Source organism: Aminobacter sp. 01T433 (genome assembly GCF_056398585.1).
This window is the reverse complement of sequence record NZ_JBFTPR010000006.1, coordinates 228586-286256: the sequence shown is the minus strand read 5'-3', so window position 1 is coordinate 286256 and position 57671 is coordinate 228586. Positions and strand designations below refer to the sequence as shown.

The following is a 57671-nucleotide window of genomic DNA, read 5'->3' as shown; positions in this document are numbered from 1 at the left end:
TCGATGGGCTACACGATACTTATTGCTGGCACCGAGGCGCTCAGTCCCGATCGGACATGCGAGTTCGAGGGTACGAATTGGAACTGCGGCGAGCGGGCCATGCTTGCCTTTAGATACTGGTTGCGCGGTCGAGCGCCTTCGTGCCAGGTGTTTCCGCCGGCAGAAAGGCAAGCCGTGGCTGCCGCCTGCAGACTCGGCAAGCAGGATGTTGGCGCGTGGCTGGTCTCAAACGGCTGGGCGTACGCCAAATCGGGCGGTGGCTATGAAAAGGCCGAGGAGGTCGCGCGGAAGGCCAAAATGGGTGTGTTCGGTCCCCCGGGCTGAGAAGGCAAACCGCGGCGCGCCAAGGCTTTGGGATCGTGAAATTCGGAAAAGTCCTCGAATTTCTGCGGTATTCGTCAAACTGTTCGCATTCGCACAAGGAATGTTTCATTCTCCACGGGTAGATCGGTTCGACATGAGAGCGGAGGGATCTGGCGTGGACAATTTGGGTACAGGAAATGCAGGGCGTAGCTGGGCACCAGTCGCCCGCTACGCGCTTTTGGGTGCGACCGCTTGCGTTGCGGTCGCTGCAGGAGCTGCGGCTATCCTGTTTCATGGCCAGGCAGACGGCATCTTCTGGCGCGCCGTGATCGGCGCCGGGGTTGTTGCTGGCGTGGTCGCCGCTCCGCTGCTTGCCATTGTCGCCAATGAACGGCGCAAATTCGGCGCCCTGAAATCCGAAGTCAGCAGGCTGTCTTCGGTCGATGCGCTGACCTCGGTGCTCAATGGGGGTGTTTTCGCGAGCCTGATCGATGCATTTCGCAGCGGTTCGGCTGGATCGGGACGCCGGCAGGGTGCGCTGCTGGTTGTCGATGTCGATGATTTCAAAGCGATCAATGCCAGGTTCGGCCATGCCTGGGGTGATGAGGTGCTGAAGATCGTCGCCGGCGCCATCAAGTCTTCCGTACGTACCGGCGATCTCGTTGGCCGCATCGGTGGCGAGGAGTTCGGTGTGTTCCTGCCTGGCGCCACAAAGGAAAATGCCGAGCGTGTCGCCGAACGCATCCGCGGCTCGATCTCCGACACCATCCTTGAACCGGGCGGACGCAATTGCCCGCTGACGGTCAGCGTCGGGGCTGTCTTGTTTGAAGATCAGCTCGAATTCGACGAGATGTTCCGCAAAGCCGACGGTCGCCTCTCCGAGGCCAAGGCACGCGGTCGCAATCGCGTAGAGTTCGCCGAATTTTCCAGCAATGACGAAAGGGCCGGGCTCAACGCCTGAGTCCGCCTTGAAGCAGCCTTGAGATATTTGAGCCGCGCAGCATTGCTGCGCGGCTTTGTTTTTTCTTTCTGAAGAGACAGGCCACGCGGGCCTTGTTCGAAACACCAGCTGGCGTGCCCGCTAACTGCATGGGCACTGTCACGAAACCATCATCCAGCTGTCATCGCGCTGAAATCTCGTTGCCCCAAACGGAACCCGCAATTCCGTTCAGGCAAAGAGGTTTTCCATGTCACGCAAGCTCCTGCTTTTGACGACCGCGCTCGCTGCGTCAGCGGCCTTCCCCGCTCATGCCGGCCAGGCGTTCAACCGTATCGCCACTTTTCCCGTCGCCACCAACTTGCCGGCTGATGTCGACGCAGCGACCCCGACCTCGTCGGAAATCATTGCGGCAACCGAAGACGGCATGACGCTGGTCTATTCCGACAGCCCGCTGGGTGCGGTCGGCTTCATCGACATCACCGATCCGAAGGCGCCGAAGGCCGCAGGCATCGTCAAGATCGACGGCGAGCCGACCTCGGTGATCGTTGCCGGCAACAAGGCGCTGGCCGGTGTCAACACCTCCAAGAACAAGCAGGAGCCTTCGGGCAACCTCACGATCATCGACCTCGCTTCCAAGGCGATCGAGGCGTCATGCGATCTCGGCGGCCAGCCTGACTCGGTGGCGCTCAGCAAGGACGGAAAATTCCTCGCCGTGGCCATCGAAAACGAGCGCGACGAAGAACTGAATGACGGTGCCCTGCCGCAGTTGCCAGCTGGCAACCTCAAGATCGTCGCCCTCAAGGATGGCGCGCCCGACTGCGCTTCGATCAAGACCGTCGACCTGACCGGCATCGCCACTGTCGCGCCGGAAGATCCCGAGCCGGAATTCGTCGCCTTCAACGACAAGGGCGAGATCGCCGTCACGCTTCAGGAAAACAACCACATCGCCATTGTCGATGCAGCGACCGCCAAGATCGTTGCGCATTTTCCGGCAGGCGAAGTGACGCTCGAAAACGTCGATACCAAGAAGGACGGCGCGCTCAATTTCACCGGCACGGTCGAAAACGCCCCACGCGAGCCCGACGCCGTGAAGTGGCTCGACAATGACCGCCTCGTCGTTGCCAATGAGGGCGACTACAAGGGCGGCGCGCGCGGCTTCACCATCTTCTCCAAGGCTGGCGATGTGCTTTATGAATCCGGCCCGTCCTTCGAATATCAGGCGGCTTCTGCCGGCCACTATCCCGACGCCCGCAACAAGAAGGGCATCGAGCCAGAAGGTCTCGAATTCGCGACGTTCGGCGACCAGAAGCTGATCTTCGTTGCCGCCGAGCGCGCCTCGCTGATCGGCGTCTATAAGGATACCGGTGCCGCGCCCGAATTCCTCCAGCTGCTGCCCTCAGGCATCGGCCCGGAAGGCCTAGTTGCCATCCCGCAGCGCAACCTGCTGGTCACCGCCAACGAGACCGACCTTGTCGAAGACGGCCTCGCGCGTTCGCATGTCATGGTCTACGAACTCGGCGAAGGTGAAGCCGCCTACCCGCAGATCACTTCGAGTTTCAAGGATGACGGCACCCCGCTTGGCTGGGGCGCGCTTTCGGGTCTCGCGGCCGATCCCAAGCAAGCCGGCAAGCTTTATGCCGTGTCGGACTCGGTTTATCGCTCGGCCCCGGCTATCTTCACCATCGATACGTCAAAGACCCCTGCCCTGATCACCGAAAAGACAATCGTCACGCGTGACGGTCAGCCTGCCCAAAAGCTCGATCTCGAAGGCATCGTTGGTGACGGCAAGGGCGGTTTCTGGCTCGCGTCGGAAGGCCGTTCCGATAAGCTCGTTCCGCACGCCATCTACAACGTCAACGCCAAGGGTGAAATCAAGGAAGAGATCGCATTCCCGGCCGAGCTTCTGGCGCACGAGACCCGTTTCGGTCTCGAAGGCATCACCACGCTTGGCGAAGGCGATGATCTTACGCTGGTCATGGCGATCCAGCGCGAATGGGCCGACGATCCCAAGGGCCAGGTCAAGCTCTTGGCCTACAAGCCCAAGGACAAGGAGTGGTCGGCGGTGCGCTACCCGCTCGACGCTGCCGAAAAAGGCTGGGTCGGCCTGTCGGAGATATCAGCCCATGACGGCAAGCTGTTCGTCATCGAGCGCGACAATCTGATCGCCCAGGAAGCCAAAAACAAGCGCATCTATGCGGTTGCGCTCGACGGCTTTAAGCCGGCCAAGCTCGGCGGCGAGCTGCCGCTGGTGGAAAAGGCGCTGGTGCGCGACCTGCTGCCCGACCTCAAGGCGGCGACCAACGGCTATGTCGTCGACAAGGTCGAGGGCTTCGCCATCGACGCATCGGGCGAGGCCTTTGTCGTCACCGACAATGACGGTGTCGACGGTTCTTCCGGCGAGACGCTGTTCCTGCGCCTCGGCAACATTGCAGCCATCAACTGAGCCCGCGCTAAACTGAACAAACCAGAGCCGCGGCGGTAACGCCGCGGCTCTTGCATTTGGAAGGCCGGCTGTCAGCCTGCCAGCGGTGTCCGATAGAGCTTGCCGAGGCCTTCGATCGGCTTGTCGTAGCCGCCGAGGCGCAGCATGTGCCAAGCCATGGCATGGTTGCTCGAGGTCACCGGCTTGCCGAGCTTGGCCTCGACCCGTTCGGCGATGCGTGCGACGCGCAAGCTGGTGCAGGAGACGAACACCGCTTCGCATTCGTCCGACGAACCGACGTCGAGGATTGCCTTTTCGATCGCTTCGGTGGTGATGCGGGCGACGAGATTGTCGTCCGGCTCGTTGAACGAGCCCATGACCGGGATTTCAAGCCCACGCGTCATGAAGGCTTCACGCAGCGAATGGTTGATGGTGGCGATATAGGGCGTGAGCAGCGCGATCTTCCTGGCGCCCATTGCCTTGAAGGCGGCGAGTGCGGCAGTCACCGGGTCGGTTACCTTCACCTCGGGCATGACTTCCAGGACGCGCTTGGCGACCTGGGCCTCGCCGATCACCAGCGCGCCTGAGGTGCAGCCAAAACCGATCACGTCGAAACGCACGTCGGGCAAAAGGCGGACAGTGCCGGGAATGTCGGCTTCCATCTTGCGCAGATTGTCTGGCGTGATCTCGACGGGCGAGTGCAGCCGCGCTTCGTAGAGTGCTACGCCTTCCGGCAAGGCGAAGCGGAACTCGTCCTCGATGGTCTGGTCGGTGCGCAACACCAGAAGTCCGAGATTGGCCGTCTGGCCGATGCCGTTGTCGGTGTCGAACGGGATGTTTTCGATGTTCGAAACGAGACCGGCCTGGCCGGCCGGCTGTGCAGCCATGGTCATGATTTGCCCTTCTATGTCTGGGGAGATGCTGCGTCAGCTGACTGCCGCGAGCCGGGGATGAGGCTCGACGGCCGGGGGCTCGCCGCCGAGGTAGAGATGGCGCATCGCCGGATCGGCCAAAAGGTCTGCTGCCCTGCCCTCGATCGCCACCTTGCCGAGCGACAACACATAGGCGCGGTCGGCAACGCTGAGCGCTTCGAAGGCGTTTTGCTCGACCATGACGATGCACATGCCGGTGCGGTCGCGGATTTCGGCGATCGCGGTAAATACGTCGTGCATCATCAAGGGCGACAGGCCCGCCGAAGGCTCGTCGAGCAGCAGCACCTTGGGGTTGGAGATCAGGGCACGGGCCAGCGACAGGATCTGGCGCTCGCCGCCTGACAGAGCCGAGGCCTTGCGCTCCTGCTTGGAAGCCAGAGAAGGATATTGCGCCATCAGCTCTGCATAACGCTCGTTGCGTTCGGCCACTGGCAGATGTCGGGCACCAAGCAGGATGTTGTCGGCAACGCTCAGGGTCGAAAAGACATTGTCGGTCTGCGGCACGAAGCCCATGCGGTGGTGCTTGACCTTGTCGTGCACGGCAACCGCGCTGACATCACGGCCCTCCATCTCGACAGCGCCGCCGCGCGGCCTGACGAAGCCGGCGATGCACTTCAGCAGCGTGGACTTGCCGCAGCCATTGGGGCCGAGGATGGTGACGATCTCGCCGCCGGAAGCCGTAAGGTCGATGCCCTGCAGGATATCAGGGCCGTCGCCATAGCCGGCGCGCACTTTGTTGACGCGGATCATGCCGACACCTTCTGCTTGGCGACCGACTTGCCGAGATAGGCCTCGACGACGCGTTCGTTTTCGGTGAGCGCGCGCGGGGCGCAATCGGCGATGATTTCGCCACGGTCGAGCACGATGCAGCGGCTGCATAGTTCGCGGATGAAATGCATGTCGTGTTCGACCACCAGCATGGCGACGCCGCGCTTGTTGAACGCCTTGAGCAGCTCGACCATGCGGCTGCGCAGCTGCGGATGAACGCCCGCCGTTGGCTCGTCGAGGCAGAGCAGTTTCGGCCTGGTGCGCAAGGCGACCGCGATGGAGAGCAGTTTCTTCTGGCCGCCCGACAGCGAACTTGCCGGCTGGTGAGCGACAGGCGCGAGGGCGAACTGTTCGATCAGCTCCTCGGCCTCGGCGTCGTCGCTGCCCTTGCCGGTGAAGGCGTCGAGCAGCCCTGCCCCGTCGCGTGATCCGGCGCGCAGCACTTCGCGCACGGTCATGCGGTGTGGCATCGACGGCAACTGGAAGGTGCGGACCAGGCCTTGTCGGGCGATCTTGTAGGAAGGCATGCCGGCAACAGATCTGCCAAGGAAAAGGATATCGCCGGCATCGGGGCGCGAAAAGCCCGAGACGATGTTGAGTAGGGTCGATTTGCCCGAGCCGTTCGGCCCGAGCAGGCCGACGATCTCGTCGGCGCCGATGCGAAAACGCACGTCGCTCAGCACCTTGTGGGCGCCGAAGGCCTTTGCGACGCGCTCGGCGGTCAGGACAGCCTCAGCCATTTTGCTTGCCTCCGATACATTCGGGGATCAGGCCCTGCGTGCGCCACATCAGGAAGGCGAGCAGGCCGCCGCCGACGAGCGTCAAGCGCATGGCCGCGACATATTCCGACGGCAGGCCTAGCGCATCCTTCACGAAGGGCACGAAGGCGAACAGGAACTGCATCAGGATGGCGCCGACGATGGCGCCGAGATGGTTGCCCGAGCCGCCGATGATGACCATCGCCCAGATCAGGAAGGTCTCGGAGCTGACCAGTTGGTCGGGACCAACGAAGGTGATGTAGTGGGCGAAGACGAAGCCCGAGGCGGCGGCCAGGACGGCAGCGACCATCAGTGTTTGCGTCTTTAGCGCTGCCAGATCATAGCCGAGCGAGGCGGCAAGCTGCGGCTCTTCGCGCATAAGCTTGAGCGCCAGCCCGTAGCGGCTTGTGGTCAGGCGCTGGCACAGCCACCAGGCGGCGAGCAGCAGGAGAATGCACAGGCCAAGCGTCATCAGCGGACCCAAGGGACGCGGCATGTCGCCGAACAAAAGCGGGATGCCGCCGACGCCTTGCGCGCCGCCGGTCAGCCAGGCCTCGTTGTTGGCAAGGATGCGCAGCACTTCGGCGACCGCAAGTGTGGCGATGCCCCAATAGTCGGCGCCGAGATTGCGGCCTAGACGGGCGAAGGCAGCGGCGACAATCACGGCGAAGACGATGCCGAGCGCGATGCCGGCGACCGGGCCGAGCTGGTGCGAGAAGGCGATGGCCGCACCGTATGTGCCGCAGCCAAACAGGATCACCTGGCCGAAATTGACCAACCCGGCAAAGCCGACCTGCAGATTAAGGCTGAGCGACAACAGCCCGTAGAGGCAGGCCATGATCGCGACATGGATGAGGAACTCAAACACGCTTCACCTCCGAGACGAACAGGCCGTAGGGCTTGATCAGAAGCACGACGACAAGCAGCAGGAAGGACGCGGCGGTGGCATATGCGGCGGGAATGAACAGCACGGATTCGCCGAACAACGGTCCGAAATTGACATTGGTGACCATGGTTTCGGCAGCGGCGATGACGACGGCGCCGACGGCAGCACCAAGCGCGTTGCCGAGCCCGCCGAGGATTGCGGCAGCAAACACCGGCAGCAGCATATCGAGGCCGAGTTGGGCGCTCATCTCACCCTTGACCGACAGACCGATACCGCCGAGTGCCGCCATGACGCCCGACAGGAAGACGACGGTGTTGGTGACCTTGCGTGTGTCGATGCCGGTGGCGCTGGCGAGCACCGAATTGGTGGCAGTGGCGCGCATACAGCGGCCGAGGTCGGTGCGGAAGAGGATGAGCGCGAAGACTATGATGGCGAGCGCGCTGATGCCCACCGACATCAGCTGATGCTCGGTCAGCCGCGCGCCCAAGAAACGCAGCGGCGGGTTGATCTCCAGCTCGAAGCGCTTGGGCCTGGGGCCAGCAGTGACCAGGAAGATCGCCGAAAACACCATGGACAGCGCCAGCGAGCCGATCATGGCGATGGCCGAGCCGGCGCGCAACAGGCGCTCGAAAACAACGACGTTGAGCACGACCGCGATGATGCCGACCAGCGCACAGGCGGCGATGGCCGCAACCACCAACGGCAGGCCAGCCATCTGCAGGCCAAGCGCCAAAAGCGCACCTGTCGTCGCATATTGCACAAGCGCTACATTGGGAAAGCGGATCAGCGAATAGACGCTGCTCAACCCGATGGCGATCAGCGCCAGGTCGACCGCGCGGATCAGGACGTCGACGACAAACTGGACCATGCTCTTTTCTCGTAAGGTGACTTCGTCACACAGCGGCTGCGCTGGTGCGGAAAGGCAGGCCGGACGCCAGTTCCGGCCTGCCGAGAGGACAAGGGTCGGGACCCTAGCGTTGCTGGACGCCGTCCTCGATCTTCAGCTTGAGATAGGGCTGCTTGGAACGCTGGCGATCGGCATCGAAGGTGATGTCGCCGGTGGCGCCCTTGTAGCCGTTGCCGATTTCCTTCAGCGCGGCACTGATCGCCTTGGGCTCGGCCGAGCCGGCCTTTTCGATCGCGGCAGCGGCCATCATGACGGCGTCGTAGCCATAGCCGTTGAAGCTGGTCTTGAAGGGCTCGTTGTACTTGGCCTTGTAGGCGGTTTCATAAGCCGCGCCATCGGGGCCGATGTAGTTGAGGTCGAGACCATACTGGCCCTGGACGAATTTCGGGTCGGCGTCGGAGGTGCACATCGACAGGTATATGGCATACCAGGGCGTCGAGTTGATGCCGAGTTCGAAGGACTCGCGGTTGATGGTCGCGGCTTCCTTGCCATAGGCCGAGTAGACATAGACGTCGGGCTCGCTGCGCTCCATCTGCTGCAGCTCGCGGCGATAGGTGGTCTGGCCCTCAGTGTACATCACTGTGGTGACGACTTCGCCGCCAAGTGCCGCAAATGCCTTCTGGAACTGCTCGGCGACGCCCTGGCCATAGGCGTTGTTCGGCACGATCACAGCCGCCTTCTTCCACTTGTTGTCGACCACGTCCTGGGCTGCGAAGCCCGAGGACACGTTGTCGAGGCCGATCAGCGAGAACGAGCCGTCGCCGAGGCCGCGTATCTTGCCGCTGGACGACCCGATGTTGAGATGCACGCGTCCTTCCTGGACCAGATACTGGCCGACCGGGATGGTGATGCCCGAGGAGTATTCGCCGATCACTACCGGCACGTTGTCGACGGTGACGAGTTTCTTGGCAGCATCGAGCGCGGATGGCGCGCGGCCACCGGAATCCTCGATGATGACGCGCAGCTTCTTGCCGCCGAGCACGCCGCCATTCTCATTGATCTTGTCGACGGCAAGCTCGATGCCGCGGCGCTGGTCGTCGCCGAGCGTCGCGCTCGCGCCGGACAGCGGCACCACGGCGCCAAGAACGACTTCCTGGGCCAATGCAGGCAGGCTGCTCAGCGCAAGACAAGCAGCAGCCAGTAGGGCTTTGTGCATTTTCATCTCCATTTGTTTCGTTGTCGGCCGGGCCGCTACGTGGCGCCCGGTCCCCTCTTTGATGAAGATATGTAGACACAGAATTTTTCAGAAGTGAATACACATAATGATGCACTTGTCGTTTTATCTGCGCGGCGGCTGAAAAGCCCAGTTTTGCAGGCTTCCTGAGGGGTTTTTGTGCTGCAGTGCACAAGCCGACGAAGCGTTTTGGCAGCACTTTTTCGGGTGCGTGAAGCGTCGCCTGGAAGCACAATGATTGGCCCGATCTGACGAGGTGGGGCCGACTGATACTATTCGGCGGCAATCGCTAACGGGCGCTGCTCAAGTGCCTGTTCAAGCGATGTCCACTTGAGGCGCGCAAGCTTCAGGTTGCGCTCCTTGACGGGGCCGTAGCCACGGATTTCTTCCGGCACTTCGGCAATGGCGACTGCGGTTGCCAGCCTGTCCGGCGTCAGGCTGGCGAGCAGAAGCTCGATGCGAGCGCGGTACTCCGCGATCAGCGCGCGCTCGGTGCGGCGTTCAGCACTGTAGCCGAACGGGTCGAGTGCTGTGCCGCGCAGGCGCCTGAACTTTGCCAGCACCCCGAAGGCGCCCAGCATCCACGGGCCAAATGTCATCTTGGCCGGTTCGCCGGTGTTGGGATCCTTCTTGGCCAAAAGCGGTGGCGACAGGTGGAAGGTCAACTTGCCCTTGCCGTCGAAGGTCTCGGCCAGCTGCTTGCGGAAGGTGCCGTCGGAATAAAGCCGCGCCACCTCATACTCGTCCTTGTAGGCCATCAGCTTGAACAGATAGCGGGCGACGGCATCGGAGAGCTTTCCTTCGGCACCCATCACCGTCTTCTCGCGGGAACGCACCTTGTCGACGAAGGCGCGGTATTCGCCGGCGTAAGCGGCGTTTTGGTAGGCGGTGAGGAATGCCACGCGCCGGGTCACAGCCTCGTCGAGCGACTGCGATGCAACGCGATGGCCAATCGGCGAGTTGACTTGCGTCCTGGGCAGAAAGGCATCGACGGCCGCACGGTCCGCTGCCGCAAGGCGGCCGAGACGGAAGGCCGTGCGGTTCATCTCGACCGCCGCACCATTGAGCTCAAGCGCCTTGTCAATACTTGCTGCAGCCAGCGGGATCAGTCCGCGCTGCCAGGCATAACCGACCATGAACAGGTTGGTGCCGATGGAGTCGCCGAGCAATTGCGTGGCGATCTGGGTGGCGGCGATCGTCTCGACCTGGTCCGCACCGGCGATATCCTTGACGACGCCCGCCAATCCAAGTCCCTGGATGCGGAAATTGGGGTCGCGGATGAAGGCGCCGGTGATGGTCTCCTCCGAGTTCAGCACGACGCGCGTCTTGCCATTGGCGATGGCACTGAGCGCTTCCTTGCCGGCAGCAACCACAAGGTCGCAGCCGAGCACGACATCGGCTGAGCGCGATGAAATGCGCACCGCATGCAGATCGTTTGGCGTCGGTGCAAAGCGCAGATGCGTCGTCACCGGGCCGCCCTTTTGCGCCATGCCGGCCATGTCGAGCGTCGAGCAGCCCTTGCCTTCGAGATGAGCCGCCATGGCGAGGATGGCGCCGATGGTGATGACGCCGGTGCCACCGACGCCAGTGACCAGCACGTTCCAGGGTGTGGTGAGTTCAAACGGTGCAGGCTCGGCGATCGGCCGCGCGGCAATCGCCTTGGGGTCGATGTTTTTTGGCCGGCGCGGCTTCACGCCCTCGACGGTGACGAAGGAAGGGCAAAAGCCCTTCACGCAGGAGAAGTCCTCGTTGCAGGACGACTGGTCGATGCGGCGCTTGCGCCCGAACTCGGTGTCGACCGGCGTCACCGACAGGCAGTTCGACTTCTTCGAGCAGTCGCCGCAGCCTTCGCAGACCAGCTCGTTGATGATGACGCGACGTTCGACCCTGGGCTTTGGGTCGCGCTTGCGGCGGCGGCGCTTTTCGGCAGCGCAGGTCTGGTCGTAGACGATGCCCGATACGCCTTCGATCTCGCGCAGTTCACGCTGCACGGCGTCGAGTTCGTCGCGGTGGTGGATCGAAACATTGGCCGCGAACGGCTCCTGGCCGTGGTATTTCTTGATGTCGTCTGAGACGACGGCGATGCGCTCGACGCCTTCCGAACGAAGCTGATGGGTGATGCGCTGCGGGTTGAGTGTGCCGTCATGGCGCTGGCCGCCGGTCATCGCCGTCGCGTCGTTGAACAGGATCTTGTAGGTGATGTTGACCTTGGCTGCGACCGCTGCCCGGATGGCGAGCAGGCCCGAATGGAAATAGGTGCCATCGCCTAGGTTCTGGAAGATGTGGCGTGTCGGCACGAACGGCGCTTGGCCGATCCAGTTGGCCCCCTCCCCGCCCATATGGGTATAGGTCGCGGTGTTGCGGTCCATCGCCTGCGACATCCAGTGGCAGCCGATGCCGGCCAGCGCGCGGCTGCCTTCGGGCACACGCGTCGAGGTGTTGTGAGGACAGCCCGAGCAGAAATAGGGCGTGCGCTGGACAGGCGCGAGGCTCGCGAGCTTGGCGCCGTCGATATCGGACAGCTTGCCGATGCGCTCAATAAGATCCTTGTCTTCGATGAAGGGCAGGATGCGTGCAGCGATTGCGCGGGCGATCTGGATTGCGGTGAGGTCGTCATGCGCCGGCAAGACGATGCGGTTTTCGCCGTCGCGCTTGCCAAAGATGCGCGGCCGCCGCTCGGCTGGCATGTTGTAGAGGATGTCCTTGACCTGGCCCTCGATCAACGGGCGCTTTTCCTCAACGATCAAAAGCTCTTCCAGCCCTGATGCAAAAGCAGCGATGCCCTCGGGCTCCAGCGGCCAGACCATGCCGACCTTGTAGACCGACAGGCCAAGCTCGATGGCGCGCTTTTCGGAGATGCCGAGCTCGTCGAGCGCTTGGCGCACGTCGAGATAAGACTTGCCTGTCGTGACAATGCCAAGCCTGCGGCGTGGACCGCCCAGTGCGACGCGGTCGAAGCGGTTGGCGCGCGCGAAGGCAAGGGCTGCCGGCAGCTTGAGATTATGCAGGCGCCGTTCCTGCTCCTGCGGGCTATCTGGCCAGCGAATGCCGAGCCCACCGGCCGGAATCTCGAAATCGCCAGGTGTGTTGAAAGCGATGCGGTCGCTGGCAACGACGATCGAGGCGGAGGAATCGACGGTCTCGGCGATCAGCTTGAGCGCTGTCCAGCAGCCGGAATAGCGTGACAGCGCCCAGCCATAGAGGCCGAAGTCTAAGATCTCCTGTACCCCTGCCGGATTGAGCACCGGGATCATCGCGTCCATCAGCGCATATTCGCTCTGGTGCGAGGTGGTCGAGGATTTGCAGGTGTGGTCGTCGCCAGCGAGCAGCAGGACGCCGCCAAAAGGGGCCGAACCGGCGAGATTGCCATGGCGGAAGGCATCGCCCGAGCGGTCGACGCCGGGGCCCTTGCCGTACCACATCGAAAAGACGCCCTGCTTGTTGGCCTTTTCCATCAGATTGATCTGCTGGGTGCCAAGGATGGCGGTCGCGGCGATGTCCTCGTTGAGCCCTGTCTGGAAACGGATCTCATTGGCTTCGGCAAACTTGCGTGCCTGACCGAATGCCTGGTCGATGCCTCCGAGCGGCGAGCCGCGATAGCCGGTGACGAAGCCAGCCGTGTCGAGACCGGCGGCACGGTCAATCCGGCGCTGCACCATCGGCAGGCGCACCAGCGCCTGGGTGCCGGTCACGAAAATGCGCCCGTCGTCCAGCAGATACTTGTCGTCGAGCGAAACTGCCGGATTGGCCATCTGGATCTCCTGGACCCCGCCCGGGCACGGCCAGAACGGAACTGACATGCGAGAGCAAGTTTGCTCTCTTGTCTATCCATTACTGTATACACATTGGCCCGTCAATCTACGTCGAGCAGGCAAACCGCAAAGCGACGGCAAGCTTTTGATGCATGCGAGCCTACGAAAAGGGCCCGGCATATGCCGGGCCCTTTTCCGTTTTTCCAGTAGTTGACGCTACCGCTCACAGCACGTGAGACAAAAACTCACGTGTGCGCGGCGATTGCGGGTTGGCGATCATTTCCCTGGGTTCGCCGCGCTCTTCGACGACGCCGCGATCCATGAAGATCAGCTGGTCGCCGACTTCGCGGGCAAAGCCGATCTCGTGCGTGACGACGACCATCGTCATGCCGCTTTCGGCCAGATCGCGCATGACCACCAGCACTTCGCCGACGAGTTCGGGATCGAGTGCCGAGGTCGGTTCGTCGAACAACAGCACTTTCGGGTTCATCGCCAGCGCGCGGGCGATCGCCACGCGCTGCTGTTGTCCGCCGGAGAGCTGGCGGGGATAGGCGTCGGCCTTGGCCGAAAGCCCAACACGTTCGAGCAGTGCGTGGGCCTTGTCCTTGGCTTCGGCCTTGGACAGGCCCTTCACCATGATCGGCGCCTCGATCAGGTTTTCGAGCGCCGTCATGTGCGAGAACAGGTTGAACGACTGGAACACCATGCCGATGTCGGCGCGGCGCTGGCACAGGAGCTTGTTGTTGACCTCGTAGAGCTTGCCGTGGCGCAAATCGTAGCCGACGAATTCGCCGTCGACCAGAAGCACGCCGCCGCTGACCTCTTCGAGATGGTTGATGCAGCGCAGGAAGGTGCTCTTGCCTGAGCCCGACGGGCCGATCACGCAGGCGACCGAGCCGGTTGGAACGTTGAGGTCGATGCCTTTCAGCACTTCGACAGCGCCGAAGGATTTGCGCACGCCGCGCGCGAACACCATGGAGTTTTCGGGAACGCCGAAGCGGGCCTGGTTTTCTGCTTTCGATGTCATGCTGGCTGTGCCACCCGTCCGAACCTGAAGGCGCGTTTCAGCATGCCACCCATCGACACGCCCTGCTGCTGGTCGCTCTTGCCGTAATATTGCTCGATATAGTGCTGGCCGATCGACAGGATGGTGACGACGAAGAGGTACCAGAACGCAACCACGATCAGCAGCGGAATGGTCTCGAAGGTCCGAGCATAGATGCTCTGCGCGGCATAGAGCAGGTCGTTGACGGCGATGATGGTCACCAGCGACGTGGTTTTCAAAAGATTGATCGTTTCGTTGCCGGTTGGCGGCACGATGAAACGCATCGCCTGCGGCAGCGTGATGCGGCGCAGGATCAGGCGGTGGTTCATGCCGAGGCTGCCGGCGGCTTCGGTCTGGCCTGATGCCACCGAGTTGATGCCGGCGCGCACGATCTCAGCCATGTAGCCGGCTTCATGCAGCGAAAGAGCAATGACGGCCGCGACGAAGGGCGTCATGACGTCGTTGGTCTTGACCGAAAACAGCGTGCCGACAAACGGCAGCGTCAGCGAAAACTCGCGCACGATCAGCGACAGGTTGAACCAGAAGATCAGCTGGATCAGTGCGGGTGCGCCACGGAAGAACCAGATATAGGCGCTGGCAAAGGCGTTGAGGATGCGGCTCGGCGACAGCCGCATGATGGCGACGATGGTGCCGATGATGACGGCGAGCACCATGATGGTGACCGTTAAAAGCAGCGTCTGGCCGAGACCGCGCATGATCGAGGGATGAAACAGATATTTGCCGACGGTTGGCCAGTCGAAGGCCGGGTTGGTGGCGAGCGCCTTCAGCACCAGGCCCAGGATGACCAGCGTGACAGCCGTGCCGACCCACAGGCCATAATGGCGAAGCGGAACGACGACCAGTGCCTCCGGTGGCGGTGTTTGCGTTTCGGCCCGGTTCATTCAGCCGCCCTCTTGAAAAAAGTTGGGTGGCCGGCGAGAGGCGCAAGGCCCCTCGCCGGCCAGATCAATTATTTGCGGATCTTGTCGGCCGCATCGACGACGTAGGCTTCTTCGATCATCGCACTCGTCATGCCATACTTGGCCATGATCGTCTTGTAGGTGCCGTTCCTGATCATCTCGTTGAGCGCGGCACTCAGCATTTCGGCCGTTTCCTTGTCGCCCTTGGGGATGGCGATGCCAAGCGGTGCGACGTCATAGAGGCCGGGAACGACGACCAGCTGGCCCTTGCTCGTGACTTCGAAATAGCCCGAGGCGGTGGCGTCGTCGAGGCGCGCGTCGAGACGGTCGGAAAGCACGGCCTGGATGATGTCCTTGCCCTCAGGGAAAATGCTCTTGACGAGTTCCGGCTTGCCCTTGGCCTTGCATTCCTCGTTCAGGCGGTCGGCGATGAAGTCCGAGACCGCGCCGCCAATGACACCGACGCGCTTGCCGCAGAGATTGTTCTCGCCCTGGAACGACGGTGCCTTGTCGGGCGTGGTCGAAGCAACGATGCCCGACTTGATGAACATGACAAAGTCGACCTGTTTCAAACGGTCGTCGGTCGCAGCGAATGTTTCCCAGGCGACCTTGAAGCGGCCTGCTGCCAGACCAGGCACCATCGAAGGAAAGGGAATGCGGGTGACCTCAAGCTCGGCGCCGAGCAGCTTGGCCGCTTCCTGGGCGAGCTCGATGTTGATCCCGACCTGCTTGCCGTCTTCGGCAATGAACTCGAACGGCGCGTATTCGAGCGTATTGGCCATGATCAGCTTGCCGGTCTCCTTGACCTCCGGTGACTTCGGCAGTTCGGCGGCAGTGAGCGTGCCGGCGCCAGCGATCAGGGCCGTGACGGCGATTGCGGCAAATTTTGCGCCGCGCAGAAGCGAAAGATGATGCACTTTAACCCTCCTCATTATGCTGGGACGACCGGTGGCTGCTGCCCCTGGCTTCTTCCTCGTGGCGACCTGTTCCCCTCGAACGGCGCGGAGCGCTCTTCTTGTTTGGCGGGCGTCACGTCAGAACCAATTCTGATATTGAAATGTATTTTTACGGCCGATGAATTGTCAAGCGAGCGCCCCTGCCCGAACAGATAAATCGCGCCGAACATGGCAGTTTTCAGCATGCAGCGGCCATGGCGCAACCATTTTAGAAGCGCAACGATCTGAGCCCGACCGTTCGATCGATGATCAGGATCGCGGCGAAGGTCATGAAGATGCTGAGCGAGGCAATTGCGGCTGCCGTCGGATCGAAATTGAAGCGCAGATAATCGAACAGTTCCAGCGGCAGCGTGTTCTTGCCGATCGACTTGAGCAGCAGCGAGATGTTGAAGATGTCGAAGGAGATGACGAAGGCAAACAGGCAGCCGGTGATGATGCCCGGCTTGATCGCCGGCAGCGTCACACGGCGAAACGTCATCCAGCCGCCGGCACCCAGGCTGCGCGCTGCTTCTTCCTGCGAGCGGTCGAAATTGAACAGCGCTGAAGAAACATTGAGGAAGACATAAGGGAAGGTGACGACGATATGGCCGATCTGGATGCCGATGGAATACTCGGTGCCGACCCGGATTTCGTAGAAATAAAACAGCAGCGCAATCGCGGTCAGGATCTCCGGCACCAGCAGCGGCGCGGTCATGATCAGGCGGATATAGTCGCGTGCGACGGTTGCATGGCGTGCGACGTAGATCGCAGCCAGTGTGCCGATCACGCCGTTGACGATTGTCGACACCGCAGCGATCTGGATCGAATAGAGCGTGGCCTCGAGGAAACGCTTGTTTGAAAACAGCGCCTCGAACCAGCGCAGCGAAAAGCCCTCGAGCGGAAAAGCCAGGAACTCGCCCGAATTGAACGACAGCAAGACCACCAGCACGATCGGGAACATCAAGAAGATGTAGATCGCCGCGACAAGGGTCGTGAACAGCCGGTCCCAGATCGTCTTTTCGACGCCGCTCGATACGCGTGTCATGGCAGCCTCCGCATCGCGCGCGCCGTAAGCCTGAGATAGAGCCCGACGAAGAGGACCGCCACCGCCGCCATGATGATGGCGAGTGCGGCACCTGCCGGCCAGCGGAAATTGTCGACGAGATATTGCACCACCAGCACCGACATGGTGCGCCCGCCAGTGCCGCCGAGCATGGCGGGCGTGACATAGGCGCTGATCGAAAGCACAAACACCAAAATGGTGCCGGCCTGGATGCCGGGCATGCTGAGCGGCAAGGTGACTTTCAAGAAGGTGCGCATGCGCGAGGCGCCAAGCGAGCGCGACGCCATGGCGAGATCAGGGCTTATCGCCTGCAGATTGCCGAGCAGTGGCAGGATGATAAAGGGCAAGAACACATGCGTCAGCGCGATCGTCACGCCGAGTGAATTGTTCATCAGCTGGAGCGGGAAGCTGATCAGGCCGACGGCCTTGAGCGCCTGGTTGGCGACGCCGTTGTTGGACAGGATGATCATCCAGGCAAAGGTGCGCACCACCAGCCCGACAAGCAGCGGCGACAGCACGAAGATGTAGAGCAGGCTCGTCCAGCGCGAGCGCGACATAGCGAGGTGATAGGCGACGGGGTAGCCGAGAAGCAGCGATAGCACGGTGACGGTTGCGCCGATCAGCAAGGTGCGGCCGAGAATGCCCCAGATGTAGAAGTCGCCAAGTGCTGTCGTGTAGTGCGCCAGCGTGAAGCCTTCGCCATAGACGGCGCGGGTCGAAGCCTCGCGCAGGCTCATGGTGATGATGGTCAGGTATGGCAGGGCAAAAAAGCCGATCAGCAGCACAAGTGCCGGCACGATCATCCAGGTAGCGCTGCCGCGACTGCCGCGGCTTTCAAGGCGCGGCGCTGCTTCGACCACACTCATGACGCCAAAAGCCATGTGTCGCGCGGGGCAAAGCCCAAGGCGACCTGTTCGCCGACTTCGAGTGGATTGCGGCCATTGACGTCGACGATGACGCGGTCGCCGCTGGCGAGTTTGACGGCGAGCTGGTTGGCGCTGCCCTGGTAGACCGAGTTGACCACAGCGCCGGCAAGCACGTTTTCGTCCTTGCCCGCCTCCCCTGCCCCTTGCTTGCGGGTACGAATGTTCTCCGGCCGGATCATGACCTGTACGGAAGCTCCCTTGGCGAGGCCCGCCGGGCCGGTCGCGCCGATGCTGCCGCTGGCGGTCTCGACCTTGTAGCTGTCGCCGCCCAATGCTTCGGCGACCTTGCCGCCGATCGTGTTGGAGCGGCCGATGAAGCCGGCTACCGATTGCGAGGCCGGGCGTTCATAGATTTCGCGCGGCGAGCCGAATTGCGAGATCGTGCCAGCGTTCATCACCACGATCTTGTCCGACATGACCATCGCCTCGGCCTGGTCGTGGGTGACATAGATGCTGGTGATGCCGACGCGCTGCTGCAGGTCGCGGATGAAGAAGCGCATCTCGTCGCGCAAGGTGGCGTCGAGATTGGCAAGCGGCTCGTCGAGCAGGAGCACGGACGGCTCGATGACCAGCGCACGCGCCAGCGCCACGCGCTGTTGCTGGCCGCCGGAGAGCTCGCGCGGATAGCGCTTGTCGTAGCCTTCAAGGCGCACCATGGCCAGCACGTCGGCTATGCGGCGCTGCCGATCAGGCACCGAGACCTTGCGCACTTCGAGGCCAAAACTCAGGTTTTCAGCCACCGTCATATGCGGAAACAGCGCGTAGGACTGGAACACCATGCCGATGTCGCGCTGCTCGGGCAAAGCGTGTGTGACGTCGCGCTCGCCAAACAGGATGCGCCCGCTATCGGGCCGCTCGAAGCCGGCGATGCAGCGCAAGGTCGTTGTCTTGCCGCAGCCGCTTGGCCCCAAAAGTGAGACGAACTCGCCCTGGCCGATCGGGATCGAAATGTCCTTAAGGATGTGCAGATTGCCATACCGCTTGTTGATACGGTCGATGGTGAGTGCGGTCATCCGTTGTCCTCGCGCATTTTCCCTGCCGGGAGGCGGGGGCGCCTCCTGGTCACGCGTTTGCGGGCTGGTTGCTAAGGCCGGTGGCCTCAGGCCATTTCCCGGTTCCAGCGGTCGGCGATTTCGGCCGCCTTGTCGACGTAGCTGTCCCAGTCGTAGCTCTTGATCTCAGCCATGCGCGGCCCGACGATCGGCGTGCGCGCCGACATTGCCGCATCGGCGACGGATGAGCTGTTGCTGGGCGAGGTGTAGAAGGCCTTGGCCATGTCCTGCTGCACCTTGGCGTCGAGGATGTAGTTCAAATAGGCGTGCGCGGCATCCTTTTCGGCGCCGGTGCCAACCAGGTTGAACGACTGCTCGAAAGCGAGCACGCCTTCCTTGGGTGCTATGATCGCAACCGGTGCGCCCTTGTCCTGCAGCGTCATGATCTCGGTCCAGTCGACCGGAGCGATGATCGCATCGCCGCGGATCAGTGCTGTTGCCACCTCACCGCTCCACGATGCCTGCGTGAAGGGCAGCAACTCCTTGATCTTGGCAAAAGCGGTATCGAAATCGTCTGGACCGCTGCCGAACAGCTCGGCGACAAGGCGCAGGAACAGAACCGCGCCGGTGTTGCCGATCTGGTAGAGACCGGTCTTGCCCTTGAATTCCGGGTTCTCCCACAGATCGTGCCAGGACGTGGGCGCGGTCTTCACCAGGTCGGTGCGGTAGGCGAGGCCGATCGGCGAAACGATGGCTCGGATGCCCTTGGCGTCCTTGTTGATGAACTGCGGGAAGGTCTCTTGGGCGTTGGGCACCTTGGCGAGGTCGAAGGGCTCGAAGAAGCCTTCCGCGCGCAGCACGGCGGCAATGTTCTCGTTGCCCATGAAGATGCTGTAGGGCGAACGATCGCCGCCGGCGCGGATCTTGGCGACAAAGTCCTTGCCAAGCCCGACGTCGAGCTGCGGCTGGATGCCGGTGGCAGTGGTAAGGCCCGGCAGGAGGTTCTCTTCCCAGAACTTCGCCCACAGCCCGCCATAGGTCGGGACGACCAGCGACGATTGCGCCGATGCAAGTCGTGGCAGGGTCATTGAGGCAAAGATAGCCGTCGTACCGACGGCGAATGCACGCCTAGTCAGCTTCATCGGAAATTATCTCCCATGTTCCCACTGAAGTTCTTATTGTGGCTTGCGTCGCGGGTCGAAAGCGCAGCCCTGTTGGATCGAAGGCTTGCATTTTCTGACCAGACGGTCAACAATTTAGATATTGTAATATTGAAATAATAAGAAGCGGCCAACGAGGGAGAGAATACGCGCATGGAGGACGCCAAGCAGGCAGTCCAGGCGACCAAGAGCCTGGCACATCAGATCGCGACGGCGCTCCAGCAAGAGATCGTGCAAGGCACGCTCAGTGTCGAGGCGCGGCTGCCGTCGGAAGCCGAGATCGCGCAGCGTTTCGGCGTCTCGCAGCCAACTGTGCGCGAGGCGCTCAAGATTCTCGCGGCAAAGAAGCTGGTGCGTTCCAAGCGCGGCCCCAATGGCGGCGTCTTCGTTAATGCGCCCTCGCTCACGGCAGCCAGCCAGATGCTGCAGGAGATGACGACCTGGTTCGTCGGCCTCGGCGTCTTTGGCCTGAACGAAATTGTCGAAGCCAGGCTTTTGCTTGGTCGCACCTGCGTGCAGCTTGCCGCCGAACGCGCCACCAGCCAGGACCTTGAATCGATCGAGGCAACGCTGGATGCTTTCGAGCGCGACGACATTTCCGACGAGGAGTTTTGCCGGCTCGATGTCGCCTTCCACCACGCCATTGCCCAGGCAACCGGCAATAACGAGCTGCGCTTCATCATGCTGGTGGTCAACGACTCGCTGATCCCGGCAACCAACATGATCTCGTTTCGCTTCCGCGAACGCGGCCGTGTGGTGTCGCTGCACGCCGATATCCTGGAAGCCTTGCGCGCCCGCAACGCGGCCGCCGCGACCGCCGCTTTCGAAGAACTCATCGCCTATCAGTCGAGCGTCTATGAAAAGGCGCTGTCGGCACGGCAGGTCGATGCAGCCGAGAGGCAGGAAGCCCGATGAGTTTTCTGGTGGCCCCAGGCCAGGAGCTGATTGAAGAGCAGCTCCCGGACGGGCGCCGCCTTTATCGCAGTTCGACCCCCCTGCCCGGCGATCTGCCGGACATTTTTGCGCGGCTCGCCATATGGGCGGCCGAGCAGCCCGACAGAATCCTGCTGAGCGAGCCCGGTGAGGGCGTCAGGCGCTCGATCCGTTACGGCGATGCACTTGTCCGCGCCCGCGCCATGCGAAAAGTGCTTGCCAGCCTCCACGGGCTTCGCAAGGGCGATTGCGTGGCAACGCTGGCGCCTGCGGGCATCGATGCGCTGGTGCTGAAGCTGGCCTGCCTCTCTGGCGGTTTCGTTCATGCGGCCCTGCCCCCCTTCCCTTTCCGCGACGGTGTCGAATGCCCCGCGACGAAGCCGTTTCTTGTCGCCGTCAAACCCAAGCTGATTGTCGCGCCAGTGGGCCACCCGGCCATCGAAGGCATGAATGCGGTTTCGCTTGCCGATCTTGCGCGCGAAAACGCGGGCGAAGCGGCGCTCGATGCCGACGAACAAACCTCGCCCGACGACTGGGCGGCGATCTTCTTCACCTCGGGCAGCACCGGCGCACCCAAGGGCGTGCCGATCACGCGCGGCATGATCTCGTCCAACCAGGGCGCTATCGCTGCGATGTGGCCGTTCGTTGCTGAAACCCCTCCCGTTCTGGTCGACTGGCTGCCGTGGCATCATGTTTTCGGCGGCCTCGACAACGTCTTCAAGGTGATCTGGAGCGGCGGCGCGATGCATGTCGATTCAGCCCCCAGCCCGTCTACAATCGCTGCGAGCGTACGCATCATGGAGGAGGTTTCTCCGACCATGCATATCGCCGTGCCGCTCGGTCTGAAGTTGCTGCTCGACCGGTTGGAGAATGACGAAGCCGCCGCGCGCGCCTTCACCCGAAAGCTGCGGGCGATCTTTTTTGCCGGCGCAGGCATCGATGCTGAGCTATGGCGCCGGCTCGCCCATTTCCGCGACAGGCATGGCGATTTCCAGATCCTGTCAGGCTATGGCGCGACGGAGGCCGCCTCGACCATCACGCTGTCGCCGGCGCCGCTGGAGCGGCCTGGCGAGCTTGGCCATCCCCTGCCCGGACACCAGCTTGCGCTGGTCGACATTGACGGCCGCAGCGAATTGCGTGTTTCAGGCCCTAACATAGCACCTTGCTACCTCATCGAGGGCGGCAGGGTCGAACTGCCCAAGGATGAGTTTGGCTTTTATCGTACCGGCGACGCCGCGGTTATTCGCGCGCGCTCGGACGGCATTCCGGTTTTCGGCTTCGATGGCCGTCTTGCCGAAGACTTCAAGCTGTCGAGCGGGGTCAAGGTGCGCACCGGCCCGCTACGCGCAGGCCTGTTGGCGCAATGCGCGCCGCTTGCCGACGACATCGTGATTTCAGGCGAGAACCGCGACCGGCTGGTGGCGCTGGTTTTTGCCTCGGCGGCGGGCAAGGATCGCGTTGATGAACTTAGCGCGCGCATTGCCGGCTGGAACGCGGCCAATCCCGGCGGCTCGACAATGATTGCTCGCTTTGATCTGGCGACAACACCGGCAGACCGCAGCAAGGGCGAACTGTCGGACAAGGGGCAGATCGTGCAATCACGCTATCTGCGCAACAACGCCGAACTGTTCGAGGCGTTGCAGGCAGGTGGAGGTCAGGCGCCCAAGAGCGCCTGACGCATGGTCTATCTCAGTCCAAATCGCGGAACGGCTTTTCGCGGATGTCTAGGAACTCCTTCAGTGAATGCTCCTTGAGCAGCCGCATCCAGTGGCGTCCCTCTTCCGAACCATGCAGGATCGCGGTGGTTTCGCGATTGTAGGTCCACGAGCTTTCCAGGCCTGCGGTCTGCTGCTGGTGGTTGAGCGCTGCCTTGGCGAACTTGATCGAAGCGCCGGGCATGCGGGCACATTTGCGCGCCAGCTTTTCTGACTCGGCCTTCAACTGGTCGCGCGGCACCGCCTTGTTGACGAGATGGATGCGTGCGGCCTCGCGCCCGTCGATCAGGTCGCCGGTGTACATCAGGTGGCGCGCATGGATCATCGGCACCGTCCAGGGCAGCATCAGCGTCGGCGGTGCTGAGACGTGGCGCACTTCCGGCTCGCCCAGCATCGCGTCTTCGGCGGCGATCGTCATGTCGCAGCACATCATCAGCTCCAGCCCACCGGCCAGCGCATAGCCATTGACGGCGGCGATGATCGGGATCGGCGCTTCGCGAATGAACTTCATGCGGCGCATGTTTGCGCCGATGTCCTCGCGCCAGGCCTCCGTGTCCATCTCGAAATCTTCGCCGCCGAGATCAAAGCCCGCGGTGAACGCCCGGCCAGCACCGGTGATGATCACCGCGCGGATTTCAGGATCCTTGATCGCACGGTCGATCGCCGCCTCAAGCGCGTCGCCGAGCTCCTGGTTCATGGCGTTCATCTTGTCGGGACGGTTGAGCGTCAAGGTGACGAACGCGTCCTCGGCGTCCTTTTCCCAGATTACGACTTCGCTGGTCATGGTCTGTCCCCTCCCCTACGCGATTTCGATGACGACGCGGCCGCGCACGGCACCCGCCAGGATGCGGTTGGCGAGCTCGGGTAGTTCGGCCATCTTGTGAACTTCGGTCATCGCCGAAAGCTTGGTCCGGTCGAGATGATCGGCCAGCGTCTGCCAGGCCTTCTGGCGCTTGGGCAGCGGCGCGTAAACGGAGTCGACGCCGATCAGCGTCACGCTGCGCAGGATGTGCGGCATGACGGTGCCTGGCAGATTGTGACCGCCGGCAAGCCCGCAAGCGGCGACCGCGCCGCCATAGATGGTCTGGGCCAGTGCATTGGCAAGCGTCGTCGAGCCGACTGAGTCCACCGCACCGCTCCAGCGTTCCTTTTGCAGCGGCTTGACCTCGCCGGCGAGCTCTGCGCGGTCGAGGAAGGAGGTGGCGCCCAGCGAACGCAGATAGTCATGCGTCTCGGCGCGGCCGGTCGAGGCAACGACGGTGTAGCCCTTGGAAGAAAGCAGGCTGACAGCGGTGGAGCCGACGCCGCCGGCAGCACCAGTCACCAGCACCTCGCCCTTGCCGGGCTGGATAGTGCCCCAGGCCTCAAGCGCGTCGACGCAAAGGGCGGCCGTGTAGCCGGCCGTGCCGATCGCCATCGCCTGTTCCATGGAAAACGCGTCGGGCAGGCGGATCAGCCATTCCGGCTTTAGCCGCTGGAAACGCGTATAACCGCCCCATTCGGTCTCCGACATGCCCCAGCCATTGGCAACGACGCGGTCACCGACCTTCCATGCCGGCGAGCGCGACTCGACCACGGTACCGGCGATGTCGATGCCGGCGACCATCGGCAGGCGGCGCGCGATGCGGCCCTTGCCCGATACGGCGAGGCCGTCTTTATAGTTGAGGCTCGAATAAGCGACCTCGACCAGCACGTCATGGTCGGGCAGGTCGGCCTTGGTGATCTCGCGGAAGCCGGCGCGCGGCTTGCCGTCGACATCTTCCAGCATCAAAGCTGTGAAAGTCTCGCTCATGATAGTCTCCAGGAAATCATAGGGGTAAATCTCGTGCGTCAGCCTGATATGGCTTCGCGTTCGGCGCGCCGCGCCAGGCTGATCGCATAGCTTTGGCGAACATAGGTCAGGAGCTCGGAAAGCACAGAGGTTGCGGCTGTGGCATCGCGCGCTTCCAGTGCCGACACGAGCCGTTCGTGGAAGTCGGCCACGGTGCTGCGCTCGCGCACATGCGACACGATCATGTTGGTGATCGGCATGAAGGCCTCGACCACCGTGTACATCATCAGGCTGAGCGGACCATTGCCGGCTGCCTTGACCACGGCGCGGTGGAAACGAACGTCGGAGGCGCAAAAATCCTCGTCGCTGAGCGATTTGGATCGCTGCAGCGCGATCTCGGTGCGCATCGCTGCCAGATCGGCGTCGCTGCGGCGTTCGCAGGCGAGCCGGGAGCAGATCGCCTCTGTCTCCAGCCTTGCGCTGATGATCTCGTCGATGTCGAATGCGCCGACGCCGACCAGAAGCGTTGCAGCCCCTGTTATCGCCGACGACAGGCCTTCCGGATCTGGGCGGCTGACAAAGGTGCCGCCGGTCGGCCCGCGTTGCGAGCGGATGAGGTTCTGGGCTGCGAGCCGCTTCAGCGCCTCGCGCACGGTTGGCCTTGAGATGCCAAAACTCTTCGCCAGGTCCTCTTCGGTCGGCAGGCGTTCGTCGATCTGGAGCCGGCCGTCGAGAATGGCCGCGCGGATCTTGTCGGCGACCTGCCGGGCAACGCCTGTGCGCACCACGTCTTGATATTCGATCGGCATTCGACCTCCGTCGGCGCGACCTGCAAGGCCGTCGCCCGTCTCGACATGCGAATAAACAATATAGGTTTGACAAATATTGCAAGCGAAATAAGCTGATCCGAGACAGCGCCCGGAAATGGCTTCCTCCGGGCCATCCAGGCATCATGGCGCGACCGACCGATCAGGTTCTTTCTACCCTTCAAACGCGGCTCGACAAGGCAGCGATCCTTGTGGGCGACGCCATCGACCCGCGCTACAGCGACGACCTTTCCGGCGAGCCGGGCGCCCGCCCCGAACTTGTGCTGCGCCCGCGCGACACGTCCGAAGTCGCCGAGATCCTCAACGCCTGCAACGCTGCGCGGCTGCCTCTGGTGGTCCAGGGCGGCCGCACCGGACTTTCCGGCGGGGCGAGGGTGCTGGCGGGCGAGGCGGTGCTTTCGCTCGAACGCATGACCGCCCTGCAAGACGTCGAGCCGACCGCCGGCACCATCATATCCGAGGCCGGCGTCCCCTTGCAGGTCGTGCAGGAAAAAGCCGATGCGGCCGGGTTGGTCTTTGGCGTCGACATCGGCGCGCGCGGAACCGCCACCATCGGCGGCAACATCGCCACCAATGCGGGTGGCATCCGCGTGCTGCGCTACGGCAATTTCCGAGCCCAGGTGCTGGGGCTGGAAGCGGTGCTTGCCGACGGTACGGTGCTGTCGTCGCTCAAGGGGCTCGCCAAGGACAATTCCGGCTACGATCTGAGCCAGCTTTTCATCGGCAGCGAAGGCACGCTCGGCGTGGTCACTCGCGCCTGTCTCAAGCTGCATCACAAGCCGGTCACCCAGTCTGCCGCCTTCTGTTCGCTGCCTTCGCTCGATGCGGCCTTTGGTTTGCTCAAATTCCTGCGTGGCCGCCTTGGCAATCTGCTTTCCGGTTTCGAAGTCATCCTGGCGCCCTTGATGAGCGACATGGTCTCTGCCCTCGCGCTGACTGCCCCGGTTGCACTTTCATCCCCCGTCTATGTGCTGACCGACATCCAGGGCATGGCGCCGGGCGCGGACGAAGAAGCCTTTACCGAGGCGCTGGCGCAGGCGATCGAGGACGGGCTGGTCGAAGATGTCGTGCTGTCGCAGTCGGAGCGCGAGTTCCAGGCGCTGTGGACCCTGCGCGACGACTGCAACCGTTTCCTGTTCGCCGAGGGCGCGATGCTCAGTCTCGACGTCAGCCTGCCGCTGCCGCGCATGGGTGAATTCCTCGATCTGGCCAAGGCAGGCCAGACGCGCGCCGACCCGGCAGCGCGGGACTATGTCTTCGGCCATCTCGGCGACGGCAACCTGCATTATGTCGTGCGCACCGACAGACCCAATGAGGTCGCCAAGGCGGTGTTCGACAGTGTCGCTCAAACGGGTGGCTCGATCTCGGCCGAACATGGCATCGGCCTCGACAAGAAGGCCTATCTGCACCTGACGCGCGACCCGGCCGAGCTCGCCGCGATGCGTCGTCTCAAGGCAGCGCTCGACCCCCGCAACATCCTCAATCCGGGCCGCATCTTCGACATGCCGCCTGCCCCGCTCAACGTCTGAGAAGCCACCATGACTATAGTGAAGTCCCCCGATGATGGCGCCCAAAAGGTCGACATGCCCTCGGCCCTTGATGAGCGCTACACCCTTGAGCGCGGCCGTATCCTGGTGTCGGGCACCCAGGCGCTGGTGCGCCTGCCGATGGTCCAGCGCCAGCGCGATCTGGCTGAAGGGCTCAATACGGCGGGTTATGTCTCGGGCTATCGCGGCTCACCCTTAGCCGGCTTCGACCGCGAGATGGGCAGCGCCAAGAAATACCTCAAGGCCAGCCACATCGTTTTCCAGCCCGGCCTCAATGAGGACATGGCGGCGACCGCCGTGTGGGGCACGCAGCAGACCGGCATGTTTCCTGGCGCCCGTTACGACGGCGTCTTTTCCATGTGGTACGGCAAGGGCCCCGGCGTCGACCGCACCATGGACGTCATCCGTCACGCCAATGCTGTCGGCACCAGCAAGCATGGCGGCGTGCTGCTGCTCGTCGGCGACGACCATGGCGCTGTGTCCTCGACCTTGCCGCACCAGAGCGAGCACAATCTGATTTCGGCCATGGTGCCGCTGCTGTCGCCGGCGGGCGTCGGTGAATATATCGACTACGGCCTGCTTGGCTGGGCGATGAGCCGCTATTCCGGCGCCTGGGTCGGCTTCAAGTGCCAGACCGAGATCGTCGAATGCTCGGCGACAGTCGACCTCGATCCGACGCGCCTTGAGATCGTCACGCCCGACCTGCCCCTGCCGGCTGATGGCCTATCGATGCGCTGGCCCGACGGGCAGCAGGCGATGGAGCGCAGGCTTGAGACCAAGCTCGCTGCAGTCCTGGCCTTTGCCCGTGCCAATCGCCTCGACCGTCAGGTCTGGCCCTCCCCCAAGGCCAGGCTCGGCATTGTCTCCACCGGCAAATCCTGGCTCGACCTCAAAGGAGCGCTGTCGCTGCTCGGCATCGATGAAGCACGCGCTGCCGAACTCGGCATCCGCCTCTACAAAGTCGGCATGGTCTGGCCGCTGGAACCGGAAGGCTTGCGTGTATTCGCTGACGGGCTGGAACAGATCCTCGTTGTCGAGGAAAAGCGCCCGGTCATCGAAGAGCAGATCAAGTCGCAGCTGTTCAACCTGCCTGGCGACCGCCGGCCGCAAGTGTTCGGTAAGTCCGGTCCGGATGGATCCTCTCTCCTGCCCTCGATCGGCGAAATCGGCGCGCTATCGGTGGCTCGGGCCATCCTGCAATGGCTGGGCACGAAAGATGCTGGCCTTGCCGCGCGCGCTGTACAGCTGTCAACTGTCGGGCTCCCCTCCCCTGTTGAGCCCGGCCTGCTCAACCGCGAGCCCTATTTCTGCTCGGGCTGCCCGCACTCCACCTCGACGGTCGTGCCCAAGGGCAGCCGCGCCTCGACCGGCATCGGCTGCCACATGATGGTGATCGGCATGGAGCGCGACACCTCGACCTTCACCCAGATGGGCGGCGAAGGCGGCTCGTGGATCGGCCTGTCGCCCTTCACTGACGAGAAGCACATATTCGTTAATATGGGCGACGGCACCTATTTCCATTCCGGCCTGCTCGCCATTCGCGCCGGCATCGCCGCCAAGGTCAACGCCACCTACAAGATCCTCTACAATGACGCCGTCGCGATGACCGGCGGTCAGCGCCATGATGGCGAATTGTCGGTGGCCTCGATCGTCGGCCAGGTCCTGGCTGAAGGCGCCAAGCAGGTGGTGGTCGTTTCCGAACGGCCGCAGTTGCTGGCTGGCCAACTGCCGCGCTCGGTTAAAGTGCGTCATCGCGACGAGCTCGATCAGGTCCAGCGCGAGTTGCGCGAGGTCGAGGGCGTCACCGTGCTGGTCTACGATCAGGTCTGCGCCGCCGAAAAGCGCCGCCGCCGCAAGCGCGGCACCTACCCGGTTTCGCCCAAACGCGCCTTCATCAACGAACTGGTCTGCGAAGGCTGCGGCGACTGCTCGGCGGTGTCGAACTGCATTTCCATCGAGCCGCGCGAGACCGAGTTCGGCCGCAAACGCGCCATCAACCAGTCGAGCTGCAACACCGACCTTTCCTGCACCAAGGGTTTTTGCCCGAGCTTCGTCACCATCGAAGGCGGACGCCTGCGCAAGCCGCGCGCCAAGGCCGCCGGTGGTGTCGATGCCAGCCTTGCCGAGCCCAACCGCCCTGCTTTGGGCAACGAGCCCTATAGCGTGCTGCTGACCGGCATCGGCGGCACGGGCGTCATCACGGTCAGCGCGATCCTCTCACAAGCCGCCCATCTCGACGGGCTCTCGCTGGTGACACTCGACCAGACCGGCCTTGCGCAGAAGAATGGCGCGGTGGTCTCGCATATCCGCCTTGCCCGGCAGCCCGAAATGCTGAACGCGGCGCGCATCGGGCCCGGAGAAGCCGATCTGGTGCTCGGCTTCGACCTTGTGGTCGCAGCATCCCAGAACGCCATCGCCACTTTCGGCAAGGGCCGGACCAAGGCCGTGGTCGACGACCACTTCGCCCCGACTGCCTCCTTCGTCAAAGACACCACCATCGACTTCCGCGAAGGTGCCACGTTGCGGCGACTGCGCAATGCGGGTGGCGAGGAAGCGCTCACCACTTTGCCCGCCATGAAGCTCGCGGCAGCGCTCTTCGGCGACGCCATTGCCGCCAACATGTTCCTGCTCGGCCATGCCTGGCAAAAGGGGTTTGTGCCGATCAGCAGCGAGGCGATCGAAAGGGCCATCGACCTCAACGGTGCTGGTATCTCCATGAACCGTGCCGCCTTTGCCTGGGGCCGGCGCTCGGCCGAGGATCTGGACTTCGTCAGCCGGCAGGCGGGCGTCCTTGCCGAACCCGCCGCCCAGGTAAAGTCTCTCGACGAGATCGTTGCGCGCCGCGTTGATTTCCTCACCAGCTATCAGAACGCCGCCTATGCCGAGCGCTACCGTGCGCTGGTTGACAAGGCGCGGCGTGCCGAGACGGCGATGGCTGTGCCAGGGCAGGAAGCATTCGCCCATGCGGTCGCCAAGGCCGCCTTCAAGCTGATGGCCTACAAGGATGAATATGAGGTCGCGAGGCTGCATCGCGATCCGGTGTTCCGGCAAAAGCTCGCCGAGCAGTTTGAAGGCGACTTCAAGCTGCAATACAATCTGGCACCGCCTATGCTGACCCGCACCGATCCGCGCACCGGCCATCCTGCCAAGATCGCCATTGGCCGCTGGATCGAGCCAGCCTTCGCAGTGCTCGCCCGTCTCAAGGGCCTGCGCGGCACGCGCTTCGATCCGTTCGGTCGCACCGCCGAGCGTAAGATGGAGCGGCGCCTGATCGCCGACTATGCAGCACTTGTCGAAGACCTGATCACGCGGCTTTCGCCGAACAATCTGAGTGCAGCGACCGAACTCGCAGCCCTGCCGGACGAGGTCCGTGGCTACGGCCACGTGAAGCTTGCGTCTGTCGAGCGTTTTGAAAAGCGCAAGGCCGAGTTGCTCGCGGCCTTTGCGCAAGCCGCGGAAATAGGGCAGGCGGCCTGAGCCGCCCTCGCCAGCATCAATAGGCTGAATCGATCACGGCTGATCGATTCAGCATTTTCATTGGACGGTGGATTCGTCGCGCGCGATTCTGCCTGATATGGACCAGCCGACCTCCCCATTGCATCTTGAACGCCGCGACCCGAGCCGGAACATGGCGCGGTTCTATTGCCTGTCGGTTGAGCAGTCGCTGTTTGGCGATGCGGCCTTGGTGCGCGAATGGGGTCGCATAGGAACCTCGGGGCGCCGTCGCCTCGATCTCTTCGCCGATATTGTCCAGGCGCAGACGGCTTTGTGCCGCCTGGCGGCTTCCAAGATCAAGCGCGGCTACCGCGACGCGCGTTGACAGCTGTCAACGACCTGACGACAGGGCCGAAACGATCGCCGTCTTCGGCCGTTTCGTTTCCGTCACAATGGTTAATTTGCGTTAACTATAAATAAGTTGACTCGACTCGGCCTCTCCAGCACCCTTGTTACGGTAAATCGTCGTAATTCGATGTGTCCGGCGTAACCGCTTCAGCAAACCGTTATCCACGCTCCGCCACGTTAAAATGTGGGAAGGCGTAACCCGGATTCGGATTCTGCAGCGAATCGGCGCATAAATCTTAACGAAGCCTGACAGTGGGTCGCGAGCGGCCGGTGCTGGATGGCGAGAGGGGACTAAAGACTTGGTAGGGGCAGTTCAAGCACGGGCGGAAAACGCGAGCGAAGAGGCCGAGGTCGTGGTGACCGATCGTGCTATTGCGCGCGACGCCGAGATGTTGTCGGCGCAATTGCAAGCGATGCGCGACCGGCTGTTTTCGCCGACCTCTAAGAAGGTCTTGCGCAAATTTTCGAGTGGCGAGGCGGCACGTCTGATCGGCGTCACCGACGGTTATCTGCGCCAGCTCTCTATCGCTGGCGAAGGCCCGCAGCCGGAGACCGGGGCAGGGGGGCGTCGCTACTACGCGCTTGACGACATCAACGGGCTACGCCGGCATCTTGCCGAACAGAATCCAACCAAGGCACGCCACTACCTGCCGCGGCGCGACGCCGCGCGCGGCGAGCATATGCAGGTGATCGCCGTCACCAACTTCAAGGGCGGCTCGGGCAAGACCACCACCAGCACGCATCTCGCCCAGCATCTGGCGCTCGCCGGCTACCGTGTGCTTGCCATCGACCTTGATCCGCAGGCGTCGATGTCGGCGCTGCTTGGCTACCAGCCCGAGCTCGACCTCGACGGCAACGACACGCTATATGGCGCGATCCGCTACGACGAGGAGCGTCGTCCGCTCTCCGAGATCATCCGCCGTACCTATTTCGACGGGCTCGACTTCGTGCCGGGAAATCTCGAGCTGCAAGAGTTCGAGCACACCACGCCGCAAATGCTGGCGGCGCGCCAGGCCGGTGACAGCAAGGCGATGTTTTTTGCCCGGGTGCAGGAGGCGCTGCAAACTGTTGCCGACGACTACGACGTCGTTGTCATGGACTGCCCGCCGCAGCTCGGCTTCCTGACGCTCTCGGCACTCTGTGCTGCGACCTCCGTGCTGGTGACCATTCATCCGCAGATGCTCGACGTCGCCTCGATGAGCCAGTTCCTGTTCATGACCGCCGATCTGCTGTCGGTAGTGCGCGAGGCGGGCGGCGAGCTGAATTTCGATTTCATGCGCTACCTGATCACCCGCTACGAGCCCAATGACGGGCCACAGACGCAGATCGTCGGCTTCCTGCGCTCGCTGTTTGGCGATCGCGTCCTAACGGCACCCTTGGTCAAGTCGACGGCCTTTTCCGACGCGGGCCTGACCAAGCAGACGCTCTACGAAGTGGCGCGCGAGAACTTCAGCCGCGTCACCTACGACCGCGCGATGGAATCGTTGACAGCTGTCAACGGCGAGATCGAAGCCTTGATGCTCAAAGCCTGGAACCGGGCAGGCTGAGGGAGGCGCAAATGGCACAGAACCGCAAGGATCAGCTCAAGGCACTTTTCGGCACGGCGGACCCGGCACCAATGCCTGTTGGCCCAGTCGAGAAGGCACTGGAAACAAAATCGGCTGAAACAGAAACCGTACGGCCGCGTAGCGCTTCGGGTGCTGTGAAGGCGATGGGGCTTTCGCTCGGTGGTCTCTCCAGGGAGATCGAAGAGGCGCGCCAGATCAAGGCAAGTCTCGACACGGCCGAGCGCGTCACCCAGATCGATACGGCGCTGATCGAGGCGTCTTTTGTTGCTGACCGGCTCGACCATGGCGCCCAGGACGATGACTTCGAAACGCTGGTCGCCAGCATCGAGGCTTCCGGCCAGCAAGTGCCGGTGTTGTTGAGGCCGCACCCTGACAAGCCCGGCCGCTATCAGACCGCCTATGGCCATCGTCGTGTGCGGGCGGCAAACAGGCTCGGCATTCCCGCGCTGGCGATCGTGCGGGTGCTCTCCGACGTCGAGCTGGTTTTGGCCCAGGGCAAGGAAAACTCCGAGCGTCGCGACCTGTCCTTCATCGAGCGCGCGTTGTTTGCCCATGAACTGATTGGACGTGGCTTCGAGCGCGGGCTCGTCCAGGATGCGCTGTCGCTGCACAAGGCCGAGATGACGCGCTTCCTGCAGGTCGCCGATGCCGTACCCGAACGTATCGTGCGCGCCATAGGTGCCGCGCCCAAGGTCGGTCGGCCGCGCTGGATGGCGCTCGCCGAACTGCTCAAGAGCGAGGCGTCGCGCGTCAAGGCTGAAGATGAGGTATCAAGTTCCCGCTTCCTTGCGGCTTCGAGCGACGAGCGCTTCAACCTCTTGTTCACGCGGCTGCAGCGCAAGGTCAAGGCTGATGGCGCACGCGAAATCCGCAATGGCGAGGGCAGGGCGGTGGCCCATCTGAGCGTCGCCAAGGGCAGGGCCCGCGTCGATTTCGTGGAAAAGATTTCCGACGGTTTTGAGGATTTTCTGGGCGCGGAGCTGCCCAAGCTGTTGGAAAGGTTCAAACAGGAGCGCGGCCAATCGGCCGGGCAAAATTAAATTTATCCACGCCCCCGCGAATCGGGCGCATGCCTCAAGGCTGCACCCCGCGGAAGTGGAGCGTAGGGCGTCAGTGCCAAATGTGTAGAGGACTGGAAATAGAAGGATAACCGGCAAGAAAAAGGCCCCCGAAACGTCGCCATTCCGGAAGCCCTCATCAATGTAGCAATTGTGAGAGAATCATTTCCGGGCTGACTTGTCAACCACTGGACGCGTTCTGGAACGCCTTTGGCTTGCCTCGAAGTGAGGTAAACGAGGATGATCGAGCATATTTCGACGACGCCCTTTGGGCGGCGGTCGCTGTCGCTTGCCATGGTGGCAGGGCAGATGTCGGCCGACAATTGCGCCCCTGGCGCCAGCGCCAACAAATGGCAGGTGTTTCGCGCCGTCTGTGAAGCCAAGGGGCTTTTGGGGGCGAGCGATCGCGCGCTGGCCGTACTCAACGCGCTGCTGACCTTTCATCCGGACACGGATCTGGTGGAAGGGGAGGGGTTGGTGGTGTTTCCGTCCAACACGCAGCTGGCACTCAGGGCGCATGGCATGGCGCCGGCAACGCTCAGGCGCCATCTGTCGGTGCTTGTCGACTGCGGCTTTGTGGTGCGCCGCGACAGCCCCAATGGCAAGCGTTACGCCCGCAAAGGCTTTGATGGCGCTATCGAGCAGGCTTTTGGTTTCGACCTTTCACCGCTTCTGGCCCGTGCCGAAGAGTTCGAGCATATGGCCGAGGCTGTCAGGGCCGAGCGCCGGGCATTGCTGCTCGTACGTGAGCGCATCACCATCCTGCGCCGCGACATCGCCAAGATGATCGCCTTTGGCCTGGAGGAGGGCATCAAGGCCGATTGGCAGCGCCTGCATCTGGAATATCGCGAGATCGCGGCAGTCATTCCACGCACGGCGACCAGGCTTGAGCTCGAACCAATTGCCGCTGAGCTCGCTCTGCTTGCCCAGGAGGTGCGCAAGACACTGGAAAGTCACGTTAAAACTGAAGAAACAAGCGGCAATGAGTCTCATTTCGAGCGCCACATACAGAATTCAAATACACAACCTTATGAATTTGAACCCGGCCCCGAAAAGGACCAGGGGGCGACCGTTGCAGTGAAACTGGAGACCAAGAGCCAGCCACCAACGGGATATCCGCTTGGCATGGTGCTGCGTGCCTGCCCGGATATTGCCGATTACGCACGAAACGGCATTTCCGGCTGGGCCGATCTGGTGGAAACGGCGAATTTGGTGCGCGGCGCCCTTGGCGTCAGTCCGGATGCGTGGAACCAGGCCTGCGAGGCGATGGGGGCGGTGGACGCCGCAATCATGGTGGCGGCGATGCTGCAGCGGGGTGAGGCGATTGCAAGCCCGGGCGGCTACCTGCGCAGCCTCACAGCCAAGGCCAATGCTGGGGAATTCTCCATCGGCCCGGTGCTGATGGCGCTGCTGCGGGGCAGGGGAGGGGCCCAGGCCAAGGCAGGGTGAATGGACAGCCGCCGATTGCCTGAAGGCAAATCGCTTGAGCTTGAATTGAGCGTCAAATGAGCACATATTGATCGCATGGATATCAAACCACGACAGGAGCGGGTCATGACGGCTCAGAGTTTGGGAATGTCGGCGGCCCATTTCGGTGACGCACGGTCGCCCTTTTTGTCGGCGCGGCGCGTGTCGGAACTGCTGGGCGTGACCCAGTCCGAGCTTGCCCGGCTTGTCGGTGTTGCCCGTAACACGCTGACGGCGCGATCGGGTGCGCGCAAGGTCGATCAGGCGCTAAGCCCGGTCGTGCGCATTCTGGCGATGGCTGCCGAGATGGCGGGCGACGAAAACCGCGCGGTGATCTGGTTCAAGCATCAGCCGATCCCAGGTTGGGCGGGGAAGACGGCCTACGATCTGGTCGGCGAGGGCAAGGCCGACAAGGTTCTGGCCTATCTGGAGGCGGTGCGCTCCGGCGTTTATGCCTGAAGCTTTACCGCCGCAGACCCGTACGTTGTGGCGTGCCTTTGTGCCACGCTGGGCACACATGCCGTTGTCGGGTGAGGGTGCTGCACGCTTTGGCGGACGCTGGAATCCGGTCGGTGCGCCAGCACTTTACGCCGCTTGCGAGCTTTCCACCGCCTGGGCCGAATATAATCAGGGTTTTGTCCAGCATCCGGCACTGATTGCCCAGCTTGAACTGTCGGATGCGAGGCTGGCCGATCTGACTGATGCTGCGGTGCTGGAGGGGCTTGGGGTCGATCCGTCCATTCACAGATGCGAGTGGCGCGCCGACCTCGACGAGGGCCGGACGCCTGAATCCCATCTGCTGCGGCAAAGGCTGCTGACCGAGGGCTTTGACGGCGTCATCTACCCCTCCTTCATGTCGCCGGGCGGCAGCTGCGTTGCCTTGTGGCACTGGAACGGCGCGGGCAAGCCTTCGCTGAAGGTCATCGACCCCGATCAACGCTTGCCGAAAACGCCTGCGTCTTGGCTGTGAGGCATTTTCCCACTGCGCTGCCTGCGGATGAAGCGTCCGCTTCCGGTCAAACGATCAACCGTGCGGCTCTTCCGAGCTTGCGTTCGGCATCGTTGTAATAGGCCGAGGCCTGGTTGACCGAGCGGTGCTGCGACTGCTGCATGGTGTCGAGCAGCGGAATGCCGCGCCGGCCGGCTTCGGTGAGATAGCCCGAGCGCAGGCCGTGCGCCGAGAATTCCTGCGGGTCGAGCCCGGCTTCGGCAATGCGGCGCTTGAGGATCAGATTGACCGCCTGCGGGGTCAGCGCGCGGCGCTGGAGATGGCCCCAGCGGTCGATGGCGCGGAACACCGGCCCCTCGCTGAGCTGGGCCTGGGCGATCCAGTCCTTGAGCAGCGTTACCGGGCGGCCGATCAGCAGCACCTCGCTGCGGCTGTCTCCGTCGGTGGTTTTGGTCCGGCCGAGTTTTATCGCAAGGCATGGCGTTTTTTCGCCGTCGGGGTCATGCGGATCGGCCGGCACCGGCTCCTGTTGCACCAGCTGATCGAGGCGCAGAGCAGCAATCTCGCTGCGCCGGCGACCACCCGAAGCGAAGGCGGCGATCAGCAGCGCCCTGTCGCGGCCATCGACAAGGCTGTCGCTGCTACAGGTTTTCAGCACGGCGGCTAAAATGTCTGACGTGACCGCTTTTTGACTCTTGCGCTGAGACGGCCGATCGGTGGCGCGTATGGCGAGTTTGAGCGCACTCTTGAGGCCAGGCGCGTTGAAATTTCCGACCTGGCCGCGCCATTTGGTCAGCGTCGACCAGCTCGACAGCTTGCGTCGCACCGTAGCTGGCGCATGCGGTCTTTCCTTCACCCTAAGCAGGCCTTGGGCGACGAGGGCTGCCGCCACGTCGCTGGGCATGCCGTGGGCGGCATCGCTCAGGCGGTGGACAGGATCCCAAAGGTGATGGGCGACGAACTTCAGCAATAGCGCTTCCGGTGCTGGCCACGGCAACTCCATGCCTGTTGCCGCAAGTGCCCAGGCCTCGAGGTAAAACAGATCGGACGTGAGCGCCCGCAGCGAGTTTGGGCCAAGGCCCTGGCTGGCGAGGTGGCGCAAGGTTGCGACGTCGTGGTCGCTGAGGACGCCGGCGAGCTGGGTGCGGCGGTCGAACGGCAAGACGGCATCGAGTGCGTCCAGCGCTTCGGCTCGGCGGGCAACGCCTTCGGCAAAGTCACGCTGGGCGTTGGAAGTTGCGGGCAGTTTGGCCATGACGTGCCTTTTGAGCGGATTTCCTGGGCCGCGCGCGGCCATGTCTGGCACGAGTTTGAGCGATTTCGACTCTGAAATCCATCATTATCGATAAGAAGTGATTATCGATAGTGAAGTTGGCGATTTTTGTTGCCCGTTGTGTCTAAAGGTAAGCGCGAAATCGCTTTGGTTCGTTTTGATCTGTTAAGGTTAATCAATGCCTTATGATATTTGCAGCTGAGCACCGACAAGCGGTCACGGGCGCGCCAGAACGCGCCTCGGCTTGTCGGGCCGCCAACAAGTCTGCCCCTGCCGCCAAAGATGGGTGGCTCCTTGCGCAGAGGCTGACCGCTTCGGGATCATCGATCCGTTCGATCCTGAAGTGCAAACCAGATCCGCTGGATAGCGCGCCAACGCTAGTTGGCAGGGCTTGGCGGTCGGTACCGGGCAGATGTCAGGCCCGATCGAAAATGAAGGTGCGTGCTGCGATGCGAGTTTGCCATCACGACTGGTACCTGGGCTCCCTCAGCTTGACCCTGACGTTGAGGCAACGAGGTAGTGCGCGGGCGGCCTGGCGAAGCCCGCGATGGCGGTCACGCGCGTCATTTGGACAGCAACAAATGGCATCGGCGCCAGCGTTGCGCCTTCCTTGAAACAAGTCGAAATTCAAGCGGATGGACCCAGTTGAGGCACACAACTGCGGATCTCTCCGTGGTCGCGGGGGAGCAGGGTAGGGGGAATTGCAACCACGCATTGATTGCGGATTCAGTAACTTAACCTCCATGGCGTTCTCGGCTTCCCCAAGTGGAGGTAAGGAAGCGGTTCGGGTGAACTGCCGGTACTAGCCTTGGGTCTCCTCGGCTGGCTGCCGAGGGGGAAATTTCGTGAATACAGCTTTTGGTGGACTTCGGTCCGCGTGCCGTGGTTTGGCGCGCGCGGCAAATACTCTCGTTCTGCTATCTGCAATCATTACCCTCGGCTCGGTCTGGCAGGCCCACGCGGCGCCATCGGCGGGTTGCGCTGCGATTAATGCGACCTGGGGCGGCGGCGTCACGCTGAACAATCGCCAGGAGCTGTGGAACCAGCTCCGTTACACGGCTCCCGCTCCCAGCACAGGCGACTACTCCGGCTTGAGGATGCTCGCTGGTGAAAAGATCAACTATACGGTTGCCACTTCCGGTGCGACCAAGCCTGAGGAGTCGGGTAACTACGCGGGCTTCGCAATCTACAAGAACAACGGGGACGGGCCCGGAGGCGTCCCTCTTCAGAGCTTTGCCACACTGGACAATGAGCTGAGCCTGAACGGCACGTACACTATCGATGTCGACGACACCGGCTTTGTCGTCTACGCGTGGAGCGGTTCCGAAAGCGGCACTCTCGAAGCCACCGTAACCTGTACGGCTGCGCCTGCTGCTGCTCCCACTATCACTGCGGTTTCGCCGCCTTCCGGTGATGTTGCCGGCGGCACTTCCGTCACGATTACCGGCACCAATTTTACCGATGCCACGGCGGTGTCGTTTGGCGGCACCAATGCGAGTTCGTACACTGTCAACAGCGCGACTTCGATCACTGCCACCACTCCCGCGCATGCTTTCGGGAACGTCGATGTTGTTGTCCTGACCCCTTTGGGATCGGCCACGTTGTCAGCTGCATTTGCCTACCTTGCACCGCCGTCCATCACGTTTACCCCCGGCTCCGGCGCGCTGGCGGCGGCAACGATCAACATCCCGTATAGCCAGGCCATTGGTGCCACGGGCGGCACCGCGCCATACAGCTACGCCATAACCACCGGCTCGCTGCCTGCGGGGCTGACGCTTAACGCCGGCACGATTTCCGGCACGCCGACCGCCGGCGGCACCGTAAATTTCACGATCACCGCAACCGACGCCAATTCCGCAACCGGCCAGGCCAGCTATTCGATCGCAGTGGGAGGCGTTCAGGCCCCGACCGCAGGAGCAGTTTCTGCGACGGTTGCAGCCAACTCCTCGGCCAATCCTATCACCTTGAACCTTAGCGGCGGTTCAGCGGCATCAGTTGCCATTGCCTCGGGCGCTGCCCATGGCACCGCCACGGCGTCAGGCACGTCGATCACCTACACTCCGACACCAGGTTATTCCGGCTCCGACAGCTTCACGTACACCGCCACCAATACCTCCGGCATCTCCGCGCCGGCGACCGTGACCGTCACCGTGTCGGCTCCGGCACTCGCCCTTTCGCCAGCAGCAGGCGCCCTAACTGGTGGAACCATGGGTGTAGCCTATGTTCAGACGATCACCGCCTCAGGTGGCACCGCGCCCTATAGCTATGCGATCGCCAGCGGCGCCTTGGCGCCCGGTCTGTCGTTCAACACATCGACAGGGGTGATCTCCGGCACGCCGACGGCAAGCGGCTTTGCCAACCTCACCATCACCGCAACCGACGACCGTGGCGCGATCGTATCGAGTGCCTATTCCCTCACCATCGGCGGTCAGGCGCCGGTCGCCGGCGCTGTGAGCGTGACGGTTGCAGCCAACTCCTCGGCCAATCCTATCACCTTGAGCCTTGGCGGCGGTTCAGCGGCATCAGTTGCCATTGCCTCGGGCGCTGCCTATGGCACCGCCACGGCGTCAGGTATGTCGATCACCTACACTCCGACACCAGGTTATTCCGGGTCAGACAGCTTCACTTACACAGCCACCAACGTCTCCGGCACCTCCACACCGGCGACCGTGACCATCACCGTATCTGCACCGACCCTCACGGTCTCGCCAGCGAGCCTGCCCAATGGATCCACCGGAACGGCCTATGGCCAGACGATCGCCGCCTTAGGCGGCACCGCACCTTACCGTTACGAGATCACTTCGGGCGCGCTTCCGGCCGGCTTGACGCTCAATGCCTCGACCGGTGTCCTTGCCGGCACGCCGACGGCAAGCGGAACTGCCAACGTCACCGTCACCGCGACCGACGTCCATGGCGCATCCGGAGCGGTCGCATATGCGATCGCTGTGGCGGCATCACCGGCCACCTTCGTTTTCTCGCCCGCCGGCGGCGCATTGGTCGAGGCCATGGCTGGTGAGGAGTACACCAGCAAGATCACCGCCACCGGCGGTACCGGCGCGCTGATCTACAGTGTTGTCAATGGAACGCTTCCTGGCGGACTGGTGCTGAATGTCTCGACAGGCGCTCTCTCTGGCCCGCTGCAGGCGGCTACCGAGGGCGACTACAACTTCTCCATTGGCGTGCGCGATGCAAACGGCGCGACGGGATCGGAAGCTTTCAACCTGAAGGTCAAGGCGCGTGCGGTTGCCGTTCCCGACCAGGTCGTCAACGTTCCACCCGGGTCGGATCCGCTCGACGTCTATCTCAATAGCGGCGCGACCGGAGGTCCGTTCACCGACGCCGAGGCGACCTTCGTCGAGCCGGCCAATGCAGGCACAGTCAACATCATTCGCGGCCAGGTCGCCCAAGCGTCTGCGTTCGCGCCACCTGTCGGCTGGTATCTCAGTTTCAAGCCGAACCGGGGCTATTCGGGTCGGGTGCGCGTCGGTTTCCGCCTGACGAGCGCATTGGGATCCAATACCGGCACGATCACCTACAATCTCGGCTACGATGCAGCCGATGTGGCCGAAAACGTCGATGCGCGGGTGCGCGGCTTCGTTGAGTCACGCCAAGGCATGATCGCTTCGACGATCGCGATCCCGGACCTGATGGAACGCCGCCGCATGGAGACGGCAGGCGCGCCGGTCACAGCCCAGATGTCGCCGTCAAAGAGCGGCCTGACACTTGGCCTTGCCTCATCGCTGGCGCAACTGGGCGCTGCGTCCTCGCCGTTCAACCTCTGGATCGACGGCGCCCTGGTGGCGCACAAGCGCGACGACAATGCCGGCAACTGGGGCAGCTTCGGCATGGTTTCGCTCGGCGCGGACTATCTGCTATCCGAAAAGGCCTTGATCGGTGTTTCCCTGCACTATGACCGCATGTCCGATCCTACCGACGAAGACGCATTGCTGACCGGCAATGGTTGGCTGGTTGGCCCCTATGCTTCGTTCGAGCTCGGCAAGGGCGTATTCTGGAACACCAGCCTGCTCTATGGCGGGTCGTCCAACGACATCGACACGCAGTTCTGGGACGGGACGTTCAACACCCAGCGCTGGATGTTTGACAGCTCGCTCAAGGGCCAGATGCAGATCGACGACATCACCGTGCTGACGCCGCGGCTGCGGGCCGTGTATTTCTCCGAGGAAGTCGACGCCTATGCCGTCCGCAACGATCTCGGAGACGAGATTGAGATCGACGGCTTCAACCAGGAACAGCTGCGCCTCAGCCTTGGTGCCGAGATAACCCGGACCTTCGCGCTGGCGAACGGCTCGACCTTGATGCCAAAGCTCGGCCTCACCGCAGGCTACTCTGCGATGGACGGGGGCGGCCTGTTCAGCACGGTCTCGACCGGGCTGTCGCTGCAGACGGTCAACGACTGGGCCATCGATGCCGATCTGCTGTTCAACATCGAGGGCGCAGGCCAGAGGTCGGTGGGCGCGAAGCTGGGCGTCAGCAAAGGGTTCTGACAAAGGCAGCCGCCGCATGCCTCATGCATGCGGCGACGCCGGCGCGAGGCATGTCCATTTGGCGGCCGTCGCGTGTCATCTGTGACGACAGGACGTGATCGACAAACAGCGGACGGGCAGCTCGATGATTGCGTCTGGACCATGCAGTGTGTCGGCATCGAAGAACAAACTGTCCCCCGGCGTCATCCGGTGGAGGCTGCAGCCATGGCGGTAGATGATTTCGCCTTGGAGCATGTACAGGAACACCATGCCTTGGTGGCTGGCTGACGGAAAGATGTCCGTCTCATGCGTAAGGGTGATCATACAGGGCTCGACAACAAATCCAGTGGCGTCGACGCCGGTGTGGCCGAGGCGTTTTTGCTGCTGGCTGGCGGACGCGGTACCGCCATGTGCTCCCGCTCTGACGAAGATTGCAGTTCGTTCGGCTTCGAAGCGGCTCACCAGCCACGTAATGGGCACAGCCAAGCCGCGCGATATCGCCTGCAATGTAGTGAGCGAGGGCGAGATGCCGCCGTTCTCGATCTTCGACAGCATGCCTACCGACAGGTTCGTTGCCGCTGCCAGGTCACTCACCTTCATGCCGTGTCGCGTTCGAAAGGCGCGAACCTCGCGACCAATTGCATTGTGCAGCAATGGTTCTCTGGCTTTTTTCACGGCTATTGCAGCCTGATGGCGCTGAAGGATCAGGTGCGGTGGGGCCGCACCACTTGGGACAAATTCGGGTGATCCGTTGCCTTGATCGGATCACCCGAAGTCGAGGTCAGTATCCGCCGAGCCTTGCCGGCATCACAAAGGACTTGGTCAGAATGTAGTGCAAGAGCGCTGCTATCAGGCAGGCGGGAACAGATGCGCTGACCCAGATGAATGGCCCATGCGCGGCAAGCGACTGTGGATCAAACAAGGCGTAGTAGACGAGGCCACCACCTGCCAGCGCCAAGAACGATGCCGGATTGATGCCGCGCCAAAAGGCATAGTCGGAATCAGCGCCGTCGTTGAAGACGTCGCACTGCTTGATCCGGCCTCGGCGCAGGATCAGGTAATCCACCGCGGTAACGCCCGAAAGCGGAGCAAATCCAAGTGCGGTCCAGGCGAGGAACTTGAAGAAGTTGTCGTAGATCTGGCCCGGAAAGAAGGCGATGACGATCACCGGCACAAACAGCGCCCCGGTCAGCAATCCCCATGGCAGTGCTTCGAAGTAGCGTCCGCCAGCCTGTCGCATGGCTAGGCACATGCCGTAGAAGATGCTGACGATGGCGGTGATGTTTGCCAGTCCGACAAACAGCAGTGCCGTCACCCCGATGAAAGCTCCGCCGAGCGGGATCATCCAGGCGGTCGGGTCGTGCGACCCAAGGCTAAGCGCTGCAAACAACCCGACCAATTCACCGAGCACGGCAGCAGCGAAGATGCCGATCAGGTTGGGCCAGAGCGCTGCGCGCGGTGTGCGCGTGAAGCGCGAGATGTTGCCCAGCACCGGCCACCAGCCAAAACCGGCGGCGAGGTTGAATTCGACCGCGATCATGAAGTTGAGCCGGTGGTCGTCAAACGGTGCAAGAGGAGCGGCACTGCTGATGTCGCTCCAGCTCTTGTGGCTGAAGATCAGAAACAGGATGCTGAAGCACAAGATGAGCTTGCCTGGGCCGACAAAGCGGTTGAGCCATTTGACGGCGGTCGGGCCTTTCCACAGCAGCAGCCAAGAGATTGTAATCGCCAGGATGGCGAAGAGTGTCACGCCGAGATCGTTTTCGCCGATATGGGTGCCGCCGACCTGGTTCATGACGCCGCTGATGGCGCGCCCGAACATGATCGACAAGACCGCCGACCAGCCGACGCCGTATATGGCAAGGAAAAACCCGACGAGGATCAAAATGCCGGTCGGCCCGAAGACGCTGCGCATCAAGGTGAATTGCTCGATGCCGAATTTGCCGGTCGAGATGCAGACGCTGACGGCCATGATCGACACGCCGATGACGTTGCCGATGATGATCGCATAGATGCCGTCGCGAGCGCCGACAACCAGGGCCGTGCTGCCGCCGAGCAGGAATGCCCAGGTGGCGATGGCGAGGCCGATATTGATCCAGGAATGATCGAGGAAGCCGATCTCGCGTTCCTCTTTCAGCACGGGAAGCGTGCCGAAGGCGGCGCTTGCGCCGGTGAATTTGGGTGGGGGGGCCATCAGTTGCCCCCGGCCCACATGGCAATCGCAACGACGAGAATAAAGGACGTGACGGCAAACCAGATGCCGATGTCGCGGCCGGAAATATCGGTTCGCGCCGGGTCCTCATAGCTTGGGTCCGCAATGATGGTCAGTCGTCTGTCCAGTTCCCGACGCATTTCATTGTCGGTTGAAGTGACGGTCATTTCATCCTCCTCCAAAGATTAAATGAGTACCGATGTCGTGGCGCTGAAGAAGCTTCAACGTTTCGGCTCGGGGCAGGCTTGTGTGTCTGGCGGGGCAGGGACCTCGCAGCGCCCGTTCAAACGAGGCCGACCTCGTTTGTTTACGTCCATTTGATTTCGGGGAAGCTGGCAAGCGGGGTTCTCCTATCTGAACGACCCCAGGTTCCGGCAGACTTTTGGATGCGTGGCGCGCCTCTCATCTCCTCATTCGAGGCAAACTTCCATCGGTTCGTTACGTTGCGGCAGTTTGATTTCGCTGTCAAACATTTTTCCTGACAGTGCTGTAAAAATATTAGTAGGAGCGCACATAAGGGCTTCGGCCAAGGAAAATGCAAGCTGCAAAGGGAAAAGCGAATGCCGCGTGCGTCAACACGATTCAATGCAACTAGCATAGTTATTTCAATAGTTTATGAGATATCAGCTGTGGCTAAATTTATCTCAAATGGGATAATGGCATACGCGCATTGGTGACTCCGCCTTCGCCCGAAAGCGCAAAAACTGCCCGAAACGGGTGTTGACACCAATGTCAAAGCTACGTAGCGTCAAGGTCGAAAGAGCCATCAACGACCCCAGTGCCCTCGACATCTGAGGCAGCGGTTTGGCTGTCTCTCAGGTGCTGTACCGACGCTGTCGGCGTCGAGCCTTTCCGGCAATGCCCAAAGTCAGGAAATCATCCATGGAATCCGCCGCTCTCATCCATCTTGAAGATCGCGTGAAATCGGTCAAACGGGCCAAGACCCGCTTTTTCCGCAATCCGGGTGTTCGGGCGGAGTCCTTGCTGGAGGCGGCGCTGGAGTGCTTCGCCGAGGAAGACTACGAGAGCGTCACGATCCCGCTTATCGCCAAGAAGTTGGGTGTCGCTCACTCGCTCATTTATTATTACTTCAAGAACAAGGACTCGCTGTATCAGTCTTCCGTTCTTCATGCGCTTGACCGGCTGATGACCAACTATGGCGAGGTCGTCGCAAGACATGAAAGCCCGGCCGAATTGCTGAGCGCTTACCTGGACCTCAATGTCGAGATGTCGGAGACGCTGCGCAGCCTCGTGCGCATCATGTTCGTCAACGCCGGTGGCGCCAAGGACGCGGGCCCCAAGTTCATCGATAGCTTCGTCGAGGATTTCTATGAGTCCGAAAAGAGGGTTCTCGCCGATTGCATCCGCCAGGGCGTCGAGGTCGGCATGTTCGCTTGCCCGGACCCCGATGAGATGGCGGCATTCATCTCGCGCAACATCGACGGCATCTACTTCGGCAGCTTCATGCCGCACGGCGCGCCGATCCCGGCTGCGATGCGTTACCTCAAGGAGGTGGTCTGGGGGCTGCTGCACTATGCCGGCGACCCCTCCGCCAAAAGCCCTTCCACAATCAAGAACGGGAGATAGCCATGTGCCAGGTATGCGGCTGCGGGCCTGAGAACATTCGAATTGATGGCAAAGGCGATGCTGGGGGCGATCACGACCACCCGCATACCCATCACCACCATGACGGCGGCCACCACCATGGCGAAGGCCATCATCACCACGATCATGCGGACGGGCATCACCATCATCACGACCATGACCACCCTCATCATCACGCGGACGAAAAGGGTGTGCGCCACAGCGACCTGCATTTCGGCAAGGATGCCGCCAAGACCCATGTGCCGGGCATGAGCCAGAAACGGCTGGTGCAGATCGAGCAGGAGATCCTGGCCAAGAACGGCATGTTCGCCGACGATGTGCGCGACGAACTCTGCGCCCATGGCGTGCTTGCGCTCAACCTGATTGCCAGCCCCGGAGCGGGCAAGACGACGTTGCTGGTCGAGACATTGCAGCGGCTCAAGGGAAGCTTCCCGACCTGGGTGATCGAAGGCGATCAGGAGACGACGAACGACGCCGACCGAATTCGTGCGACCGATACCCAGGCCGTGCAGATCAACACCGGCAAGGGCTGTCATCTCGACGCCGACATGATCCAGCGGGCGCTTGCATCGCTTTCGCTGAAGCAGGGTGGCGTGCTGTTCATCGAAAATGTCGGCAACCTGGCGTGCCCGGCCGGTTTCGATCTCGGCGAGGCCCACAAGGTGGTGATCTTGTCGGTGACCGAAGGCGACGACAAGCCGGTCAAATATCCCGAGGCCTTCGCTGCTGCCGATCTTCTGGTCATCTCGAAGTCGGACCTAGCGCCTTATTGCGATTTCGACATCGCGGCTTGCGTTGGCCGTGCCCGTGAAATCAACCCGACAATCGAAACCATCGTCATTTCTGCCCGCGACGGCACAGGCATGACGGACTGGCTGGACTGGATCGTCCGCGCTCGCCAGCAGCAATTGCAAGACCTCGCGCGAGAGCTGCAGGCGCGGGTCGAATCCATCCGCAACACGTTGCACGCGTGAGGTGGCGCCATGCACGAACTCACGATCGCCTCAAGCCTGATCGATCTCGCCAGCGATCACGCCTCGCGTAATGGCCGGGCCCGCGTCACCGGTATGCATGTGCGTCTCGGCGTCATGTGCGGCATCGCCCGCTCGCTTTATTTCTGCTTCGGCCCGGCGACGCGCGGCACGCTTTGCGAAGGCGCCAAGCTGCACATCGAAGAAGTGCCGCTGACCATATTCTGCGAACACTGCGCCGAGGCGCGTTCGCCGCTCTCTCTTTCCAATCTTCGCTGCCCCGACTGCGGGAGGCCTTCACGCAAGGTGCTGTCGGGGCGCGAGATGGAACTGACCCACATCGAGCTTGAGGAAGAAGCTCCATTTCCGGCGTTGGCCCCGGTTGGGCAAACACTTCAGTAGTTATCTGTTGGGAGGAACAGCATGCTTGATCGAAAAGCAGACATAGCCAAGTGGCAGTTCACGCCACATCAACATCGTGGCCCCGCCGAGCAGTTCGGCGAGAACGATCACATCTACTCTCCGAAGCTGCACAACGGCTCGTTCAAATCCAGGGGGCTCGCCACCTTCATGGGCGCGCCCTATTGCCCGCCGGATCGTCACAAGATCCGCGAAATGGGCGCGAAAATCTGTTTCCTGGCGGTGCCGTGGGATCAGGGCCAGATCGTGCGCGCCGGTGCCTCGCAAGGTGCCTCGGGTCTGCGTGAAGCCACGACGCAATATTTCCCCTACATGTTCGAATATGACGTCGACCTGCTGAGTTATTTCCGCATCGTCGACTGCGGCGATGTGCCGACAGTGCCCGGCAACAACATCAAGTCGCAGGAATACACCACCGACTACGTCACCGAATGCCTCGAGGGTGGTGCCAAGGTGATCCTGTTTGGTGGCGACCATTCCTTGCCGATCCCCGGCGCCAAGGCGCTGTCGCGTTTCACCGGCGCCGGCAAGATGGGCTATCTGCATGTCGACAGCCATCTCGACGCCGGACCCGACTGGGCCGGCAATCTGATCACCAACTGTTCGGGGGCTCCGCGCGCGCTCGACCTGCCCAATTGCAACGCCCGGAACATGGCGCATATGGGCTCGCGCAACGGCCTCAATCCCAAGGATTGGTGGGATTTTTACGTCGACAACGAAATCCGTGTCGTCACCATGCCCGAGATGATCGAGCGCGGGCTTGAAGTGTGCGCCAACGAGATCTTCGAACGGGTGAAGAAGGACGCCGACACGCTCTACTTCACCTGGGATACGGACTCGATCGACATGAGCTGCATGCCCGGCTCGACCTCGCCGGAATGCTATGGCCTCAAGGGGCGGGAAGCGATCCAATTCGCGCGGATAGCCGGCCGGCATGGCTGCGACATTCTCGATGTCGTCGAGCTCTGCCCCTACTTCGACTCCAGCCAGATCAGCGCCAAGATGACGGTCAACATGATCTACCACTATCTCGGCTCACGCGCCCAGACCCTGCGCCAGCAGGGCAAGCAACCGTAAGAATTCTTGAGGAGGAGATACAGTCATGAACCCAGCAAAATCCTATGCCCATCTGTTCTCGCCACTTGGCGGCGATGCCGGCGACAACTACCGCGCGCCTGGCCTGATCACGTTCCTGCGTTCGGCGCATGTGCCGCTGAACGCCGAAGCGCTGAGAGCCTGCGGCGCCAAATATGCCTTTGTTGGCGTGCCGTTCGATGAGGGCAATGTCGGCAAGCCCGGATCGGAGGACGGCCCGCGCGAATTCCGCCTCGTCTCGCAGGAGTACTTCTCCTACTGGTTCGAATACAATGTCGACCTGCATGGGGCGGCTGTCGATTGCGGCGACGTTTCGATGCCGAAGGTCAGCCCCGAAGTGGCGCATGAGCGCATCTATCGTGCGGTCCGCGAAGTGCTGAAATCCGGGCTGACGCCGATCATCTGCGGTGGTGACCGCTCGATCTCGATCGCTGCGGCGCGCGCGCTTTCCGACCATATCGGGGCGCAAAAGAAGATGGGCTACATGCATTTCAGCGCCCAGCTCGACATGGCCGACAGCTGGGCCGGCGAGCGCAACCTCGCCCCTTGCGCCATGGCCCGCATCACCGAGCTGCCCAATCTCGACATCCAGAATGTCGCGCATCTTGGGGCTCGCAACGCCATGAACCCGAAGGACCATATCGACCTGTCGAAGGAGAGGGGGCTTCAGTTCGACTCGATGTTCGACCTGTTCGACGGCGGCATCTACCCGCTTGTCGAGCGTTCGATCGAGCGGGTCTGGGGCGACACCGACGCGCAATATCTGAGCTTCAATTTCAACGTCATGGATTCGTCGGCTGCACCCGGCGTCACCTCGACGGAGCCCGGCGGCATCGAGTCGCGCGAGATGATGCGCATCGCCGACATGATCGCCAAGCGCGGCAGTGTCAGTGTCATCGACCTCACCGAGCTTTGCCCGATCTTCGACATCAGCGGCACGGCGGCTCGCCTGGCTGCGTGTGTCATCATGCGGTTGATGGCCTCGTTGGCGGCACAAAATGGCGACGTCATCGACGCCAATCTGCGCCGCACCGATCTGGTCGCCGCCGAGTAACAGACAACCACTTGGACAAGGCCGGCCGCGGCCGGCCACAGGAGTTGATGGTGAACACGACAACGAACACGAAGAAGATGACGCGGTTCGCTGCAGCGGTTGCTGTTGCTTATGCCGCCTCGACGATGCCGAGCTATGCGCATTTTTTGCCCGAGGCCGGTGGCCTCGGAGCCGGACTGTCCCACCCGCTGTCAGGGCTTGACCATATCCTCGCCATGGCAGGGGTGGGCATCTGGGCCGGACAAAATGCCGACAACGAGCCGGTGTTCCGCTGGCTGCCGCTCGGCTTCGTCGTCGGCATGATCGCCGGTGCGGTGTTTGGCATGAGTGGGCTTTCGCTTCCCTTCGTCGAGCTGGGCATTGCCGGGTCGGTGGTGCTGCTGGGCGCGATCGTTGCGCTGGGCAGCCGGGTGCCATTCGGTGCGGCCTTTGGGATGACGGCTGCGTTTGGCGGCCTGCATGGTTTTGCCCATGGCCAGGAATTGCCGATCGCCAGCAATGCCTTCCTGTACGGGCTGGGCTTCGTCGCCTCGACAGTGGTCCTGCATGCGATGGGCTTTTCACTTGCAACCATTGTCGCGCGCCAATCCTGGCGCACAGCGCTCAAGATGGGCGGTGGTGGCATCGCCGCTGCAGGCGTCGTCCTGGCAGCCGGCCTGGCCGGCTGATCGGCGGAGTCGGGTGATCAGCGGAGCCGCTGCGCTCCGCGTGGCCTGAGCGTTGGAGGGCGCTCAGGCCGATCGCCTGCCCAAACTCCTTAAAATCTGTCGCGGGTCCTGCTCAGGAGGAGCGACGAACGAAAGACGTTCCTGGTGCGCTGTGACCCGCGCCGGCACGAAACCTGTTTGCCAAAATGACCGGAGGATACAATGACTTTGAGCTGGCGCTTCACCGCCCTCGGCGACCGCCACCGCGCACTGGGTTCCAATCTCGAGGATTGGAGCGGCATGGGCACTGCCTGGACGTACGACGCCGACCCGTTCGACCAGCATGTCGCGATCCGCACCAAGGCCGGGCTGATGGACGTGTCGGGCCTGCGCAAGACGCACCTGATCGGACCTCACGCGATCGCCATCCTGGAATACATCACGACCCGCAGCATGGCCAAGATCCTGCCGGGCCGTTCGGTCTACGCAACCATGCTCAACGAGCGTGGCCATCTCACCGATGATTGCGTGATCTATCGCAATGGGCCCAATTCCTGGATGCTGGTCTCCGGCACCGGCACCGCGCATGAAGAAATCGTCAAGCAGGCGGCCGGGCGTAATTGTGCCGTGCTGTTCGACGACGATCTGCACGACCTGTCGCTGCAAGGACCGGTCGCCGTCGACTTCCTCGCCAGGCATGTGCCCGGCATCCGCGACCTCAACTATTTCCACCACGTCCACACCACGCTGTTTGGAGCGCCGGTGACGATCTCGCGCACGGGCTATACCGGTGAGCGCGGCTATGAAATCTTCGTGCGTGGCCAGGACGCGCGTCTTGTCTGGGACACGATCCTTTCCGAAGGCAAGGAGATGGGTATCATCCCGTGCAGCTTCAGCACGCTCGACCTGCTGCGCGTCGAGAGCTATTTGCTGTTTTACCCCTATGACAATTCCCAGATGTATCCGATCCCGGGCCAGCCCGTCGGCGACAGCCTGTGGGAGCTTGGGCTCGATTTCACGGTTTCGCCTGGCAAGACCGGCTTCCGCGGTGCCGAGGAGCATTATCGCCAGAAGGGCCAGGAGCGCTTCAAGATCTTCGGCATGCTGATCGAGGGCGACAAGATGGCCGATCTCGGCGACGAGGTCTGGGCGGACGGCAACAAGGTTGGCGTCATCACTTGCCCGTCCTATTCGAAGCTGACCAAACGCTCGATGGCAATTGCTCGTCTCGACGTGCCTTATGCCAAGCAAGGCGTGAAGTTGGAGGTGCGGGGCAGGTCGCTGAGAGCCAACGCGATCGCCCACACGTTGACCTTCGATGATCCCGAAAAGAAGAAGCGGACGGCAAAGGGCTGACATCCGGCACGGAAGCGGCTTGAGTGTCCTCCGCCGGCATCGCGGGGGAAACCGGCACAACGAAAGCGGCATCGATGCTGGCCGATGGGCTGTCATCTTTTTGCTGCGTCTTTCTCAAAATCCTGATACGAACCGAACCGGCCTCACTTTCGGGCCATGCACATTGCTAGAGTTACAAGGAATAAGCATATGGCGACTGGAACCGTGAAGTGGTTCAACAGCACTAAGGGATTTGGGTTCATTCAGCCGGATGATGGTGGTCAGGACGTTTTCGTTCACATCTCCGCTGTTGAACGCGCTGGACTCTCGACCCTCGCTGATGGCCAGAAGGTCAATTTCGAGATCGAGCAGGACCGCCGCACCGGCAAGTCCTCTGCTGGCAATCTCAGCAAAGCCTGATTTTTCTCGCGCACCCTGGCAGCCGGAGGCGCGCGGCATAGTCTCGACTGTACTGACGGCCGCTCCAATGAGCGCGCGAGAAACATGGTTGATCCGGAGACCTGGGCAGCAAACTGCCGCAGGTTTTTAGACATGATCATTTCAGATCAGCCCATTTGGCGACGAAAAGGCGGGGGCAAACTCCCGCCTTTTCGTTTTTGTGGGTCCAATTTCAGCAGTATGATGATTGGCTAGGCGAGATGCCCGACGATCATCCTGAGCCTATTTGCATCCCTGGCTACTTAGAGCGCCGGCAGTGGTTCTTCATGAGCCGCTTTGCTTAATGCTGTAGATTTTTCGAATACGGTCACGTGTTGGCGCTCAGCTTCCGCCCGCAACACTATTGATTTGCCGATCCCCATTCGATTTGCCTGAGCTGCCGCGTCTCAAAGCCGCGCATTCGCCGCTTTAGCCGCGATGCCTCTTCGCTGACCAGTCAATTGTGCCTGGAAAGCGTGGACGTGAACGTTGCGATCCGCAGCGTGCCCATGCCTTAAAAACCGTATCGAGCAGGATCAGCGGCGCATCTGGTGGCGAGACCGATGTCGACCTCTTGACTCCGGCGACCGTGCCTATAAAACATATCATATGAATAGTATGAAGAATAAAAAGTCCTTCAGCGCGGCCCGCGTCTCCCGGGTTGCGATCGCGGTTTCCAGCGGCTCGACGGCGTTGCATGCGACAGTGGTCGAACAAATCGGATTGCGCATCGTCCAGGGTGATTTCCTGCCCGGCGAAGCGCTTCCCAATGCCGACGACTCCAGCGAAATGCTGGGTGTCAGCCGCACAGTGCTGCGCGAGGCGATCAAGGTTCTGGCGGGCAAGGGGCTTGTCGAGTCGCGTCCCAAGACAGGAACGCGGGTGCGTCCCCGCGCCGACTGGAATTTCCTCGATCCGGATGTCTTGTCGTGGCGCTACGCCGGGGCTGTCAGCGCCGACGACGTCAGGGCATTGTTTGAGTTGCGTCGAGCCATCGAGCCCATGTCCGCGGCACTCGCAGCCCAGCGTGCCACGCCGGGCCAGATCGCCGAGATGAACGCTGCGCTGACCGAAATGGAAGCGGTTGGCGATGATGGTGACCGTTTCGCCAAGCCGGACCTTGTGTTCCACCAGACCATCTTGCGCATGACCGGCAACGAACTAATCGGCTCTCTGGCTGCCCTGGTCGAGACCGCTCTTGTGATGAGCTTTCGCCTTTCCAACGACAACCCCGAGGGGCAGCGCCACTCGCTGCCACTGCACAGACAAGTGGCCGAAAAAATCGCCGCTGGCGACGGTCCGGGCGCGCAAAAGGCGCTTCTGGTGCTCATCAACAACGCCGAGGAAGACGTGCGCCGCAGCGTCGAGAACCGCAACAAGCGCCGCAAGGAACAGACGTTGTGACGGATGAAAAACGCAAGCTGCGTTCAACCGCATGGTTTGGCGGCGAGGGCAAGAATGCCTTCATGCACCGCAGCTGGATGAAGAACCAGGGCATTCCAGGCGACGAGTTCGACGGCCGTCCTGTGATCGGGATCTGCAACACCTGGTCCGAATTGACCCCGTGCAATGCCCATCTTCGTGCGCTTGCGGACCATGTCAAACGCGGCGTCTATGAGGCTGGAGGCCTGCCGCTCGAGTTTCCGGTAATGTCGCTGGGCGAAAGCAACATGCGCCCGACCGCCATGCTGTTTCGCAATCTGGCAAGCATGGATGTGGAGGAATCGATCCGGGGCAATCCGATGGATGGCGTCGTGCTGCTGGCCGGCTGCGACAAGACCACGCCGGCGCTACTGATGGGGGCGGCGTCATGCAATCTGCCGACCATCACCATTTCGGGCGGGCCTATGCTCAATGGCAAGTTCCGGGGGCAGGATATCGGCTCGGGCACCCATGTGTGGAAATTCGCCGAGGACGTGAAAGCCGGGCGCATGGCCGTGGCCGATTTCCTCGCCGCCGAACAGGGCCAGAGCCGGTCGGCCGGCAGTTGCATGACAATGGGGACCGCTTCGACCATGGCAAGCATGGTCGAAGCGCTCGGCATCGGCATGCCCGACAACGCGGCAATCCCTGCGGTCGATTCCCGGCGGGGTGTCTTGGCCCATCTGGCGGGACGACGCATCGTCGATCTGGTCCACAAGGACGTGACGATCTCGCAGATCCTCACCAAGGCGGCCTTCGAGAATGCCATTCGCGTCAACGGGGCAATCGGGGGCTCGACCAATGCTGTGTTGCATCTGATCGCCATCGCCCGTCGGGTTGGGGTGGCGCTGGGGCTTGAAGACTGGGATCGCCTTGGACGCGGCGTGCCCACGATCGTCGACCTGATGCCGTCCGGCCGATTCCTGATGGAAGACTTTTATTACGCCGGGGGGCTAGCTGCGGTCATGGCGTCGCTCGATGAGGTGGGGCTTCTTCATCGCGATGCCATGACTGTCAGTGGAAGGACCATCGGCGAACTCGTCGACGGCGCGCCCAACTACAATTCCGAGGTGATCCGGCCGCTGCAAAACCCGTTGACCGAGGAGGGGGGGATATCGATCCTTCGCGGCAATCTCGCGCCCAACGGGGCGGTGATTAAGCCATCGGCGGCAACGGCTGAATTGATGCAGCATCGCGGCAGGGCCGTCGTCTTCGAAAACATCGAACATTACTACGCCCGCATCGACGATCCCGATCTGGATATCGACGCCTCGTCGGTGATGGTGCTCAAAAATTGCGGTCCACGCGGTTATCCCGGCATGGCCGAGGTCGGCAACATGCCGCTGCCGGCAAAGCTGCTCAAGCAAGGCGTCTCCGACATGGTTCGGATTTCGGACGCGCGCATGAGCGGTACCGCCTATGGCACTGTGGTCCTGCATGTCGCGCCCGAGGCAGCCGCCGGGGGCGTGCTTGCACTGGTGCGCGATGGCGATCTTATCGAACTCGATGTGGCCGGGCGTCGCCTGGAGCTTCTCGTTTCCGATGAAGAGCTGGCGATCCGCCGTCGCGACTGGACGCCGCCGCCGCCGCCGGAAGGCGGCTACCAAAGCCTGTATGTCGAGCGCGTGCTGCAGGCCGACGAGGGCTGCGATTTCGATTTTCTCGTCGGCCGCCGCGACGCCGGCATCCCTCGGCATTCGCACTAGAGGGCGCGGGCGATGACTGGCGAAACCAGCAGCTACGCCATCTTCCCCAGCCTGAGGGGCCGCAGCGTTTTCATAACCGGCGGCGGCAGCGGCATCGGCGAGAGCCTGGTACGTCACTTCTGCGCCCAGGGCAGCCGCGTCGCTTTTGTCGATGTGGCGGAGGAGCCTTCGAGGCGTCTCGTCGAAGCCATCGGCGCGCAGGGCGAGGCGCCGCCGCTGTTCGTTCCCTGCGACCTGCGCAATGTCGAGGATCTGCGGTCCGCCGTCGAGCAGGCGATGCAGCACAACGGCCCGATCCAGGTGCTGTGCAACAATGCGGGCAGCGACGACCGCCACCAAACCAAGGATGTGACCGTGTCCTATTGGGACGATCGCATGGCGGTCAATCTGCGTCACCAGTTTTTCGCGGCCCAGGCCGTGCGTCCGCAGATGAGCGCACTCGGTGGTGGCTCGATCGTCAATTTTGGCTCCATCACCTGGATGGTCGGCGATCCGGATTGCCCGGCTTATGTGACGGCGAAAGCTGCCGTCTACGGCATGACACGTGCGCTTGCCCGCGAGCTCGGCCCCGAACGCATCCGCGTCAACTGCATGGTGCCGGGTTGGGTCATGACGGAACGCCAAATGCGGTTGTGGCTGACCCCGGCGGGCGAGCGCCAGATTGAGGAACGGCAATGCCTGCCGGATAGACTGCAGCCGTCCGATATCGCGCGCATGGCGCTGTTTCTCGCAGCCGACGACAGCAGCATGTGCACAAGCCAGCAATTCATCGTCGATGGAGGGTGGGTGTGACCCGCCCGATGGAAAAAGGTGACTTCATGCGTCTTGTTCAATTCAAAATGCCGGCCGGAGACCGCCGGGTGGGCCGTGTCTCGATCGACGGCAACCATCTGCACCCGCTCAAGGAAACAGGCACTGTCCTGGAACTGGCTGAAGCGGCGATTGCCCGGGGCGTATCCATTGCAACGCTCGTCGAGGAGCGTATGACGGCCGACCAGATCGACTATGACGAGCTGTTGCGTGCCGGCCTGGTGCTTGCCCCGGTCGATCATCCTGAGCCAGCGCGCTTCCTTGTCACCGGCACGGGCCTGACCCATACCGGAAGTGCTGCCGCGCGAGACAAGATGCACGTCCTGACTCACGGTGAGGATGCCGAAGAATCCGATTCCCTCAAGATTTTCCGCATGGGACTGGAAGGGGGCAAACCCGCCGCCGGCCAGTTCGGGGTTCAGCCAGAGTGGTTTTTCAAAGGTGTCGGCACCTGTGTCGTTGCGCCTGGCTCGCCGTTGCCGCTGCCTGCATTCGCCCGTGCTGGGGCCGAGGAGGCCGAGATTGTCGGGCTCTATCTCACTGGGCCCGATGGTCGTCCCTATCGCATCGGCTATGCGCTTGGAAACGAGTTTTCCGACCATGTTACGGAAGCGGAGAACTACCTCTATCTTGCCCATTCCAAGCTCCGGTCCTGTTCGATCGGCCCGGAACTTCTCGTCGGGGATTTGCCCGATGAAGTGCGTGGGCACTCGCGCATCCGGCGCAATGGCGCCGTGATCTGGGAGCAGGAATTTCTGTCGGGCGAGGCGCACATGTCGCACTCGATCGCCAATCTTGAGCATTATCATTTCCGCTACCCGATGAACCGCAGGCCCGGCGACCTGCACGCTTATTTCTTCGGCGCGGCAGTCATGAGCTACGCCTCGGGCGTCCAGACGACACCCGGCGACGAATATGAAATCCAGGCCCAGCAGTTCGGCAAGCCACTGCGCAACCGGATGGAGCTTATGCCGGACGAGGGATTGGTCGTCGTCACGCAGCTGTGACAGCGGAAGACCTGCGAATTGCGGCTCATCATGCATGATCAAGGGAGGTTAGTTATGGCACTGAAAAGACTGCTTCTAAGGATAGCGACAGTTGGATTGGGCATCGGCCTGATGGCATCGGCGGCCTTGGCCGAGAATCTTCGGGTCCTGGCCTGGGACGGGTACGCAGACGCTGATTGGGTCAAGCAATTCACTGCCGACACTGGCATAGGCGTCGATGTTGTCTTCATCGGCAGTGACGATGAAATCTGGGCCAAGATCAAGGGCAGCGAAGGCCAGGACTTCGATGTCTTCGCAGTCAACACCGCGCAATTGCAGCGCTATATCAAGGCTGATCTTGTAGCGCCGATCGACGTCGCGCAGCTGGCCAACCAGAAGGACGTGCTGCCGCGCTTTCGCGATCTGGCGGCGGTTGGCGGCGTGATGAACGATGGCAAGGTTTACGGCATTCCGTTCTGCTTCGACTCGATCGGCCTGATCTACGACACCGACAAGGTCAAACCAGCGCCGACGTCGATGGCAGCACTCTGGGATCCGGCATTCAAGGGCAAGATCCTGGCTTATGACAATGGCGAGCACAATTTCTCATTCACGGCGCTGACGCTCGGTTACAAGGATCCGTTTAATCTCAGCGACGAGCAACTGGCGGCGGTTAAGGCCAAGCTGGTCGACCTCAAGCGCAACGTGCTCAGCTTTTACACCACCGCCGATGAAGCGCAGCAGATCTACAAGAACAACGACGTTGCTCTGATCTGGGCCAATTACGGCCAGCAGCAGGTCAAGGCGCTCAAGGACATCGGCGCCCACGTCGCCTATGTCAATCCAAGCGAAGGTGCATTGGCCTGGCTCGACAACTGGGTCATCTCCAAAGGCGTTCGCGACAAGGCCGCAGCAGAAAAGTGGATCGACTTCATGCTGAGCAAGAAGATCGGTGGTGAGCTCTCCGAACGTACCGGCTTTGGCAATACGGTCACTGAAACCGGCAGTGCCGGCGGCAACGACAAGCTGGTCTGGCTCAACAATGTCGAGGACCCACTCAAGCGTTCGGATATGTGGAACGAGGTCAAAGCTACGCCCTGATCTCTGAGTTGGGCACTCGAAACACCGATGGTCCGGACATGTCCGGACCATTGCCAAATCTACGCAAGAGTAACTTATGAACCAGAATCCCGACCTGCTTACATTGCGGTCCGTATCCAAGTCCTACGGCGCGGTTCCCGTGCTCCACGACTTAGATCTTTCGATCCGGGATGGCGAATTTCTGACCGTCCTGGGACCTTCGGGTTCGGGCAAGACCACTGTCCTGCGGCTCATCGGCGGATTGGAGCCCCTGACATCAGGCGAAATCCGGCTGGACGGTGAAGACATCAGTCGCATGCCGATCAACCGGCGGCCGTTCAATACGGTGTTTCAGGACTATGCGCTATTTCCGCACCTGACCGTTTCCGGCAATGTCGGCTATGGGCTTTCAGTCCGCCATGTGCCGCGCAAGGAGATCGTTCGCCGCGTCGCGGAAGCTCTGGAGCTGGTCCAACTCGGGCGCTTTGCCGATCGCTTTCCCGCGCAGCTTTCCGGCGGCCAACGTCAGCGTGTGGCGCTGGCCCGCGCGCTGATCTGCCAGCCGCGCCTCA

The 57671-nt window shown here is 62.2% G+C and carries 49 protein-coding genes (2 of these 49 only partly in view); 28 read left to right on the top strand and 21 right to left on the bottom strand.

Annotated elements, in window-relative coordinates:
- From AC1DLV_RS13555 to AC1DLV_RS13545, 3 genes are all read left to right on the top strand, one after another.
- Positions 1-324 carry the 3' end of a thermonuclease family protein gene (locus AC1DLV_RS13555; protein ID WP_476800067.1) on the top strand. It extends 477 nt beyond the left edge of the window, so the window shows 324 of its 801 coding nt (coding positions 478-801); the start codon falls outside the window, past its left edge; it ends in the stop codon at positions 322-324.
- A 154-nt stretch (positions 325-478) separates the two neighbouring features.
- Entirely contained in the window at positions 479-1264 is a 786-nt protein-coding gene (locus AC1DLV_RS13550; protein ID WP_476800066.1) for a GGDEF domain-containing protein, read from the top strand.
- A 226-nt stretch (positions 1265-1490) separates the two neighbouring features.
- Positions 1491-3686 (top strand): esterase-like activity of phytase family protein, encoded by a 2196-nt coding sequence (locus AC1DLV_RS13545; protein WP_476800065.1) that lies wholly within the window; start codon positions 1491-1493, stop codon positions 3684-3686.
- Between the two features lie 71 nt (positions 3687-3757).
- Here the strand turns inward: AC1DLV_RS13545 and AC1DLV_RS13540 are convergent, their stop codons facing one another.
- From AC1DLV_RS13540 to AC1DLV_RS13475, 14 genes are all read right to left on the bottom strand, one after another.
- A complete protein-coding gene (locus AC1DLV_RS13540) occupies positions 3758-4558 on the bottom strand; it encodes a maleate cis-trans isomerase family protein (protein WP_476800064.1) in 801 nt (266 codons plus the stop codon).
- A gap of 33 nt (positions 4559-4591) precedes the next feature.
- Positions 4592-5347, bottom strand: a complete 756-nt coding sequence (locus AC1DLV_RS13535; protein ID WP_476800063.1) for an ABC transporter ATP-binding protein — start codon at positions 5345-5347, stop codon at positions 4592-4594.
- Complete coding sequence (locus AC1DLV_RS13530; protein WP_476800062.1) at positions 5344-6105, bottom strand: ABC transporter ATP-binding protein; 762 nt, start codon at positions 6103-6105, stop codon at positions 5344-5346. Before AC1DLV_RS13530 ends, AC1DLV_RS13535 begins: the two co-directional genes overlap by 4 nt.
- Positions 6098-6991 carry a branched-chain amino acid ABC transporter permease gene (locus AC1DLV_RS13525; RefSeq protein ID WP_476800061.1) on the bottom strand — a complete coding sequence of 298 codons (894 nt, stop codon included), beginning with the start codon at positions 6989-6991 and terminating at the stop codon, positions 6098-6100. The genes AC1DLV_RS13530 and AC1DLV_RS13525 overlap by 8 nt, the downstream gene beginning before the upstream one ends.
- Positions 6984-7877, bottom strand: coding sequence for a branched-chain amino acid ABC transporter permease (locus AC1DLV_RS13520; protein WP_476800060.1), 894 nt, complete (start codon positions 7875-7877; stop codon positions 6984-6986). The genes AC1DLV_RS13525 and AC1DLV_RS13520 overlap by 8 nt, the downstream gene beginning before the upstream one ends.
- Positions 7878-7980: 103 nt before the next feature.
- Positions 7981-9072, bottom strand: a complete 1092-nt coding sequence (locus tag AC1DLV_RS13515; protein WP_476800059.1) for an ABC transporter substrate-binding protein — start codon at positions 9070-9072, stop codon at positions 7981-7983.
- Between the two features lie 290 nt (positions 9073-9362).
- On the bottom strand, positions 9363-12842 hold the full coding sequence (locus tag AC1DLV_RS13510) for an indolepyruvate ferredoxin oxidoreductase family protein (protein WP_476800058.1): 3480 nt from the start codon (positions 12840-12842) through the stop codon (positions 9363-9365).
- A gap of 223 nt (positions 12843-13065) precedes the next feature.
- Complete coding sequence (locus AC1DLV_RS13505) at positions 13066-13869, bottom strand: amino acid ABC transporter ATP-binding protein (protein ID WP_476800057.1); 804 nt, start codon at positions 13867-13869, stop codon at positions 13066-13068.
- Positions 13866-14789, bottom strand: coding sequence for an amino acid ABC transporter permease (locus AC1DLV_RS13500; RefSeq protein ID WP_476788851.1), 924 nt, complete (start codon positions 14787-14789; stop codon positions 13866-13868). The genes AC1DLV_RS13505 and AC1DLV_RS13500 overlap by 4 nt, the downstream gene beginning before the upstream one ends.
- 68 nt (positions 14790-14857) lie before the next feature.
- Positions 14858-15739: an ABC transporter substrate-binding protein gene (locus tag AC1DLV_RS13495; protein WP_476800056.1), complete on the bottom strand. Its 882-nt coding sequence runs from the start codon at positions 15737-15739 to the stop codon at positions 14858-14860.
- 232 nt (positions 15740-15971) lie between these two features.
- A complete protein-coding gene (locus AC1DLV_RS13490; protein ID WP_476800055.1) occupies positions 15972-16787 on the bottom strand; it encodes an ABC transporter permease in 816 nt (271 codons plus the stop codon).
- Positions 16784-17671, bottom strand: a complete 888-nt coding sequence (locus tag AC1DLV_RS13485) for an ABC transporter permease (protein ID WP_476800054.1) — start codon at positions 17669-17671, stop codon at positions 16784-16786. The genes AC1DLV_RS13490 and AC1DLV_RS13485 overlap by 4 nt, the downstream gene beginning before the upstream one ends.
- On the bottom strand, positions 17668-18744 hold the full coding sequence (locus AC1DLV_RS13480) for an ABC transporter ATP-binding protein (RefSeq protein WP_476800053.1): 1077 nt from the start codon (positions 18742-18744) through the stop codon (positions 17668-17670). The genes AC1DLV_RS13485 and AC1DLV_RS13480 overlap by 4 nt, the downstream gene beginning before the upstream one ends.
- Positions 18745-18830: 86 nt before the next feature.
- Positions 18831-19865: an extracellular solute-binding protein gene (locus AC1DLV_RS13475; RefSeq protein ID WP_476800052.1), complete on the bottom strand. Its 1035-nt coding sequence runs from the start codon at positions 19863-19865 to the stop codon at positions 18831-18833.
- A 171-nt stretch (positions 19866-20036) separates the two neighbouring features.
- Between AC1DLV_RS13475 and AC1DLV_RS13470 the strand changes: the two genes are divergently transcribed.
- Both AC1DLV_RS13470 and AC1DLV_RS13465 read left to right on the top strand, forming a co-directional pair.
- Positions 20037-20798, top strand: coding sequence for a FadR/GntR family transcriptional regulator (locus AC1DLV_RS13470; RefSeq protein WP_476800051.1), 762 nt, complete (start codon positions 20037-20039; stop codon positions 20796-20798).
- Positions 20795-22492 (top strand): AMP-binding protein, encoded by a 1698-nt coding sequence (locus tag AC1DLV_RS13465; protein WP_476800050.1) that lies wholly within the window; start codon positions 20795-20797, stop codon positions 22490-22492. The genes AC1DLV_RS13470 and AC1DLV_RS13465 overlap by 4 nt, the downstream gene beginning before the upstream one ends.
- A gap of 13 nt (positions 22493-22505) precedes the next feature.
- On the opposite strand, the gene AC1DLV_RS13460 is transcribed toward AC1DLV_RS13465, so the two are convergent.
- The 3 genes from AC1DLV_RS13460 to AC1DLV_RS13450 are packed head-to-tail and all read right to left on the bottom strand — an operon-like array spanning position 22506 to position 25111.
- Positions 22506-23315, bottom strand: coding sequence for an enoyl-CoA hydratase/isomerase family protein (locus AC1DLV_RS13460; RefSeq protein WP_476800049.1), 810 nt, complete (start codon positions 23313-23315; stop codon positions 22506-22508).
- A gap of 15 nt (positions 23316-23330) precedes the next feature.
- Entirely contained in the window at positions 23331-24323 is a 993-nt protein-coding gene (locus tag AC1DLV_RS13455; RefSeq protein ID WP_476800048.1) for an MDR family oxidoreductase, read from the bottom strand.
- A 38-nt stretch (positions 24324-24361) separates the two neighbouring features.
- Positions 24362-25111, bottom strand: a complete 750-nt coding sequence (locus AC1DLV_RS13450; RefSeq protein ID WP_476800047.1) for a FadR/GntR family transcriptional regulator — start codon at positions 25109-25111, stop codon at positions 24362-24364.
- Between the two features lie 143 nt (positions 25112-25254).
- Here AC1DLV_RS13450 and AC1DLV_RS13445 point away from each other — a divergent pair, with 143 nt between their 5' ends.
- From AC1DLV_RS13445 to AC1DLV_RS13410, 8 genes are all read left to right on the top strand, one after another.
- Positions 25255-26658, top strand: a complete 1404-nt coding sequence (locus tag AC1DLV_RS13445; protein ID WP_476800046.1) for an FAD-binding oxidoreductase — start codon at positions 25255-25257, stop codon at positions 26656-26658.
- Between the two features lie 9 nt (positions 26659-26667).
- Positions 26668-30153, top strand: a complete 3486-nt coding sequence (locus AC1DLV_RS13440; protein ID WP_476800045.1) for an indolepyruvate ferredoxin oxidoreductase family protein — start codon at positions 26668-26670, stop codon at positions 30151-30153.
- Between the two features lie 97 nt (positions 30154-30250).
- Positions 30251-30496, top strand: a complete 246-nt coding sequence (locus AC1DLV_RS13435) for a WGR domain-containing protein (protein WP_476800044.1) — start codon at positions 30251-30253, stop codon at positions 30494-30496.
- Positions 30497-30875: 379 nt separating this feature from the next.
- Complete coding sequence (repA, locus tag AC1DLV_RS13430; RefSeq protein WP_476800043.1) at positions 30876-32066, top strand: plasmid partitioning protein RepA; 1191 nt, start codon at positions 30876-30878, stop codon at positions 32064-32066.
- A gap of 11 nt (positions 32067-32077) precedes the next feature.
- Positions 32078-33127, top strand: a complete 1050-nt coding sequence (repB, locus tag AC1DLV_RS13425) for a plasmid partitioning protein RepB (RefSeq protein WP_476800042.1) — start codon at positions 32078-32080, stop codon at positions 33125-33127.
- Positions 33128-33385: 258 nt separating this feature from the next.
- On the top strand, positions 33386-34594 hold the full coding sequence (gene repC, locus AC1DLV_RS13420) for a plasmid replication protein RepC (RefSeq protein WP_476800041.1): 1209 nt from the start codon (positions 33386-33388) through the stop codon (positions 34592-34594).
- Positions 34595-34699: 105 nt separating this feature from the next.
- Positions 34700-35071 carry an antitoxin Xre/MbcA/ParS toxin-binding domain-containing protein gene (locus AC1DLV_RS13415; protein ID WP_476786060.1) on the top strand — a complete coding sequence of 124 codons (372 nt, stop codon included), beginning with the start codon at positions 34700-34702 and terminating at the stop codon, positions 35069-35071.
- Positions 35064-35582, top strand: coding sequence for an RES family NAD+ phosphorylase (locus AC1DLV_RS13410; protein WP_476800040.1), 519 nt, complete (start codon positions 35064-35066; stop codon positions 35580-35582). Before AC1DLV_RS13415 ends, AC1DLV_RS13410 begins: the two co-directional genes overlap by 8 nt.
- Before the next feature lie 46 nt (positions 35583-35628).
- Here AC1DLV_RS13410 and AC1DLV_RS13405 read toward each other — a convergent pair whose 3' ends face one another.
- A complete protein-coding gene (locus AC1DLV_RS13405) occupies positions 35629-36816 on the bottom strand; it encodes a site-specific integrase (protein ID WP_476800039.1) in 1188 nt (395 codons plus the stop codon).
- Between the two features lie 1115 nt (positions 36817-37931).
- On the opposite strand from AC1DLV_RS13405, the gene AC1DLV_RS13400 reads away from it, so the two are divergent.
- Positions 37932-41339, top strand: a complete 3408-nt coding sequence (locus AC1DLV_RS13400; protein WP_476800083.1) for a putative Ig domain-containing protein — start codon at positions 37932-37934, stop codon at positions 41337-41339.
- Positions 41340-41414: 75 nt separating this feature from the next.
- Here AC1DLV_RS13400 and AC1DLV_RS13395 read toward each other — a convergent pair whose 3' ends face one another.
- The 3 genes from AC1DLV_RS13395 to AC1DLV_RS13385 all read right to left on the bottom strand — a co-directional run bounded on the left by AC1DLV_RS13395 (position 41415) and on the right by AC1DLV_RS13385 (position 43697).
- Entirely contained in the window at positions 41415-41993 is a 579-nt protein-coding gene (locus AC1DLV_RS13395; protein WP_476800038.1) for a helix-turn-helix domain-containing protein, read from the bottom strand.
- A gap of 106 nt (positions 41994-42099) precedes the next feature.
- On the bottom strand, positions 42100-43512 hold the full coding sequence (locus AC1DLV_RS13390) for a purine-cytosine permease family protein (protein WP_476800037.1): 1413 nt from the start codon (positions 43510-43512) through the stop codon (positions 42100-42102).
- Entirely contained in the window at positions 43512-43697 is a 186-nt protein-coding gene (locus AC1DLV_RS13385; RefSeq protein ID WP_476800036.1) for a hypothetical protein, read from the bottom strand. The genes AC1DLV_RS13390 and AC1DLV_RS13385 overlap by 1 nt, the downstream gene beginning before the upstream one ends.
- 715 nt (positions 43698-44412) lie before the next feature.
- On the opposite strand from AC1DLV_RS13385, the gene AC1DLV_RS13380 reads away from it, so the two are divergent.
- The 14 genes from AC1DLV_RS13380 to AC1DLV_RS13315 all read left to right on the top strand — a co-directional run.
- Positions 44413-45117 carry a TetR/AcrR family transcriptional regulator gene (locus tag AC1DLV_RS13380; protein WP_476785019.1) on the top strand — a complete coding sequence of 235 codons (705 nt, stop codon included), beginning with the start codon at positions 44413-44415 and terminating at the stop codon, positions 45115-45117.
- A gap of 2 nt (positions 45118-45119) precedes the next feature.
- Positions 45120-46109: a hydrogenase nickel incorporation protein HypB gene (gene hypB, locus AC1DLV_RS13375; protein WP_476800035.1), complete on the top strand. Its 990-nt coding sequence runs from the start codon at positions 45120-45122 to the stop codon at positions 46107-46109.
- 9 nt (positions 46110-46118) lie between these two features.
- Entirely contained in the window at positions 46119-46508 is a 390-nt protein-coding gene (hypA, locus tag AC1DLV_RS13370; protein WP_476785018.1) for a hydrogenase maturation nickel metallochaperone HypA, read from the top strand.
- A 21-nt stretch (positions 46509-46529) separates the two neighbouring features.
- Positions 46530-47603, top strand: coding sequence for an agmatinase family protein (locus AC1DLV_RS13365; protein ID WP_214390604.1), 1074 nt, complete (start codon positions 46530-46532; stop codon positions 47601-47603).
- 25 nt (positions 47604-47628) lie between these two features.
- On the top strand, positions 47629-48675 hold the full coding sequence (locus AC1DLV_RS13360) for an arginase family protein (RefSeq protein WP_476800034.1): 1047 nt from the start codon (positions 47629-47631) through the stop codon (positions 48673-48675).
- A gap of 50 nt (positions 48676-48725) precedes the next feature.
- Positions 48726-49343 (top strand): HupE/UreJ family protein, encoded by a 618-nt coding sequence (locus tag AC1DLV_RS13355; protein ID WP_476800033.1) that lies wholly within the window; start codon positions 48726-48728, stop codon positions 49341-49343.
- Positions 49344-49544: 201 nt separating this feature from the next.
- A complete protein-coding gene (locus AC1DLV_RS13350; RefSeq protein WP_476800032.1) occupies positions 49545-50678 on the top strand; it encodes an aminomethyl transferase family protein in 1134 nt (377 codons plus the stop codon).
- A 189-nt stretch (positions 50679-50867) separates the two neighbouring features.
- The gene (locus tag AC1DLV_RS13345) at positions 50868-51077 is read left to right on the top strand and encodes a cold-shock protein (protein ID WP_476785013.1); all 210 of its coding nucleotides are present in this window, start codon (positions 50868-50870) and stop codon (positions 51075-51077) included.
- Between the two features lie 636 nt (positions 51078-51713).
- Positions 51714-52499, top strand: coding sequence for a FadR/GntR family transcriptional regulator (locus AC1DLV_RS13340; protein ID WP_476800031.1), 786 nt, complete (start codon positions 51714-51716; stop codon positions 52497-52499).
- Positions 52496-54223, top strand: coding sequence for an IlvD/Edd family dehydratase (locus AC1DLV_RS13335; RefSeq protein ID WP_476800030.1), 1728 nt, complete (start codon positions 52496-52498; stop codon positions 54221-54223). The genes AC1DLV_RS13340 and AC1DLV_RS13335 overlap by 4 nt, the downstream gene beginning before the upstream one ends.
- A gap of 12 nt (positions 54224-54235) precedes the next feature.
- Complete coding sequence (locus AC1DLV_RS13330; protein WP_476800029.1) at positions 54236-55015, top strand: SDR family NAD(P)-dependent oxidoreductase; 780 nt, start codon at positions 54236-54238, stop codon at positions 55013-55015.
- 26 nt (positions 55016-55041) lie between these two features.
- Positions 55042-56040, top strand: a complete 999-nt coding sequence (gene araD1 / locus AC1DLV_RS13325) for an AraD1 family protein (protein ID WP_476800028.1) — start codon at positions 55042-55044, stop codon at positions 56038-56040.
- A gap of 54 nt (positions 56041-56094) precedes the next feature.
- Positions 56095-57120, top strand: a complete 1026-nt coding sequence (locus AC1DLV_RS13320) for an ABC transporter substrate-binding protein (RefSeq protein ID WP_476800027.1) — start codon at positions 56095-56097, stop codon at positions 57118-57120.
- Positions 57121-57196: 76 nt separating this feature from the next.
- Positions 57197-57671, top strand: partial view of an ABC transporter ATP-binding protein gene (locus AC1DLV_RS13315; protein WP_476800026.1) — the beginning only. The gene runs 629 nt beyond the window's last position; the window shows 475 of its 1104 coding nt (coding positions 1-475); it begins with the start codon at positions 57197-57199; its stop codon lies off the right edge, out of view.

Bases quoted from the DNA above. Each gene is read 5' to 3' on its own strand.
- AC1DLV_RS13330 (WP_476800029.1), top strand. From the start codon at position 54,236: ATGACTGGCGAAACCAGCAGCTACGCCATCTTCCCCAGCCTGAGGGGC.
- AC1DLV_RS13450 (WP_476800047.1), bottom strand. From the start codon at position 25,111: ATGCCGATCGAATATCAAGACGTGGTGCGCACAGGCGTTGCCCGGCAG.
- AC1DLV_RS13455 (WP_476800048.1), bottom strand. From the start codon at position 24,323: ATGAGCGAGACTTTCACAGCTTTGATGCTGGAAGATGTCGACGGCAAG.
- AC1DLV_RS13530 (WP_476800062.1), bottom strand. From the start codon at position 6,105: ATGGCTGAGGCTGTCCTGACCGCCGAGCGCGTCGCAAAGGCCTTCGGC.
- AC1DLV_RS13390 (WP_476800037.1), bottom strand. From the start codon at position 43,512: ATGGCCCCCCCACCCAAATTCACCGGCGCAAGCGCCGCCTTCGGCACG.
- AC1DLV_RS13495 (WP_476800056.1), bottom strand. From the start codon at position 15,739: ATGAGGAGGGTTAAAGTGCATCATCTTTCGCTTCTGCGCGGCGCAAAA.
- hypA (WP_476785018.1), top strand. From the start codon at position 46,119: ATGCACGAACTCACGATCGCCTCAAGCCTGATCGATCTCGCCAGCGAT.
- AC1DLV_RS13545 (WP_476800065.1), top strand. From the start codon at position 1,491: ATGTCACGCAAGCTCCTGCTTTTGACGACCGCGCTCGCTGCGTCAGCG.
- AC1DLV_RS13485 (WP_476800054.1), bottom strand. From the start codon at position 17,671: ATGAGTGTGGTCGAAGCAGCGCCGCGCCTTGAAAGCCGCGGCAGTCGC.
- AC1DLV_RS13510 (WP_476800058.1), bottom strand. From the start codon at position 12,842: ATGGCCAATCCGGCAGTTTCGCTCGACGACAAGTATCTGCTGGACGAC.
- AC1DLV_RS13460 (WP_476800049.1), bottom strand. From the start codon at position 23,315: ATGACCAGCGAAGTCGTAATCTGGGAAAAGGACGCCGAGGACGCGTTC.
- AC1DLV_RS13340 (WP_476800031.1), top strand. From the start codon at position 51,714: ATGAAGAATAAAAAGTCCTTCAGCGCGGCCCGCGTCTCCCGGGTTGCG.
- AC1DLV_RS13520 (WP_476800060.1), bottom strand. From the start codon at position 7,877: ATGGTCCAGTTTGTCGTCGACGTCCTGATCCGCGCGGTCGACCTGGCG.
- repB (WP_476800042.1), top strand. From the start codon at position 32,078: ATGGCACAGAACCGCAAGGATCAGCTCAAGGCACTTTTCGGCACGGCG.
- AC1DLV_RS13540 (WP_476800064.1), bottom strand. From the start codon at position 4,558: ATGACCATGGCTGCACAGCCGGCCGGCCAGGCCGGTCTCGTTTCGAAC.
- AC1DLV_RS13435 (WP_476800044.1), top strand. From the start codon at position 30,251: ATGGACCAGCCGACCTCCCCATTGCATCTTGAACGCCGCGACCCGAGC.
- hypB (WP_476800035.1), top strand. From the start codon at position 45,120: ATGTGCCAGGTATGCGGCTGCGGGCCTGAGAACATTCGAATTGATGGC.
- AC1DLV_RS13470 (WP_476800051.1), top strand. From the start codon at position 20,037: ATGGAGGACGCCAAGCAGGCAGTCCAGGCGACCAAGAGCCTGGCACAT.
- AC1DLV_RS13415 (WP_476786060.1), top strand. From the start codon at position 34,700: ATGACGGCTCAGAGTTTGGGAATGTCGGCGGCCCATTTCGGTGACGCA.
- AC1DLV_RS13380 (WP_476785019.1), top strand. From the start codon at position 44,413: ATGGAATCCGCCGCTCTCATCCATCTTGAAGATCGCGTGAAATCGGTC.
- araD1 (WP_476800028.1), top strand. From the start codon at position 55,042: ATGCGTCTTGTTCAATTCAAAATGCCGGCCGGAGACCGCCGGGTGGGC.
- AC1DLV_RS13475 (WP_476800052.1), bottom strand. From the start codon at position 19,865: ATGAAGCTGACTAGGCGTGCATTCGCCGTCGGTACGACGGCTATCTTT.
- AC1DLV_RS13405 (WP_476800039.1), bottom strand. From the start codon at position 36,816: ATGGCCAAACTGCCCGCAACTTCCAACGCCCAGCGTGACTTTGCCGAA.
- AC1DLV_RS13410 (WP_476800040.1), top strand. From the start codon at position 35,064: ATGCCTGAAGCTTTACCGCCGCAGACCCGTACGTTGTGGCGTGCCTTT.
- AC1DLV_RS13440 (WP_476800045.1), top strand. From the start codon at position 26,668: ATGACTATAGTGAAGTCCCCCGATGATGGCGCCCAAAAGGTCGACATG.
- AC1DLV_RS13465 (WP_476800050.1), top strand. From the start codon at position 20,795: ATGAGTTTTCTGGTGGCCCCAGGCCAGGAGCTGATTGAAGAGCAGCTC.
- AC1DLV_RS13350 (WP_476800032.1), top strand. From the start codon at position 49,545: ATGACTTTGAGCTGGCGCTTCACCGCCCTCGGCGACCGCCACCGCGCA.
- repC (WP_476800041.1), top strand. From the start codon at position 33,386: ATGATCGAGCATATTTCGACGACGCCCTTTGGGCGGCGGTCGCTGTCG.
- AC1DLV_RS13360 (WP_476800034.1), top strand. From the start codon at position 47,629: ATGAACCCAGCAAAATCCTATGCCCATCTGTTCTCGCCACTTGGCGGC.
- AC1DLV_RS13535 (WP_476800063.1), bottom strand. From the start codon at position 5,347: ATGATCCGCGTCAACAAAGTGCGCGCCGGCTATGGCGACGGCCCTGAT.
- AC1DLV_RS13400 (WP_476800083.1), top strand. From the start codon at position 37,932: ATGCTCGCTGGTGAAAAGATCAACTATACGGTTGCCACTTCCGGTGCG.
- AC1DLV_RS13345 (WP_476785013.1), top strand. From the start codon at position 50,868: ATGGCGACTGGAACCGTGAAGTGGTTCAACAGCACTAAGGGATTTGGG.
- AC1DLV_RS13505 (WP_476800057.1), bottom strand. From the start codon at position 13,869: ATGACATCGAAAGCAGAAAACCAGGCCCGCTTCGGCGTTCCCGAAAAC.
- AC1DLV_RS13365 (WP_214390604.1), top strand. From the start codon at position 46,530: ATGCTTGATCGAAAAGCAGACATAGCCAAGTGGCAGTTCACGCCACAT.
- AC1DLV_RS13480 (WP_476800053.1), bottom strand. From the start codon at position 18,744: ATGACCGCACTCACCATCGACCGTATCAACAAGCGGTATGGCAATCTG.
- AC1DLV_RS13515 (WP_476800059.1), bottom strand. From the start codon at position 9,072: ATGCACAAAGCCCTACTGGCTGCTGCTTGTCTTGCGCTGAGCAGCCTG.
- AC1DLV_RS13385 (WP_476800036.1), bottom strand. From the start codon at position 43,697: ATGACCGTCACTTCAACCGACAATGAAATGCGTCGGGAACTGGACAGA.
- AC1DLV_RS13445 (WP_476800046.1), top strand. From the start codon at position 25,255: ATGGCGCGACCGACCGATCAGGTTCTTTCTACCCTTCAAACGCGGCTC.
- AC1DLV_RS13320 (WP_476800027.1), top strand. From the start codon at position 56,095: ATGGCACTGAAAAGACTGCTTCTAAGGATAGCGACAGTTGGATTGGGC.
- AC1DLV_RS13490 (WP_476800055.1), bottom strand. From the start codon at position 16,787: ATGACACGCGTATCGAGCGGCGTCGAAAAGACGATCTGGGACCGGCTG.
- AC1DLV_RS13500 (WP_476788851.1), bottom strand. From the start codon at position 14,789: ATGAACCGGGCCGAAACGCAAACACCGCCACCGGAGGCACTGGTCGTC.